General features: G+C 68.4%; 54 protein-coding genes (1 of these 54 running past the window's edge). 9 read left to right on the top strand and 45 right to left on the bottom strand.

From position 1 onward, the window contains the following. The 12 genes from rpsQ to EEJ31_RS10710 form a co-directional block, all read right to left on the bottom strand. A protein-coding gene (gene rpsQ / locus EEJ31_RS10765) for a 30S ribosomal protein S17 (protein WP_123046307.1) crosses the window boundary here: on the bottom strand, nt 1-275 show its 5' portion. Its footprint begins 19 nt before the window's first position; 275 of the gene's 294 nt are visible here — the first part of the coding sequence; the start codon lies at nt 273-275; its stop codon lies off the left edge, out of view. Nucleotides 276-277: 2 nt separating this feature from the next. After that, nucleotides 278-610 carry a 50S ribosomal protein L29 gene (gene rpmC / locus EEJ31_RS14265; RefSeq protein WP_123046306.1) on the bottom strand — a complete coding sequence of 111 codons (333 nt, stop codon included), beginning with the start codon at nt 608-610 and terminating at the stop codon, nt 278-280. Then, on the bottom strand, nt 610-1,029 hold the full coding sequence (rplP, locus tag EEJ31_RS10755) for a 50S ribosomal protein L16 (protein ID WP_123046305.1): 420 nt from the start codon (nt 1,027-1,029) through the stop codon (nt 610-612). Before rplP ends, rpmC begins: the two co-directional genes overlap by 1 nt. A 2-nt stretch (nt 1,030-1,031) precedes the next feature. Continuing rightward, nucleotides 1,032-1,790 carry a 30S ribosomal protein S3 gene (gene rpsC / locus EEJ31_RS10750; RefSeq protein WP_123046304.1) on the bottom strand — a complete coding sequence of 253 codons (759 nt, stop codon included), beginning with the start codon at nt 1,788-1,790 and terminating at the stop codon, nt 1,032-1,034. Further along, entirely contained in the window at nt 1,790-2,155 is a 366-nt protein-coding gene (gene rplV / locus EEJ31_RS10745) for a 50S ribosomal protein L22 (RefSeq protein ID WP_123046303.1), read from the bottom strand. Before rplV ends, rpsC begins: the two co-directional genes overlap by 1 nt. Nucleotides 2,156-2,181: 26 nt before the next feature. Beyond that, complete coding sequence (gene rpsS, locus EEJ31_RS10740) at nt 2,182-2,463, bottom strand: 30S ribosomal protein S19 (RefSeq protein WP_123046302.1); 282 nt, start codon at nt 2,461-2,463, stop codon at nt 2,182-2,184. 9 nt (nt 2,464-2,472) lie between these two features. After that, complete coding sequence (gene rplB, locus EEJ31_RS10735; protein WP_123046301.1) at nt 2,473-3,312, bottom strand: 50S ribosomal protein L2; 840 nt, start codon at nt 3,310-3,312, stop codon at nt 2,473-2,475. A gap of 24 nt (nt 3,313-3,336) precedes the next feature. Then, a complete protein-coding gene (rplW, locus tag EEJ31_RS10730) occupies nt 3,337-3,639 on the bottom strand; it encodes a 50S ribosomal protein L23 (protein WP_123046300.1) in 303 nt (100 codons plus the stop codon). After that, nucleotides 3,639-4,289: a 50S ribosomal protein L4 gene (gene rplD, locus EEJ31_RS10725; RefSeq protein WP_123046299.1), complete on the bottom strand. Its 651-nt coding sequence runs from the start codon at nt 4,287-4,289 to the stop codon at nt 3,639-3,641. Before rplD ends, rplW begins: the two co-directional genes overlap by 1 nt. Before the next feature lie 4 nt (nt 4,290-4,293). Beyond that, nucleotides 4,294-4,953, bottom strand: coding sequence for a 50S ribosomal protein L3 (rplC, locus tag EEJ31_RS10720; RefSeq protein ID WP_123046298.1), 660 nt, complete (start codon nt 4,951-4,953; stop codon nt 4,294-4,296). Between the two features lie 8 nt (nt 4,954-4,961). Further along, nucleotides 4,962-5,270 (bottom strand): 30S ribosomal protein S10, encoded by a 309-nt coding sequence (rpsJ, locus tag EEJ31_RS10715; RefSeq protein WP_022895514.1) that lies wholly within the window; start codon nt 5,268-5,270, stop codon nt 4,962-4,964. A 475-nt stretch (nt 5,271-5,745) separates the two neighbouring features. Next, nucleotides 5,746-5,955 carry an Rv0909 family putative TA system antitoxin gene (locus EEJ31_RS10710; RefSeq protein WP_123046297.1) on the bottom strand — a complete coding sequence of 70 codons (210 nt, stop codon included), beginning with the start codon at nt 5,953-5,955 and terminating at the stop codon, nt 5,746-5,748. A gap of 62 nt (nt 5,956-6,017) precedes the next feature. On the opposite strand from EEJ31_RS10710, the gene EEJ31_RS10705 reads away from it, so the two are divergent. Next, nucleotides 6,018-6,467, top strand: a complete 450-nt coding sequence (locus tag EEJ31_RS10705) for an OsmC family protein (protein WP_123046296.1) — start codon at nt 6,018-6,020, stop codon at nt 6,465-6,467. Nucleotides 6,468-6,541: 74 nt separating this feature from the next. On the opposite strand, the gene tuf is transcribed toward EEJ31_RS10705, so the two are convergent. From tuf to EEJ31_RS10595, 20 genes are all read right to left on the bottom strand, one after another. Beyond that, nucleotides 6,542-7,735 (bottom strand): elongation factor Tu, encoded by a 1,194-nt coding sequence (gene tuf / locus EEJ31_RS10700; protein ID WP_123046295.1) that lies wholly within the window; start codon nt 7,733-7,735, stop codon nt 6,542-6,544. 130 nt (nt 7,736-7,865) lie between these two features. Continuing rightward, entirely contained in the window at nt 7,866-9,980 is a 2,115-nt protein-coding gene (gene fusA / locus EEJ31_RS10695) for an elongation factor G (RefSeq protein WP_123046294.1), read from the bottom strand. 87 nt (nt 9,981-10,067) lie between these two features. After that, entirely contained in the window at nt 10,068-10,538 is a 471-nt protein-coding gene (rpsG, locus tag EEJ31_RS10690; RefSeq protein ID WP_123046293.1) for a 30S ribosomal protein S7, read from the bottom strand. Further along, nucleotides 10,538-10,912: a 30S ribosomal protein S12 gene (rpsL, locus tag EEJ31_RS10685; protein ID WP_055787040.1), complete on the bottom strand. Its 375-nt coding sequence runs from the start codon at nt 10,910-10,912 to the stop codon at nt 10,538-10,540. The genes rpsG and rpsL overlap by 1 nt, the downstream gene beginning before the upstream one ends. A gap of 293 nt (nt 10,913-11,205) precedes the next feature. Next, on the bottom strand, nt 11,206-11,844 hold the full coding sequence (locus EEJ31_RS10680; protein ID WP_123046292.1) for a spermidine/putrescine ABC transporter substrate-binding protein: 639 nt from the start codon (nt 11,842-11,844) through the stop codon (nt 11,206-11,208). Nucleotides 11,845-11,917: 73 nt separating this feature from the next. Further along, entirely contained in the window at nt 11,918-13,015 is a 1,098-nt protein-coding gene (locus EEJ31_RS10675) for an exosortase/archaeosortase family protein (RefSeq protein WP_123046291.1), read from the bottom strand. A 118-nt stretch (nt 13,016-13,133) separates the two neighbouring features. Continuing rightward, entirely contained in the window at nt 13,134-13,898 is a 765-nt protein-coding gene (locus EEJ31_RS13910; RefSeq protein WP_158603946.1) for a type IV pilus inner membrane component PilO, read from the bottom strand. 2 nt (nt 13,899-13,900) lie between these two features. Further along, nucleotides 13,901-14,566 carry a hypothetical protein gene (locus tag EEJ31_RS10655; protein ID WP_148040172.1) on the bottom strand — a complete coding sequence of 222 codons (666 nt, stop codon included), beginning with the start codon at nt 14,564-14,566 and terminating at the stop codon, nt 13,901-13,903. Beyond that, complete coding sequence (gene pilM, locus EEJ31_RS10650; protein ID WP_123046287.1) at nt 14,563-15,660, bottom strand: type IV pilus assembly protein PilM; 1,098 nt, start codon at nt 15,658-15,660, stop codon at nt 14,563-14,565. The genes EEJ31_RS10655 and pilM overlap by 4 nt, the downstream gene beginning before the upstream one ends. A gap of 22 nt (nt 15,661-15,682) precedes the next feature. Further along, complete coding sequence (locus EEJ31_RS10645) at nt 15,683-16,528, bottom strand: prepilin peptidase (protein WP_123046286.1); 846 nt, start codon at nt 16,526-16,528, stop codon at nt 15,683-15,685. After that, a complete protein-coding gene (locus EEJ31_RS10640) occupies nt 16,521-17,951 on the bottom strand; it encodes a hypothetical protein (protein ID WP_148040171.1) in 1,431 nt (476 codons plus the stop codon). The genes EEJ31_RS10645 and EEJ31_RS10640 overlap by 8 nt, the downstream gene beginning before the upstream one ends. Further along, complete coding sequence (locus tag EEJ31_RS10635; RefSeq protein WP_123046284.1) at nt 17,942-18,523, bottom strand: PulJ/GspJ family protein; 582 nt, start codon at nt 18,521-18,523, stop codon at nt 17,942-17,944. The genes EEJ31_RS10640 and EEJ31_RS10635 overlap by 10 nt, the downstream gene beginning before the upstream one ends. Then, nucleotides 18,520-18,945, bottom strand: coding sequence for a type II secretion system protein (locus EEJ31_RS10630; protein WP_158603945.1), 426 nt, complete (start codon nt 18,943-18,945; stop codon nt 18,520-18,522). Before EEJ31_RS10630 ends, EEJ31_RS10635 begins: the two co-directional genes overlap by 4 nt. Before the next feature lie 105 nt (nt 18,946-19,050). Then, complete coding sequence (locus tag EEJ31_RS14260; RefSeq protein WP_123046282.1) at nt 19,051-19,494, bottom strand: type II secretion system protein; 444 nt, start codon at nt 19,492-19,494, stop codon at nt 19,051-19,053. Nucleotides 19,495-19,638: 144 nt separating this feature from the next. Next, nucleotides 19,639-20,868, bottom strand: coding sequence for a type II secretion system F family protein (locus tag EEJ31_RS10620; protein WP_158603944.1), 1,230 nt, complete (start codon nt 20,866-20,868; stop codon nt 19,639-19,641). Beyond that, entirely contained in the window at nt 20,869-22,191 is a 1,323-nt protein-coding gene (locus EEJ31_RS10615; RefSeq protein ID WP_325049343.1) for a type IV pilus twitching motility protein PilT, read from the bottom strand. It abuts the gene before it with no gap. Between the two features lie 26 nt (nt 22,192-22,217). Continuing rightward, nucleotides 22,218-23,888 carry a GspE/PulE family protein gene (locus EEJ31_RS10610; protein WP_123046281.1) on the bottom strand — a complete coding sequence of 557 codons (1,671 nt, stop codon included), beginning with the start codon at nt 23,886-23,888 and terminating at the stop codon, nt 22,218-22,220. Between the two features lie 142 nt (nt 23,889-24,030). Then, nucleotides 24,031-26,256, bottom strand: a complete 2,226-nt coding sequence (locus EEJ31_RS10605) for a sensor histidine kinase (protein ID WP_148040170.1) — start codon at nt 26,254-26,256, stop codon at nt 24,031-24,033. A 17-nt stretch (nt 26,257-26,273) separates the two neighbouring features. Beyond that, entirely contained in the window at nt 26,274-26,924 is a 651-nt protein-coding gene (locus tag EEJ31_RS10600) for a response regulator (RefSeq protein ID WP_233563848.1), read from the bottom strand. Nucleotides 26,925-27,020: 96 nt separating this feature from the next. Further along, nucleotides 27,021-27,659 carry a thymidine kinase gene (locus EEJ31_RS10595; RefSeq protein ID WP_123046278.1) on the bottom strand — a complete coding sequence of 213 codons (639 nt, stop codon included), beginning with the start codon at nt 27,657-27,659 and terminating at the stop codon, nt 27,021-27,023. Between the two features lie 137 nt (nt 27,660-27,796). Here EEJ31_RS10595 and EEJ31_RS10590 point away from each other — a divergent pair, with 137 nt between their 5' ends. Then, on the top strand, nt 27,797-28,003 hold the full coding sequence (locus EEJ31_RS10590) for a DUF2795 domain-containing protein (protein ID WP_123046277.1): 207 nt from the start codon (nt 27,797-27,799) through the stop codon (nt 28,001-28,003). On the opposite strand, the gene EEJ31_RS10585 is transcribed toward EEJ31_RS10590, so the two are convergent. Together EEJ31_RS10585 and EEJ31_RS10580 are read right to left on the bottom strand one after the other, a co-directional pair. Further along, on the bottom strand, nt 28,000-29,592 hold the full coding sequence (locus tag EEJ31_RS10585) for an Rv2578c family radical SAM protein (RefSeq protein WP_123046276.1): 1,593 nt from the start codon (nt 29,590-29,592) through the stop codon (nt 28,000-28,002). The two genes, EEJ31_RS10590 and EEJ31_RS10585, sit on opposite strands and share 4 nt — an antisense overlap. 240 nt (nt 29,593-29,832) lie before the next feature. Then, nucleotides 29,833-31,311, bottom strand: a complete 1,479-nt coding sequence (locus EEJ31_RS10580) for a malate:quinone oxidoreductase (protein ID WP_233563847.1) — start codon at nt 31,309-31,311, stop codon at nt 29,833-29,835. Nucleotides 31,312-31,502: 191 nt separating this feature from the next. Here EEJ31_RS10580 and EEJ31_RS10575 point away from each other — a divergent pair, with 191 nt between their 5' ends. After that, on the top strand, nt 31,503-34,067 hold the full coding sequence (locus tag EEJ31_RS10575; RefSeq protein ID WP_123046274.1) for a sensor domain-containing protein: 2,565 nt from the start codon (nt 31,503-31,505) through the stop codon (nt 34,065-34,067). Between the two features lie 101 nt (nt 34,068-34,168). Beyond that, on the top strand, nt 34,169-36,691 hold the full coding sequence (locus EEJ31_RS10570) for a sensor domain-containing protein (protein ID WP_158603943.1): 2,523 nt from the start codon (nt 34,169-34,171) through the stop codon (nt 36,689-36,691). On the opposite strand, the gene EEJ31_RS10565 is transcribed toward EEJ31_RS10570, so the two are convergent. The 6 genes from EEJ31_RS10565 to EEJ31_RS10540 form a co-directional block, all read right to left on the bottom strand. Beyond that, on the bottom strand, nt 36,688-39,273 hold the full coding sequence (locus EEJ31_RS10565) for a putative bifunctional diguanylate cyclase/phosphodiesterase (RefSeq protein ID WP_123046272.1): 2,586 nt from the start codon (nt 39,271-39,273) through the stop codon (nt 36,688-36,690). The genes EEJ31_RS10570 and EEJ31_RS10565 overlap by 4 nt on opposite strands. Before the next feature lie 149 nt (nt 39,274-39,422). Then, a complete protein-coding gene (locus tag EEJ31_RS10560) occupies nt 39,423-40,496 on the bottom strand; it encodes an aspartate-semialdehyde dehydrogenase (RefSeq protein ID WP_123046271.1) in 1,074 nt (357 codons plus the stop codon). 215 nt (nt 40,497-40,711) lie between these two features. Next, nucleotides 40,712-41,989: an aspartate kinase gene (locus EEJ31_RS10555; RefSeq protein ID WP_123046270.1), complete on the bottom strand. Its 1,278-nt coding sequence runs from the start codon at nt 41,987-41,989 to the stop codon at nt 40,712-40,714. Nucleotides 41,990-42,121: 132 nt separating this feature from the next. Further along, nucleotides 42,122-42,721 (bottom strand): recombination mediator RecR, encoded by a 600-nt coding sequence (recR, locus tag EEJ31_RS10550; protein ID WP_123046269.1) that lies wholly within the window; start codon nt 42,719-42,721, stop codon nt 42,122-42,124. Between the two features lie 3 nt (nt 42,722-42,724). Then, nucleotides 42,725-45,103 carry a DNA polymerase III subunit gamma and tau gene (locus EEJ31_RS10545; RefSeq protein WP_123046268.1) on the bottom strand — a complete coding sequence of 793 codons (2,379 nt, stop codon included), beginning with the start codon at nt 45,101-45,103 and terminating at the stop codon, nt 42,725-42,727. 29 nt (nt 45,104-45,132) lie between these two features. Then, the gene (locus EEJ31_RS10540; RefSeq protein ID WP_123046267.1) at nt 45,133-46,788 is read right to left on the bottom strand and encodes a hypothetical protein; all 1,656 of its coding nucleotides are present in this window, start codon (nt 46,786-46,788) and stop codon (nt 45,133-45,135) included. 282 nt (nt 46,789-47,070) lie between these two features. Between EEJ31_RS10540 and EEJ31_RS10535 the strand changes: the two genes are divergently transcribed. Then, complete coding sequence (locus EEJ31_RS10535; protein ID WP_123046266.1) at nt 47,071-47,697, top strand: hypothetical protein; 627 nt, start codon at nt 47,071-47,073, stop codon at nt 47,695-47,697. Nucleotides 47,698-47,826: 129 nt separating this feature from the next. Here EEJ31_RS10535 and EEJ31_RS10530 read toward each other — a convergent pair whose 3' ends face one another. The 4 genes from EEJ31_RS10530 to EEJ31_RS10515 all read right to left on the bottom strand — a co-directional run bounded on the left by EEJ31_RS10530 (nt 47,827) and on the right by EEJ31_RS10515 (nt 53,274). After that, entirely contained in the window at nt 47,827-49,026 is a 1,200-nt protein-coding gene (locus tag EEJ31_RS10530) for an acetate/propionate family kinase (protein ID WP_123046265.1), read from the bottom strand. Continuing rightward, nucleotides 49,023-51,167, bottom strand: a complete 2,145-nt coding sequence (gene pta / locus EEJ31_RS10525; protein WP_123046264.1) for a phosphate acetyltransferase — start codon at nt 51,165-51,167, stop codon at nt 49,023-49,025. Before pta ends, EEJ31_RS10530 begins: the two co-directional genes overlap by 4 nt. Nucleotides 51,168-51,293: 126 nt before the next feature. Beyond that, a complete protein-coding gene (locus EEJ31_RS10520) occupies nt 51,294-52,685 on the bottom strand; it encodes an MFS transporter (RefSeq protein WP_123046263.1) in 1,392 nt (463 codons plus the stop codon). Nucleotides 52,686-52,695: 10 nt separating this feature from the next. Continuing rightward, nucleotides 52,696-53,274, bottom strand: a complete 579-nt coding sequence (locus EEJ31_RS10515; protein ID WP_123046262.1) for a winged helix-turn-helix domain-containing protein — start codon at nt 53,272-53,274, stop codon at nt 52,696-52,698. Nucleotides 53,275-53,491: 217 nt separating this feature from the next. Here EEJ31_RS10515 and EEJ31_RS10510 point away from each other — a divergent pair, with 217 nt between their 5' ends. Genes EEJ31_RS10510 through EEJ31_RS10495 form a run of 4 tightly spaced genes read left to right on the top strand, consistent with a single transcriptional unit; the run spans nt 53,492 to nt 56,988 of the window. Further along, on the top strand, nt 53,492-54,769 hold the full coding sequence (locus tag EEJ31_RS10510; protein ID WP_123046261.1) for a flavin-containing monooxygenase: 1,278 nt from the start codon (nt 53,492-53,494) through the stop codon (nt 54,767-54,769). Beyond that, the gene (locus EEJ31_RS10505; protein ID WP_123046260.1) at nt 54,769-55,194 is read left to right on the top strand and encodes a RidA family protein; all 426 of its coding nucleotides are present in this window, start codon (nt 54,769-54,771) and stop codon (nt 55,192-55,194) included. The genes EEJ31_RS10510 and EEJ31_RS10505 overlap by 1 nt, the downstream gene beginning before the upstream one ends. Beyond that, nucleotides 55,191-55,862, top strand: coding sequence for a DUF1028 domain-containing protein (locus EEJ31_RS10500; protein WP_123046259.1), 672 nt, complete (start codon nt 55,191-55,193; stop codon nt 55,860-55,862). The genes EEJ31_RS10505 and EEJ31_RS10500 overlap by 4 nt, the downstream gene beginning before the upstream one ends. Then, entirely contained in the window at nt 55,855-56,988 is a 1,134-nt protein-coding gene (locus EEJ31_RS10495) for an amidohydrolase (protein ID WP_123046258.1), read from the top strand. Before EEJ31_RS10500 ends, EEJ31_RS10495 begins: the two co-directional genes overlap by 8 nt. A gap of 145 nt (nt 56,989-57,133) precedes the next feature. Here the strand turns inward: EEJ31_RS10495 and EEJ31_RS10490 are convergent. Beyond that, the coding region (locus EEJ31_RS10490) for an ABC transporter permease subunit (RefSeq protein ID WP_407643236.1) at nt 57,134-57,671 on the bottom strand (538 nt) is incomplete at its 5' end.

Below are 57,671 nucleotides of genomic sequence, written 5' to 3'. Positions count from 1 at the left end.
ATCTCGACCAGGCGCCAGCGCTTGGAGGCGCTGAGCGGACGGGTCTCACTGATCAGGACCAGGTCGCCGATGCCGGCGGTGTTCGCCTCGTCGTGCGCCTTGAGCTTGGACGTACGGCGGATGACCTTGCCGTACAGCGGGTGCTTCACGCGGTCCTCGACCTCGACGACGATGGTCTTGTCCATCTTGTCGCTGGTCACGTACCCACGGAGCGTCTTGCGGTAGCCGCGGACGAGGCCCTCGGCTGCGACGACCTTCTCGTCACTCTTCGCCATGACTAGGCCTCCTTCGTTTCGTCGGCGTCAGCCGCGGCATCCGTTGCAGGAGCCTCGGCCTTGGCCTTCTTGGTCTTCTTCTCGGCCTTGGCCGGCGCCGCCTCAGCGACGGGCGTGGCACGGATGCCGAGCTCCCGCTCACGGATGACGGTGTAGATGCGAGCGATGTCGCGCTTGACGGCGCGCAGGCGGCCGTGGCTTTCGAGCTGTCCGGTGGCGGACTGGAAGCGCAGGTTGAACAGCTCTTCCTTGGCCTTCTTCAACTCGTCGACGAGACGTACCTCGTCAAAAGTGTCGAGCTCGTCTGCGGCGAGCTCCTTGGATCCGATCGCCATTATGCGTCGCCCTCCTCGCGCTTGATGATGCGTGCCTTGAGCGGCAGCTTGTGAATGGCACGGGTGAGCGCCTCGCGAGCGACGGTCTCGTTGACACCGCTCAACTCGAAGAGCACGCGGCCCGGCTTGACGTTGGCGACCCACCACTCGGGCGAACCCTTACCGGAACCCATGCGGGTCTCAGCAGGCTTCTTCGTGAGCGGACGGTCGGGGTAGATGTTGATCCAGACCTTTCCGCCACGCTTGATGTGACGGGTCATGGCGATACGAGCGGACTCGATCTGACGGTTGGTCACATAGGCAGGCGTGAGGGCCTGGATGCCGTACTCGCCGAACGACACCTCGGTGCCACCGGTGGCTTGGCCGCTACGGCCGGGGTGGTGCTGCTTGCGGTGCTTGACTCTGCGTGGAATCAACATGGTTATGCCTCAACTCCTGCTGCGACCGGAGCCTCGGCTGCGCGGGGGGCGCGGCGGGGACGGTCGTCACGGCGCTCGGGGCGCGACGACTTTGCGTTCGCCTGCTCGCGAGCGAGTTCCTTGTTGGTGATGTCGCCCTTGTAGATCCAGACCTTCACGCCGATGCGGCCGAAGGTGGTCTTGGCCTCGTAGAAGCCGTAGTCGATGTTCGCGCGCAGGGTGTGCAGGGGCACACGGCCTTCGCGGTAGAACTCGGAGCGGCTCATCTCGGCGCCGCCGAGGCGGCCGGAGACCTGGATGCGGACACCCTTGGCGCCGGCACGCTGGGCGCCCTGCAGGCCCTTGCGCATCGCGCGGCGGAAGGCCACGCGGGCGGAGAGCTGCTCGGCGATGCCCTGGGCGACCAGCTGGGCGTCGGCCTCGGGGTTCTTGACCTCGAGAATGTTCAGCTGGATCTGCTTCTTCGTGAGCTTCTCGAGGTCGGCGCGGATGCGCTCGGCCTCGGCGCCACGGCGACCGATCACAATGCCCGGGCGGGCGGTGTGGATGTCGACGCGGACGCGGTCACGGGTGCGCTCGATCTCGATGCGGGACACGCCCGCACGGTCGAGGCTCGTCGACAGCAGGCGACGGATCTTGACGTCCTCGGCGACGAAGTCGCTGTAACGCTGGCCCGGCTTCGTGCTGTCGGAGAACCAACGCGACACGTGGTCGGTGGTGATCCCCAACCGGAAGCCATAAGGGTTTACTTTCTGACCCATTACTTCGTACCCTCCTCAGGAGTGGCGAGCACAACAGTGATGTGGCTGGTGCGCTTCAAAATCTGGAATGCGCGACCCTGGGCGCGGGGCTGGAAACGCTTGAGCGTCGTTCCCTCGTCCACGAACGCGCGGCTCACGTACAGGTCCTGCTCGTCCAGGTAGGTGTTCGTGGCATCGGCCTTGACCCGCGCGTTGGCGATGGCCGAGGCGACGAGCTTGTACACCGGCTCGCTCGCACCTTGCGGGGCGAACTTCAGGATGGCGAGGGCCTCCTGAGCCTGCTTGCCGCGGATCAAAGCGACAACGCGACGAGCCTTCTGGGGGGTGACGCGGATGTGACGCACACGTGCGGTCGACTCCACCATTTCTTCTCCTCCTTCACGTCACCGCGTTAGCGGCGACGGCCCTTCTTGTCGTCCTTCACGTGTCCACGGAAGGTGCGGGTGGGGGCAAACTCGCCGAGCTTGTGCCCAACCATGGTCTCGGTGACGAACACCGGGATGTGCTTGCGACCGTCGTGCACGGCGATGGTGTGTCCCAACATGGCGGGGATGATCATCGACCGGCGCGACCAGGTCTTGATTACGTTCTTGCTCTTGGACTCGTTCGCCGAGACGACCTTGCGAAGCAGGTGGTCGTCAACGAAGGGGCCCTTCTTAAGACTGCGTGGCATCGTCTACTCCTACTTACGCTTCTTGCCGACGGTACGGCGACGAACGATGAGCTTGTCGCTTTCCTTGTTCGGGTGGCGGGTGCGGCCTTCCTTCTGGCCCCAGGGGGTCACCGGGTGACGTCCACCGGACGTCTTGCCCTCACCACCACCGTGCGGGTGGTCGACCGGGTTCATGGCGACACCACGCACGGTCGGGCGGACGCCCTTCCAGCGCATGCGGCCGGCCTTGCCCCAGTTGATGTTGGACTGCTCGGCGTTGCCGACCTCACCGATCGTGGCGCGGCAGCGGGCGTCGACGTTGCGGATCTCACCGGACGGCAGGCGCAGCTGCGCGTAGGGGCCGTCCTTGGCGACGAGGCGCACCGAGGCACCGGCGGAGCGGGCCATCTTGGCGCCGCCACCGGGCTTGAGCTCGATCGCGTGGATCACGGTACCGGTCGGGATGTTCTTCAGCGGCAGGTTGTTGCCCGGCTTGATGTCAGCGCCGGCACCCGACTCGACGATGTCGCCCTGGGCGAGCTTCGTCGGGGCAAGGATGTAGCGCTTGGTGCCGTCAACGTAGTGCAGCAGCGCGATGCGCGCGGTGCGGTTGGGGTCGTACTCGATGTGAGCGACCTTGGCGTTGATGCCGTCCTTGTCATTGCGACGGAAGTCGATGACGCGGTACTGGCGCTTGTGGCCACCACCGATGTGACGGGTGGTGATGCGGCCCTGGTTGTTGCGGCCACCGGTCTTGGACAGGGGACGAAGCAGCGACTTCTCGGGCGTCGAGCGGGTGATCTCTGCGAAGTCCGCAACAGAAGATCCGCGACGACCGGGGGTCGTGGGCTTGTACTTACGAATAGCCATTTCTTATTCCTCTAATCCGTGCCGTTAGCCGACGGCCGTGAAGATGTCGATGGAACCGGACTTGAGCGTGACGATGGCACGCTTGGTGTCTTTGCGCTTGCCGATGCCGAACTTGGTGCGACGGGTCTTGCCGACGCGGTTCAGCGTGTTGATCGACGCGACCTCGACCTTGAAGATCTTCTCGATGGCGAGCTTGATCTCGGTCTTGTTGGAGCGCGGGTCCACGATGAAGGTGTACTTGCCCTCGTCGATCAGGCCGTAGCTCTTCTCGGAGACGACGGGCGCGATGATGACGTCGCGGGGGTCCTTGTTGATAGCGGTAGCCATTATGCGGACACCTCTTCCTTCTTGGTCTTCGCCGCGACGAACGCCTCGAAGGCGCCCTTGGTGAAGACGATGTCGTCGCTGACGAGCACGTCGTACGCGTTCAGCTGGTCCCAGGCGAGCACGTGCACGGTCGGGACGTTGCGAACGCTGCGGAGGGTGAGCTCGTCGGTGCGCTCGAGGACGATCAGCACGTGCTTGCTGCTGGCGACCTGGGTGAGCACCTCGAGGGCGGCCTTCGTGCTGGGGGTCTCACCCGAGAAGAGGGCCTCGACCACGTGCACGCGTCCGCCGCGGGCGCGGTCGGAGAGCGAGCCGAGCAGGGCGGCGGCGATCATCTTCTTGGGGGTGCGCTGGTCGTAGCTGCGCGGCGTCGGGCCGTGCACGATGCCACCACCGGTCATCTGGGGGGCGCGGATCGAGCCCTGGCGGGCACGACCGGTTCCCTTCTGCTTGAACGGCTTGCGGCCGGCACCGGAGACCTCGCCACGGCCCTTGGTCTTGTGCGTGCCCTGGCGTGCGGCAGCGAGCTGCGCGACGACGACCTGGTGGATCAGCGGGATGTTGGTCTGAACATCGAAGAGAGCGGCGGGCAGCTCGACCGAGCCGGCCTTCGCGCCCTTGGCGTCGATGACGTCGAGGTTGGTAGGCATAGTGCTACGCCCCCTTCACTGCGTTGCGGACGAATACGAGGCGGCCACGAGCACCGGGAACGGCACCCTTGACCAGCAGGAGGCCCTTCTCGGCGTCGACCGCGTGAACCTTGAGGTTCAGGACGGTGACACGCTCGCCACCCATGCGACCGGCCATGCGCATGCCCTTGAAGACACGGCTGGGGGTCGAGGAGGCGCCGATGGAGCCGGGCTTGCGGTGGTTGCGGTGCGCACCGTGCGAGGCGGAGACACCCTTGAAGTTGTGGCGCTTCATGACACCGGCGAAGCCCTTGCCCTTGCTGGTGCCGACGACGTCGACCTTGGTGCCGGCTTCGAACACACCGTCAACGGTGAGCTCCTGGCCCAGGCTGTACTCGGCGGCATCCGCTGTGCGGAGCTCGGTGAGGTGACGGCGCGGCGTGACGCCGGCCTTGTCGAAGTGGCCCGATGCGGGCTTGTTCACCTTGCGGGGGTCGATGGCGCCGGCGGCGATCTGAACGCCGTTGTATCCGTCGACCTCAGTGGTGCGAATCTGGGTGACTACGTTCGGGCTGATCTCGATGACGGTCACGGGAACGAGCTTGTTGTTCTCGTCCCACACCTGGGTCATGCCGAGCTTCTTGCCGAGCAGACCCTTGGTGGTCTTGGTATCGGAGTAAGACATGGGTTCCCTTAGAGCTTGATCTCGATGTTGACGTCGGCCGGCAGGTCGAGTCGCATGAGCGAGTCGACGGCCTTCGGCGTCGGGTCAATGATGTCGATCAGACGCTTGTGGGTGCGCATTTCGAAGTGCTCCCGGCTGTCCTTGTACTTGTGGGGTGAGCGGATGACCGCCACCACGTTCTTCTCGGTCGGAAGCGGCACCGGGCCGACGACCGTGGCGCCCGCGCGGGTCACCGTGTCGACGATCTTGCGCGCCGAGGTGTCGATGACCTCGTGGTCATACGACTTAAGTCGAATGCGGATCTTCTGTCCCGCCATGTCTGACTCTCTCTCTGTCAAGGCGTCTTACCTCCCCGGTCTCTGTGTGACCGGGCGGCATTGGACGCCGTAGTAGCACTACTGCTGTCGCACCACTGTTCTTCTGTCAATTTCAACCCGCCGGATGGCACAGGTTTCCCCGGACATTCGGTTGGTTGATTTAAGCTTTGTTCTGCTACCCGCGGCCTAACCCTGGCTCCGAAGAGCGGCTATGCACTGCCTGGCAGTGATCCCGGCGCAGCGCGCAGCGCACAGCCGGGAATGTTGAACTAGACGAGTCTGCCACAGGTTCGGGGCGTTTTGCAACCCGGGCGTGTCGCGCCCGGCGTGTCGCCCCGCGCCCCCGCGGCATCCGTTCGGAGCTACGCGCGTTGAACGCCGCTGCGCGGGCTCAATTCACCCCGCGTAACGGCGTTCAGCCCGCGCACCGGCAAATGGGCGCGGCGGCGGGGCGGCGGCGGGGCGGCGGCGGGGGCTACTCGTTGCCGACGCGCTTGTCGGCCTCGCGCTTGGCTGCATCCACCTGCTCGTCGAACCTGCCGCCGGTCGCGCCCTGCACGGCGTCGGTGACGCCGTCGAGCAGCTTGTCGCTGATGTTCTCGGCCTGCTCGCTGCTCAGCGCATCCTTCACCTTGTCGTTCTCGAGGAATGCCTGTGCCTTCTTGGTGATGTCGTCGATTCCCATCTGCCCAACGTAGGTCGGGCAGGCGGCCGCGGCAATGGCCCGGATGCGGGCAGGATGGGACCATGACCGACACCCCACTCCCCCCAGCCCATCGCATCGGCCCCGGCAGCGTCTCGGTGCGGCGCACCGGCACACGCACCTACGAGGGCAGCAACGCGCGCGGCGTGACCGTGCAGATCGGGCCAGCGGATGCCGCCGGCCACTTCACGCCCGGCGAACTGTTCAAGCTCGCCCTGGCCGGCTGCGCGGGCATGAGCACCGACCGCGTCATCTCCCGGCGCCTCGGCGAGGACTACGAGACGGTGATCTGGGCGCACGGGACGTCGGAGCCGGACGACCGCTACGACGCGGTCGATGAGGAGATGCTCCTCGCGCTCGGTGCGCTCGAGCCGGCGGACCGCGAGAAGCTGCTGCGCCTCATCCGACGCTCGATCGATGCCAGCTGCACCATCGCGCGCACGGTGCACGACAGCGTCGACCTCGCCACCACCGTGAACGACGAACCGGTCTGAGGCTGCCCGCAGGCACGAAAAAGGGGCCGGGCCGAATGGCCCGACCCCTTTTCAGGATCGAAGAGTCGAGAAGACTACTTGATGATCTTGGTCACCGTGCCGGCGCCGACGGTGCGGCCACCCTCACGGATCGCGTAGCCGAGGCCCTCTTCCATGGCGATGGGCTGGATCAGCTCAACGGTCATGTCGGTGGTGTCGCCGGGCATGACCATCTCGGTGCCCTCAGGCAGCGTGATGACGCCGGTGACGTCCGTGGTGCGGAAGTAGAACTGCGGGCGGTAGTTCGCGTAGAACGGGTTGTGACGGCCACCCTCATCCTTCGACAGGATGTAGGCGGTGCCCTCGAAGTTCGTGTGCGGCGTAACCGAACCCGGCTTCACGACAACCTGGCCGCGCTCGACGTCTTCGCGCTTGGTGCCACGAAGGAGCAGACCACAGTTCTCGCCGGCCCAGGCCTCGTCGAGCTGCTTGTGGAACATCTCAATACCGGTGACCGTGGTCTTCTGCGTCGGGCGGATGCCGACGATCTCGACCTCGGAGTTGATGGCGAGGGTGCCACGCTCGGCGCGACCGGTGACGACGGTTCCACGACCGGTGATCGTGAAGACGTCCTCGATCGGCATCAGGAACGGCTTGTCCTTGTCGCGGACCGGGTCCGGGATGAAGGAGTCAACGGCGTCCATGAGCTCGACGATGCTGTTGACCCACTTCTCGTCGCCCTCGAGGGCCTTGAGGCCGGAGACGCGAACGACGGGAGCGTTGTCGCCGTCGAAGCTCTGGCTGGAGAGCAGCTCGCGAACCTCGAGCTCGACGAGCTCCAGGATCTCCTCGTCGTCGACCATGTCGGACTTGTTCAGCGCGACGAGCAGCGACGGAACGCCGACCTGCTTGGCGAGCAGAACGTGCTCACGGGTCTGAGCCATCGGGCCGTCGGTGGCGGCGACCACGAGGATCGCGCCGTCCATCTGGGCAGCACCGGTGATCATGTTCTTGATGTAGTCAGCGTGGCCCGGGGCGTCAACGTGAGCGTAGTGGCGCTTCGGGGTCTCGTACTCGACGTGCGAGATGTTGATGGTGATACCGCGCTGGCGCTCCTCAGGAGCGGAGTCGATCGACGCGAAGTCGCGCTGAACGTTGGTAGCGGACGGGAACTTGTCGGCCAGGACCTTCGAGATCGCTGCAGTCAGCGTGGTCTTTCCGTGGTCAACGTGACCGATCGTTCCGATGTTTACGTGCGGCTTGGTCCGCTCGAACTTGGCCTTGGCCACTGTGGGTCCTCCTCAGGACTCTCGTGCAGATCCCCCGGCCGCATGGTTGTGCGGCCGGGGCCCTGCTGGATGTGTGTACTTATGTTACTCGGGCCGGGAGGCCTCCGCGATTTGGCCCGAAGGCCCGGGGCTATTCGCCCTTGTTCTTCTGGACGATCTCGTCGGCAACAGCCTTCGGGACCTCCGCGTAGCTCTCGAAGGTCATCGAGTACACCGCGCGGCCGGAGGTCTTGGACCTCAGGTCACCGATGTAACCGAACATCTCCGACAGCGGAACGTGGGCGCGAATGACCTTCACACCGCTTGCGTCCTCCATTGTCTGGATCTGGCCGCGGCGCGAGTTCAGGTCACCGATGACGTCACCCATGTATTCCTCAGGGGTGCGCACCTCGACGGCCATCAACGGCTCGAGCAGAACCGGGTTCGCCTTACGAGCGGCTTCCTTGAAGCCCATCGATCCGGCGATCTTGAACGCCATCTCCGAGGAGTCGACGTCGTGGGCGGCACCGTCGAGCAGGCTTGCCCGGACGCCGACCATGGGGTAGCCCGCAAGTACGCCGACCTGCAGGGCGTCCTGGATGCCCGCGTCGACCGAGGGGATGTACTCCCGCGGCACGCGACCACCAGTGACCTTGTTCACGAACTCGTAGCTCTGCTCGGCGGTGATCTCCATCGGTTCGATGGCGATCTGGATCTTGGCGAACTGGCCCGATCCACCCGTCTGCTTCTTGTGCGTGAAGTCGTGCTTCTCAACCGCGCGCTTGATCGTCTCGCGGTACGCAACCTGGGGCTTGCCCACGTTGGCCTCGACGTTGAACTCGCGCTTCATGCGGTCGACCAGGATGTCGAGGTGGAGCTCGCCCATGCCCTTGATGACCGTCTGGCCGGTCTCCTGGTTCTGCTCCGTGCGGAAGGTCGGGTCCTCTTCAGCGAGCTTCTGGATGGCGACACCCAGCTTCTCCTGGTCGGCCTTCGTCTTCGGCTCGATGGCGACCTCGATCACCGGCTCGGGGAACGACATGGACTCGAGCACGACCTGCTGGCTCGGGTCGCACAGGGTGTCTCCCGTGGTGGTGTCCTTCAGGCCGATGACCGCGTAGATGTGACCGGCGGTCACGAAGTCCACCGGGTTCTCCTTGTTCGCGTGCATCTGGAAGATCTTGCCGATGCGCTCCTTCTTGCCCTTGGTCGAGTTGATGACCTGGGCACCGCTGTCGAGGCGGCCGGAGTACACGCGGACGTAGGTGAGGCGACCGAAGAACGGGTGCACCGCAACCTTGAACGCCAGGGCCGCGAACGGCTCGTCGGCGTTGGGGTGCAGCATGATCGTCTTCTCTTCGTCGCGCGCATCGAGGGCCTCGATGGCGGGCACGTCGAGCGGGGTCGGGAGGTAGTCCACGACCGCGTCGAGCATCGGCTGCACACCGCGGTTCTTGAACGCCGAACCGCACAGCACCGGGTAGATCTCGCTGGCGACCGTGAGCTTGCGGATCGCGTGCTTGATCTCCGAGACGGTGAGCTCTTCGCCGGAGAAGTACTTCTCCATGAGGGCGTCGTCCGTCTCGGCGACGGTCTCGAGGAGCGCCTGGCGGTACTCAGCGGCCTTGTCGGCGAGGTCGGCGGGGATCTCTTCGATGGCGTACTTGGCGCCCATCTGAACGTCACCCTTGGCGTCTCCACGCCAGGTCAGCGCGCGCATCTCGACGAGGTCGACGACGCCTTCGAAGTTCGACTCGGAGCCGATGGGCAGCTGGAGGACCAGCGGCTTCGCGCCGAGGCGGTTGATGATGGTGTCGACCGTGTAGTAGAAGTCGGCGCCGAGCTTGTCCATCTTGTTGACGAAGCAAATGCGCGGCACGTCGTACTTGTCGGCCTGGCGCCAGACGGTCTCCGACTGGGGCTCGACGCCCTCCTTGCCGTCGAACACGGCGACAGCACCGTCGAGAACGCGGAGCGAACGCTCCACCTCGACCGTGAAGTCAACGTGGCCCGGCGTGTCGATGATGTTGATCTGGTTGCCGTTCCAGAAACACGTGGTCGCAGCGGACGTGATCGTGATGCCACGTTCCTGCTCCTGCGCCATCCAGTCCATGGTCGACGCGCCATCGTGCGTCTCACCGATCTTGTGGTTGACGCCCGTGTAGAACAGGATGCGCTCAGTTGTGGTGGTCTTGCCGGCATCAATATGCGCCATGATGCCAATATTGCGGACCTTGTGCAGGTCAGTGAGCACGTCAAGTGCCACGGGGGTCCTCCGGAGATTTTTGGTGTGACGAAGTCGAACAGGACGGCCGGCGGCCCGGGCGGTTCAGCCCGGGCGGCCGGCTGACGACTACCAGCGGTAGTGCGCGAAGGCCTTGTTCGACTCGGCCATCTTGTGAGTGTCTTCACGACGCTTGACAGCGGCGCCGAGGCCGTTGGACGCGTCGAGGATTTCGTTGGTGAGGCGCTCGGTCATGGTCTTCTCGCGGCGCGCCTTGGCGTAGCTGGTCAACCAGCGAAGCGCCAGGGTGTTGGCGCGGTGTGGCTTGACCTCGACCGGGACCTGGTAGGTGGAGCCACCGACGCGGCGCGAACGCACCTCGAGGGTGGGGCGCACGTTATCGAGCGCCTTCTTGAGCGTGACAACAGCATCCGCACCGTTCTTGGCGGCGACACCGGCCAGCGCGTCGTAGACGATGCGCTCGGCGAGGCCCTTCTTGCCGTCGAGGAGGATCTTGTTGACGAGCTGGCTGACGATCGGCGCCCCGTAGACGGGGTCAGCGACGACGGGACGCTTAGGAGCGGGACCCTTGCGAGGCATTACTTCTTCTCCATCTTCGCGCCGTAGCGGCTGCGAGCCTGCTTGCGGTTCTTGACGGCCTGGGTGTCCAGCGCGCCGCGAACGATCTTGTAGCGAACGCCGGGGAGGTCCTTCACACGACCACCGCGCACGAGCACCATCGAGTGCTCCTGCAGGTTGTGGCCCTCGCCGGGGATGTAGGCGGTGACCTCGGTACCGTTCGACAGCTTGACGCGGGCGACCTTGCGGAGCGCCGAGTTGGGCTTCTTCGGGGTGGTGGTGTACACGCGGGTGCACACGCCGCGCTGCTGCGGGTTGGCCTTCAGGGCGGGAGCCTTGGTCTTGGTGACCTTGGGGCTGCGGCCCTTCCTGACCAACTGCTGAATGGTTGGCACTAATTACTCCTTGATTTTGCTGCACGGTGACAGCGACTTGATGGTTAGCATTCGACACCAGCGTGAAAGCGAGTATCGAGTTCATCTGGACCCATGCGCATCACGGACGTGATCTGCGACCTGCGTGGGTATGCCGTGGGGGCTGCTCGGAGAACAAACCCTGGTTGTATGGTGTGTCGGAGTGCCTGGTACCTGCACGCATCGCGGCGGCATGATTCAAGCGCACGACAAAGCGCACACCGGAAAATACTAACCCGCCGGCAAGCTGCGGTCAACTGAACCGGGGGCCGCGCTCAGCTGAAGCCCGACAGCGAGTTGTCGAGGTCGGCGAGCAGCGCCTGCACCTGTGGTTCGACGAACTCGGCGACCGCACCGACGATGCGCTCCCGGTGCCGGGCCAGCTCCGCGCAGGCGCGCCGGCCGACCTTCAGGGCATAGTCGTCGGCGAGCTTCAGCTCGACCCGGATGGCCGCCTTCTCCTCGGCGGTGAGGGGCGGCGGCGGCGCGGGCGCGGCATCCGTCGCCCCGTCGTCGGCCAACTCGCCGAAGGTGAAGAGGTAGGGGGCGCCGGGAGCGGGCGGCGGGTCGAGGTCGAGCCCCTCGTATTCGGGGTCGAGGCCCTCAGCCGGCTTGTAGCTCGCGGCGGCCTTGCGTTCCTCGGTGAGTTTCATCTCTCGGCTGAGCAGCGGAAGGTTGAGTTCGGTGTACTCCTCGACGGCGGCATCGATGACGAGCTTCACGCGCATCGCCATGGCGTGCTGCACGGCGTGCGGAACGTCGGTGTCGAGTCCGGCGGCCGCCATCACGGGCGAGCCGAAGCATTGCCGGCACAGGCGGGTGCGGCCCCGGTGCGTGCCGGGGCGCCAGCGCGGCAGCCAGCGCAGCCAGTTGTCGACCTCGTGGCTGATCCGAGACTCGATGGACCCGTCCATGAGCCCCACAGTAGTCGCTCGCCTGCGGATGCGGTTGGTCAGGCGCCGGGTGGCGGGGCCGGTGGGGTGTGGGTCAGGCGGGCTGGCGCAGCTGCGGGCCCTCGGCGATCGCGCGGTCGTAGTCCCGGCGAGCATCGGCATTGCGGGCAGTGACGGCGCGGCCGCGGCGTGCGATCCAGGCGCCCGCCCAGATCGGCACCTCGCGGGCGATGACTGCGGCGGCGATGGCGCCCGGGTCGAGCCAGTGCGCGCGAACGAAGTTCGCCGCCTCCTGCGGCGTGAGGTTCCACGCCTGCACCGTGAGGAGGGCGCCGCCGATGTACGCGAAGTACACCACGACTGCCACGAGGAAACCGAAGAGCACGTAGGCCCACCAGCCGCCCCGGTTCACAATGGCGATGAGCAGGCTGAACGCCAGGAAGAAGAAGATCACCGGCACGTAGTACACCGGGCGCACCAGGTAGTCGGTGAAGTTCGCCACGACAGCGGATGTCGATGCACTGCTCGCCGCCGCGATGAGGAAGACGACGCCGGCGTAGATCAGCGCGTAGACGAGAGTGGCGAGCAGGGCGATGAGGATGCCGATCCCGCGGTTGCCCTTCTTCTTCGGCGCGACGGGCGCCTGCACGTAGATCGGCGACTGCGGGGTGGGACCGGGCTGGTATGCCGGGTACTGGGAGGTCGGCGCCGGCGCGTCCTGATCTGTCGCGGCAGGTGCGGCGACGATCGTGGGCTGGGCGGCGCTGACATCCGCTGCGGAAACGTAGCGCCCCGTCGACGCGTGCTGTTCGGGGGCGTCATCGCTGGCGTTGCGCCGGTAGCGGGCGTCGTCCTGGTCGCGTGCGTCGTCGTCGCGCTCCACGTAGACCGGGTTGGTGTGTGCGACGTTGCCGTCGGCCAAGGTGCTGGTGGGCACGTCGTCGTCGGACACCTCGCCGTCGACAGCCGGCGGATCTGCGGTCACCGGCGGGTCGGCCAGCACCTGGTCGGTGGTGACGGCACCGCCGTCGGCGTGCTCGCCCACCGCGGCGTCGGTGTCGGTGGCGTATGCGCTGGAGCCGTCCTCACGTGCGGTGGAGGCGTCGTCAGCGACGGCGGGGTCGTAACGGACCGCGGCCGGCTCGCTCGCGGCATCCGTCGGCCGTTCGGTGTTGGGCGTCGTGTCGCTCATCGTGCGCCTCCTCTGGCGTGAATATCAGTGCCACCCTAGCAACGGCGCCGTCGTTGGGCCGGGAACCGGCGGTCGGACGGATCGTGTGTCACGAGGTATGCGGGCAGGGGAATACGGTCTAGCCGGCCGCCTGGGTCTCGGTTGTGGCCGCCGGGGTTCCGGGAGCGGGCGACGCGGCGGCCGGGTCGAGGAGCACGTACACGTAGGCGGAGATGCTCGCGGTGACCACTCCGCCCGTTGACTCACCGCCGCGTGAACCCGCGGATGGCTCGCCCGTGGTGTTGAATCCCGTGACCAGCACCAGCCGGGTGCCGGTCTGGAGGCCTTCGATGAAGTCGAGGACGTGGCCGTAGTCGCCGTGGACGGTGACGGAGACCGGAATCGCTACGAAGTTGTCACCCGTAACGAGGCTGCCGGCGGGCGTCGTGGTAGCGGGCTTCTGCATAGGCGCCGGTGTGGGAGCGGGCGTGGGGGCGGGCGTCGCGGAAGGCGCCGCTCCGGGCGTCGCGGGGGCGGGTGTCTGCGCCGGTGCCGGAGGCGTGTAAGGCTCACCGTCGCTCACCGAGATATCGGTGAGGCGCACGCCGTGCTTCTTGCTGATCGCGTCGAGCTGCCCGACGAACGCCGGGATGTGGGCGTCGCTTGGCACGGAGTCGCGCAGTCCGGCCAGTTCCGTCTCGAGCGAGCCGATGTTATCGAACTGCGCCTTCAACGCCGCGAGCTTCTGCTCGTACGCCGCATTCTGCGCCTCGACCTGCACGCGCGAGTCATTCGCCGCGGCTGTCGCGTCGAGCTGAGGGGAGATTCCGAGGAACCAACCGAGCACGACGACGGCGACCATGGCCATGATCGAGCCCAGGACCCAGAGTCTGTTGCGGTCCATGGTCACTTCCCCTCTTGCGTGTCGAAACGGTGCGAGTATGCGCCGTCGTTGATGTGCAGCGTCAGATTCACCGTGTACGACCCGTTGTCGTCCTGCGTGATCGCGTTCGGCGTGCCGTCCGCGTATCCGGGCAGCGTCTTCAGGCCTTCGAGCCACTCGGGCACGGTCGGCAGGTTGGGGCTCGTGATGGTGAGGGTGAGCGTGGCGACGCGCTGGGCCTGCAGCGGCGCGGTCGGCTGCGCGTACGCCTCCAGCGGCGAGGCCGCATCGACCGCGACGGTGTCAATCGTGACGTCGGGCGGCAGGACGCGACGGATGCCCTGCAGGTACGCCTTCCAGTCGACTTCCGTCGATGCCCCGACCTGGCGCGCGGCCAGGGTGCGGTTCACCTCCTCCTGCACGGTGCGCACCTCGGCATACTTCAGCTGTTCCTGCAGCAGATCGGTGGTGCGCGCCTGCGCGGCGGCGAGCGCCGCCTGCGCCTGCGCCGCCTGCCACGCCGCGGCGCCCGAGCTCGCACCGACCACCACGATGACCCCGACCACGACGAGGCCGAGCAGGCGCCGCGCAGCGCGCGCCTTGCGAACGGCCGTGACCTCAGGGGGCAACAGGCTGACGCGCGGCTCCCCTCCGACGACGAGGGCCCCAGCAGCTGATGACCGTGTCATGCGGCACTCCCGAGGGCGAGACCGAGCGCCACCAGGAAGGCGCCCTGGCTCCCACGCAGTTCATCCGCCTTGACGGAGCGCCCGTAGCTCACCATCCGCGAGATCTCGGCCGACGCCACCGTCAGGCGCGTGAGCTCGGCGAGGCCCTCGGCGAATCCCGGGAGCCGGGAACCGCCGCCGGTGAGGACGATGCGGGTGACGGAGGTCTGCCGCGTGTTGGTGAAGTAGTTGGCGGTGTTGCGCACGCTGCTGAGCAGTTCGCCGCTGACATCGCGGATGAGCGACACCGCTGCCCGCTCGTCGATGACCGGCGCATCCGTTGAATTCTCGGCGATGTCGTTCTCAACCGACACGTCGGGGTCGGCGGCCGGCAGGCGCATGCCGAGGGTGCGCTTCAGCCGGTCGGCCTCTTCCGGTGTGAGCCCGAGCGTCTCCACGAGCGCATGGGTGACGTCGTTGCCGCCGGCGGGGATCAGGCGAACGAACTGCGGCACACCGTCGGTGGTGATGACGATCGAGGTGGTGGCCGCGCCCACGTCTACCTGGGCCACTGTTCCCGGGATGCTGTCGCCCATGTTGAGCACGCGCGTCAGAGCGAACGGGATCAGGTCCACGTCCAATGGCAGCAACCCGGCGAGTTCGACGGCCTTCACATTGCCCTTCACGGCATCCTTGACCGCTGCGATCAGCAGTCCGGTGACAACCGGCCCGCTCTCGCCATCGCCCTCCGCCACCGGGTAGAAGTCGAGGAGCGCCTCGTCGAGTGGGATCGGCAGCATGTCCTGCACCTGGAACGGCAGCGACTCACGGATGTGCGCGAGCGAGGCCCGGGGAACGGTCAGGTCGCGCGAGAGCACGCGATGATTGCCCATGCCGAGTACGACGTTCTTGCTCTTGAACCCGCCAGTCGACCACAGCTGCTTGAGCGCGCTCGCCACGGTGTTCGGTTCCACGACCTCGCCCCGGTTGACGGCGCCCTCCGGGAGCGGCACCTGGTGAAAGCGCACCACCGACGCCTTGTTCTTGCCGGCGGCGACCTCGACGGCGCGCACGCCGGCGGTGCCGATGTCGATCCCTACGACGTTCGCACTCATTGTTGCTCCTTCTGAAGACGAGTCATGATGCCAGCCCGAAAAGCGACAGGTAGCCACCGGCTATCGCGCTGCCGGCGAAGATTCCCACCCACGCGCCCAGCAGCATCCACGGGCCGAAGGGGATGCTGCTCTTACGATTCGCGCGTCGCATCAGCAGCAACACGAGCGCGAAGAGGCCGCCGAGCAGGAACGCCGCGAAGCCGCCGACCACGAGGCTTCCCCAGCCCAGCCAGCCGAGGTACAGGCCGAGGACGCCCGCGAGTTTTACATCGCCGAAGCCCATCCCGCCGGGGTACGCCAGCGCCATGACGAAGTACAGGGCGAAGAGGATGCCGCCGCCGGCGAGCGCGGTCACGAGGCGCGCCGGCTCACCGGCCAGCAGGGCCGAGGCACCGAGAAGCACGGCCGCGACCGGGTAGGCGGGAAGCACGATGCGGTTAGGGAGCCGGTGCGTGTCGATGTCGATGAGCGCGAGGGCGATGCTGATCGCCGCGAGGTAGAGGAAGGCGACGAGGGAGAGCGTTGTCGCGGCGACCTGCTTGCCGTCGAGCGGGGCCATCGGCAGGGCCGCCCGCACCGAGCTGACGACCCACCAGGCGACGACGACGAAGAGCACGGCCGTGCCGAGTTCCACCAACGGATACCGCGCCGAGATCTTCGCATCGCACGTGCGACAGCGGCCGCGAAGGAGCAGCCAGGAGACGACGGGGATGTTGTCGGAGGCGCGGATGCGGGTGCCGCATCCGTTGCAGGCGCTCGGCGGCGACACGATGGACCGGCCGGCGGGCACGCGGAAGATCACGACGTTGAGGAAGGACCCGATGAGAAGGCCGAACACCCCGGCCGCGCCGGCGAACAGACTAACCAACTCCGGGCTCCTCGAGCCGGGTGAGCCGGTCGCCCAACTCTGCCCCGGTCACCTTCGGCACCGTGACGCCGGCCGACATGTCGAAGCCCGGGATGCCGACCGGCACGAAGGTGAGCTGCGCCTGCTGGTCGAACTCCACCTCGCCGCCGTACAGCTGACCGCGGAACCCGTTGCGGTCGCTGATGATCTTGCACGGCGTGTAGACCATCGCCGCGATGTCGGGGCTGAAGTCGGTCTCGTTGGTCAGGCTGATGTTGCCCGTGAGCCCTGCCGGCGGGGCGCAGGTCCTGGCGGCATTGGCGGTCTGGTCGGGAACGATGAAGGAGAGCGTATGCGCGGTACCGGCCGTCGCCGACTGGAAGGCGAGCTTGTCGAAGCTGAACTGCTTGGCGAAGAACACCACGTCGGTCTTGAGCTTCACCGGAACCGGGCTCTGGTTGTTGTTCGTCGTCACAGCGGTGCTGGGGCATTTGTTCAGGTAGTTGACGACCGTCGGAACCGTATAGGACTCGAGTGCCGCTCGGGACGCAGCGCTCATCGCAACCTGGCAGTCGAGTGTCCAATTCACCACGTTGTAGCCTTGCGCAGCCCAGTGGGCCGGGTCGTAGCCTACGTCGACCCAGTTCGGAACGTTGGGCGACAGCGCGCCCGACTGCACCACACCGCCCACGGTGCTGTTCGTGACAGTCGCGAGTCCACCCGCCCACACGTCCCCGCCAACCTCGGTCTTGTTGACCGTGACGTCCTTGGAGACGTGCACCGAGCCGGCGACGTCGCACATGTCGAGTTTCGCGCTGCCGTTCCCGAGCACCAGGTCCCCGCCGATGCTCGCGCCGTTGGTGCACTCGACGTCGCCGGTCTTGATCATGACGGATGTCGCCACGCTGTTGGCATCAGAGTCCAGCTGGAATTTCTTGAGCGTGCCGTCAACGGTGTATGCGTAGACGGCGACGCCGTCGAGCGGCACCTGGGTGATGATCAGGTCGTAGTCGTACGTCTCGACAATGGTGAAACGATCACCGGAACTGGCCCCGGCGACTCCCTTCGCGGTCGCAGCGCCCGTCGATGCGATCTGAACGGACGTCGAGGTCTCGACCGGGCAGCCGGCGGTGCCGTCGTGCGAAATAGTGATCGACTGGATGTTCACGCCGGAGACAGGCGTGAAGGCGAGATGACCTGACGCGTCTGTGCTGCAGGCATCCGTCGTGCGCAACTGCGCGACAGCGACGTCGATTCCCGCTTCGGCGGCGGCACGCGCCTGCACCGACGCCCGGGTGGAGGTGGTGACCTTGAGCGAGTTCAGGGTCGCGGCGGTCAGGGTGAGAGTGATGACCGCGCCGATGGCCATGAGGCCGATGACGGCGACGAGCGCGCTTCCGCGGTCATCGCGGGCGCGGCGGCTGATCCTGTGCATCAGAAACATGGCGCTCCTGCCGCTGCCGGCTCCTGACGGCTGACCGCCGTCGTGTGGATGAGTGTGGGCTCGGGGGTCCCGGTGCTCACGTTGAGGGCGAGGTCCACCTTTCGACCGCTCCAGGCGAACACCGGCAGGGCGACGCTGCCGGCGGTCGTCGCCTCCACCCCGTCGGCGAGCAGCGTCCAGGACTGGACGGATGCCGCGGTCTGCGTTTTCGCGATCGGGGTGGATGACGTGGCAGTGCGTACCTGACCGTCGGCGAACGACCACGCCCTGCACACCCACACCGGGTTCCCGCCGGCATCGATGGTGCGCTGGGTGCGCGCCATGAGGATCTCCGGCACCGATCCGGCCGGGCTGTGCCAGAAGTCAGTGGCGTTGCGAACGCCCTGGCTCACCGACTTCGCGACGAGCTGGGCGCTGCTGGTGTCTTGTGTGGCAGTGCGCACCGTGCGTTCGGTCTTGAGGGTGTTGACGAGGAGGCTCCCCACGATGAGGAGGACGACGAGGCTCACCATCATGGCGACCAGGAGCTCGATCAGGGTGAGCCCTTCGTCGTTGCGGCTGTTCGCACTCATGACGCCGCCGAAACGAGGATGAGGGTGGACGCCTGTGCGGTCGGCGTCGCCGACCCGTCGACCGAGACGGTCACGGTCACCTTGACCGTGCCAGGGTACGCACTGGCGGGGCAGTCCACCGAGCGAACAGCCGCGTAGGTCACGCCGCGCTCATCGCTGACCGGCGATACCGCAGAGGACTCATAACCGTTGAGAGCGGCGCACGTGTCGCCGGCCGCACGGGCGAGCTCGAGCTGCTCGTCGAGGAGCTGCGTCGCGGTCGCGAGGGTGGTGTTCTTTGTCGAGTTGTGAAGCGAGTTGACCAGAGTGGGCAGCATCATGACCGCGAGGAGCGCGAAAAGCATCAGCGCGACGACGACCTCGATGAGGCCGAAGCCGGCATCGGAGTGCACAGGAGGTGAAGGGGCTGCGGACTCGGACACCGTGCACCTCCTTTGCCTTCTCGGGTTCGAACGGGTGGTGATAAGCAGAACGCGGGATGGGGCGGTGACGCACCGCTCCCACCCCGCGTCCCAGGCCTACTTCGGCTACGGGGTTGCAGCGGCCCCGCAAGCTCCGTCTTCCACGCCACTCGTGTCAGTGACGTGGAACGACTTGGTGCCGCTGGTCCGGGTGCCAGTGATGCAGAACGTCGTTCCGCCTGTTGTCGGAGCCGTGCCATACGTCAGCGTGACACCATCGGAGGGGGTGTAGCCGTTCGTGGTCAAACCGGTCATCAGAACGGGCGCTGTTGTCGCAGTGGGGTTATCCGTGTAGTAGGCGATCACAGCCGTCTTCGCGCTGCTCAGGTCTTGCTTCACGGCCGAGTCCTTGGCATTGTTCTGGATGCCCATGTAGACGGGGATGGCGATCGCGGCGAGGATGCCAATGATGATGACGACGACAAGGAGCTCGATCAGGGTGAAGCCCTTTTCGTTGCCGTCCAGTTCGTTCCGGCGGGACTTGAGTGCGGTGGTGATACGAGAGATCACTGTGGTTCCAATCAATCGATTACAGGGGGACTCCGGCGTTCAGGGTCCGACCGGATACTCAGGATAAGCAGGTCACCGCGCAGTTTTCCTACCTCAAAGGGGGGTGATTACCAGCCGTTCTACCCCCAGTGCGGGGGCGGATTGTCACTTGATCGCCGTGGCGATGCTGAAAATCGGCATGTACAGCGCTACGACCATGCCACCGATCACAACGCCGAGGAACGCGATCATGAGCGGTTCGATCATCGCCGTGAGCTGTTCGGTGGCGGACTGCACCTCGTCGTCGTAGAAGTCTGCGATCTTGTTGAGCATCACCTCGAGCGAGCCGGCATCCTCGCCGACCGCGATCATCTGGGTCACCATGGCGGGGAAGACCGGCTCGCGCAGCAGCGGCTCCGAGATCGAATGGCCTTGGCGCACCGACTCCGATACCTCGTTCAGGGCGCTCTCGATCACCCAGTTTCCCGACGTCTCGCCGACGATCTTGAGTGACTGCAGTATCGGCACGCCGGCACCGATCATGTTCGAGAAGTTGCGGGCGAACCGCGCCACCGCGATCTTCTTCATGAGCAGTCCGAAGACCGGCAGCTTGAGCTTGATCGGGTCGACGACCCTGCGCACCTGTTCGGTGTTCTTGTTCTTCCCCCACCAGATGCTGAACGCGATGCTCGACACGGCCAGAACCGGCACGACCCACACCATCGAATGCGAGAGGTGCACCAGCAGCATGGTGGGCGCGGGCAGCTCGCTGCCGAGTCCTTTGAACATGTCGGCAAAGATCGGCACGATGAAGATCAGCATGATGATGACCGCCACCAGCGACATGATCAGTACGATCACCGGGTAGGTCAGGGCCGACTTGATCGTCCCCCGAAGCTTCACTTCCTTCTCGAAGTTCTGTGCGATCGATTCGAGCGCCCCGTCGAGGAAGCCGCCGGTCTCGCCCGCGTGCACCATGTTGACCATGATCGGCGGGAAGACCTCGCGGTGGTTGAGCAGCGCGGCCGAGATCGATGCCCCCGCCTCGACCGAGTCTCGAACCTGCGCGAGCACCTTGGCGAGCGCTTTGCTCTCCGTCTGCTCGGCGAGGATGTTCAGGGTGCGCAGGAGCGACAGCCCCGACCCCACCATGGTCGCCATCTGACGGCTCATGATCGCCAGGTCCTTGAGGCCCACCCGCTTGGTCAGGCCCGGGATGCTGATCTCCTTGTTCAGGCCGGTCCCCTCCGGCACCTCGGTCACGGAGATCGGGGTGAGGCCCATGCTGCGCAGACGGGCCGTCGCGGCCGACTCGGATGCGGCATCCAGTCGACCCTTCACCACCTTGCCGGCGGCGTCCCGTCCCTTGTAGGCGTACTCCAGCGCGGTGGGCATTTAGACGCCCCGCGAGAAGGAGTCGCCGAAGTCGATGCCGTCAGACGAGAGGGCAGCGGATGCCGCGCCCGGCGCCCGGCGCATCAGCTGGTGCAAGGCGTCGAGGTCCTGAGCCTTCTCCTCCGCTGCTTCGCGCGTGATCACGCCCTCGGTCACCAGGTCGGCGAGGTGCTGGTCCATGGTGTGCATTCCCTGCGCCCGGCCGGCCTGCATGGCCGACGGAATCTGGAAGGTCTTGCCCTCGCGTATGAGGTTTCCGATCGCGGGGGTGGTGAAGAGAATCTCGGTCGCGACCACGCGCCCGCCGCCGGCCTTCTTCACGAGCGTCTGGCAGACCACGCCCTGCAGGGTGGCCGCGAGCTGGGCGCGCACCTGGCCCTGCTGGTGCGGCGGGAAGACGTCGATGACGCGGTCGATGGTCTGCGCGGCCGACTGGGTGTGCAGGGTCGCGAACACGAGGTGACCGGTCTCGGCGGCGGTGAGCGCCACCGAGATGGTCTCGAGGTCGCGGAGCTCACCGATGAGGATGACGTCGGGGTCCTGGCGCAGCACGTGCTTGAGAGCGGCGGCGAAGCTGTGCGTGTCGTGCCCCACCTCGCGCTGGTTCACCAGCGACTTCTGGTGCCGGTGCAGGAACTCGATGGGGTCTTCGACGGTGACGATGTGGTCGGCGCGGGTGCGGTTGATCAGGTCGATGAGCGCGGCCAGCGTCGTGGACTTACCCGAACCGGTGGGGCCAGTGACCAGCACGAGCCCGCGCGGGAGCTTGGCGAACTGGTTGATGGATGCGGGCACGCCCAGCTCTTCCAGCGGCTTGATGCCGGCGGGGATCAGACGGAACGCCCCACCGATGGAGTTGCGCTGCTGGTAGTAGTTGACGCGGAAGCGCGCTCCACCGGCGGTGTAGGCGAAATCGAGCTCCAGCTCGCGTTCGAACTGTTCCCGCTGCTCGTCGAACATGATGCTGTGGAGCGCCGAGTTCACCTTCTCGGTGCTCCAGACGTTCATGCCCTCGAGGGGGCGCAGGCCGCCGTCGAGGCGGATGCTTGGGGCGGCACCGGCGGTGACGTGGAGGTCGGAGGCGCCAAGACGCACCACTTCCTCAAGCGCGGAGACCAGCTCGGGATCCGCCTTCGCCAGGAACGCCCGCTGCTCGTCGGTCATGTGCGCTTCCGCGCGCGCGACGTGCGCCGAGACGGCCTCGCGCTCGGCGCGCCGGCTCGGCTGCGGCTCGAAGGAGTACGCCGGCTCCGAGCTGACGTCGTCGAGCGAGTACACCTTCGTCGGCGACACCACTGGAATCTCGTAAATCGGCTCGTCCATGGAGCCTCCCCCTTCGCTGTACCCCACTATGCGACCACTCGCAGAATCTCCTCGATCGACGTCAGACCCAGCCGCACCTTCGCCCAGCCGTCCTCGCGCAGCGTCTGCATCCCCTGCCTGCGGGCGGCTTCACCGATCTCGGCGCTCGACGCGCGGGCGACGGTGAGGCGTTCGATCTCCTCAGACATGGTCATGACCTCGTGCACGGCGATGCGGCCGCGGTAACCGGTGTTCGAGCAGCTCATGCAGCCGACGGGTCGGTAGATCGTGGGGATGTCGCCCTCGCCGGGGCTCGCGAAACGCAAGCGAAGCAGGTCTTCAGGGGCACGGTCATCCGCTGTCTTGCATCGGTCGCACAGCCGGCGCGCGAGGCGCTGGGCCATGACGCAGTCGAGGGCGGACCCGACCAGGAAGGGTTCGATGCCCATCTCGGTGAGTCGGGTCACGGCGCTGGGGGCGTCGTTGGTGTGCAGGGTCGACAGCACGAGGTGCCCGGTCAGGGCGGCCTCCACGGCGATCTGGGCCGTCTCGTGGTCGCGGATCTCGCCCAGGAGCACCACGTCGGGGTCGGAGCGGAGGATGGAGCGCAGCGCGCTGGCGAACGTGAGGCCCGCCTTGGGGTTCACCTGCACCTGGTTGATGCCGGCCATCCGGTACTCCACCGGGTCTTCGACGGTGATGACGTTGATCTCCGGTCGCGCTACCGAGTTGAGCGTCGTGTACAGGGTGGTGGACTTGCCCGACCCGGTGGGGCCGGTGACGAGGATCATGCCGTACGGCTTCGTGTACGCCTTCTTGTAGGCGGCGAAGTTGCCCTCGAGCAGGTTCAGTTCGCTCAGCTGCATGCTGGAACTCGAGTTGTCGAGGATGCGCATGACGACCTTCTCGCCCCAAACGGTGGGCAGGGTCGCCACGCGGAGGTCGATCTTGCGGCCGCCGTGGCTGACCGACATGCGGCCGTCCTGCGGCCTGCGGCGCTCGGCGATGTCGACGTCGCTCATGATCTTCAGGCGTGAGATGACGCCGGCTTGGATGCTCTTGGGGGCGCTCGGCATCTCATGCAGCACGCCGTCGATGCGGTACCGCACGCGGAGGCTGTGCTCGCCGGGTTCGATGTGGATGTCGGAGGCCTGGTCCTGGATGGCCTGGCTCACCAGCAGGTTCACGAAGCGCACGATCGGGGCGTCGTCGTCGCCCGGCTCCGACACCCCGAAGTCGGTCTGCTCCGACGGTGCGCTCTCCTCTTCGAGGGTGCTGGTGAGGTTGTTGAGCTCGTCGTCGGCGCGGTGGTGGCGGGTGATCGCCGCGAGCAGGTCGGAACGCTCCGCAACGACCGGGGCGACCGGCATCCGCGACGCCTCGCGCACGTCGTCGAGTGCGAACACGTTGCCCGGGTCGACCATGGCGAGAACCAGGTGGCCATCGTTGATCGCGATGGGCAGCACCTCGTGCCTGCGACAGATCGCGGGAGAGACGAGCGAGACGGCGAGCGAGTCGACGGGGTAGTCCAGCAGCTCGACGAACGGCAGGTTCGCCTGCTGGGCGCGGGCCTTCGCGAACTGCAGCTCGCTGATGAGCCCTTTCGCCACCAGGTCGCGCACGGGCGCTTCATCGGCCGGGTCGCCGGCCATGAGGGTGTCGAGCACTTCGATGGGAAGCAGGCCGTGCAGGATCAGGATCTCCGTCAGGGATGCCACACGAACCTCCACGACTGGAACAGATGCGCGAGCTCAGCAGCGGTGCGATGAACCAACGGATGCCCCGTTCAACCGAGTCGTACTGGCCAATGCTAGCGTGGCCCCAGCATTGGGGCAGCCCCGCAATCAGGGGGTGAGTGGGTCAGCCCAGCATTCCGTCTGCCGTCACCGTGACGATGCGGTGCCGGTCGGAGTCGACCACGATCGTGGCGAGCGCGTCGCGCCCCGCCGGAAGCACGCGCGCGGTGACCCGGCCGGATGCGGCGGCATCAAGCTCACCTGCCACGGCGGCGGTGACCGGCGCCATATCGCCGGGCGGCCGATCCGCGCTGTCATCGAGCAGGGTCACGTCCACGCCGCGGGCTCTGGCCGCCTTCGCAGCGGAGATGACCGGCTCGACGAACAGGGAGCGGGCCCGGATGGCGTCCCGCAGGGTGGCTTCCACCTGCAGGCACTCGGCCTGGTCATCAGCGCTCAACGGATGCGCGTCGGCCAGCCGCTCGAGCATCGGCCGGGCGAGCGTGCTCAACCGGGCCAACTGCGCGTGGCGCTCCTGGATGGCCGTGGTCTCGGCGAGCTCCGCGGCGTCTCGCACCGTGCGCTGGCGGTTGAGTTCGGTGAGGGTGGCCATCGACCGGCGTGCGGCGAAGACCCAGAGCGTTCCGGCCAGCAGCGTGCCCGCGTGCCGGATGACGAGACCGACGCCGCCGGCAGCGGGAAGCCCGTTCACCACCGCCCAGGCCACGGTGGCGGCGAAGAGCCCGCCGTAGCACGACCAGGCGATGCGATTGCGACCGCGCATGGCCAGGACGAGGAGCACGAGGGTGATCGCTCCGAGGTGCCAGTGCGCGAACGCGGCGGTGTCTTGGGGCGTCACCTCGAAGAACATCAGGATTTCCGCCGCCGCGAGCAGCGCCACGGTACCCAGGGTCTGCGCAGCCGGTAGCGGGTTGACCGCCGCCCTGGTGCAGAGCACCGCCGCCGCGCTCACCGCGAGGAACGCGAGCAACTCGAGCGGGAACCAGGAGGCCGCGCCGGGCCCGGTGAAGGCGAGGACCCCGTGCACGACGACAAACAGCACGATGATGACGCGCACCACGGGAGCCAGCATGGAGAACATGGCGCTGAACGAGGCCGGCGCATCGCCCCCGGCGGCCGGGCGATCCGGCGTCCAGGCAAGTGTGACCTCGGTGCCGGCTCCCGGGCGCGAGAAGACGCGCGCGCTGCCGCCCACGAAGGCCGACATGCGGGCGACGATGCTTCGGGCGATTCCGAGGCGGTCGGCCGGGACATCCGCTGCGTCGAACCCGATGCCGTCGTCACGCACCCGAACCACCACGGTGCCGTGGTCGTCGTGCACGTCGACGGAGCGGGAGACCGGACGAGCCGGCGCCGAGGACGCCAGCCCGGCGTGACGCAGGGAGTTGCGGAGCGCCTCCCCCGCCGCGAGCACGAGGGCGTCGACGACGAGGGCGGGAACCGGCCGGGCGCCGAGGTTCGAGGCGAAGGCCGTGCCGGGCGCGAGTTCGGCGGTGAGGGTGCGGAGGCGATCGCCCAGCACCGAAGCGGGCACCAGGTTGGCCGGCGGGGGCGCGTTCAGCCCGGTGATCCTCCCCAGCGTCTGGCGGGCGTACGCCGACAGGTGTGCGATGTCGACGCTGCCGCGGCCCGCCATGAGCAGCACCGAGAGCACGCTGTCGTGCACGAGGGCGTCAACCGTCAACCGCTCATGCTTTTGCGAGATGCGGGCCGCGCTCTCGGAATAGGCCGCGCGGTCGGCTTCGGCGGCAGCGGCCACGCGGGTCGCGATGCGTCGCACCGCGATGGTGAGCCCGACGAAGACGCTGATCAGAAGCAGCGTGTAGAGGGAATCCTTGGCGCCGATCAGGCGGACCTCCACGCCGGACGAACTCCACGCCCGCACCCATCCGCTGAGGCCGGAGACGAGGATGACGTACCCCCACGCCACGCGTGCCCGCGCTACCGTGGCGACGCACACGGCGGGGATGGCGGTGAAGGTGATCACCCACGGGATGTCGTTTCCCTCTGGCAGCCGGCCGTCGCGGAACAGCAGCCACTCGGCGATCGCGAGCACGAAGACGACGCCTTCGATGACCGCGAGCAGGCGGAGGACCCGCAGCGGTGCCCACAGCGACAGCGCGCCCATCGCGACCGGCACCCCGAACGCAAGGAGCCAGCACGCGGCGACCAGGGGGAAGTCGGCCCCGGGTGCCTGCTCGAGGAGCGGCCGCAGGGAGAGCGCGCCGAAGAACACTGCGCTGACCCCGAGCACGAGGTAGATGAGTCGGGTGAGCCGGTCCACCTCGTTGTCGCGATCCCGGTCGATGCGGCCGGTGCTGGCCGGCACGGCTCGGGCAGCCGCGCTCACGGCTGGCCGGGCACCGGCAGGATTCCGTCTTCCAACGCCCGCTTGTAGAGGTCGACCTTGGTGTTGGCCTCGCGACCCACCCGCCCGTACTTCGACCGGACCCGGCGGATGTAGTCCACGACCGTCGACTCCGACAGGCCGGTTTCCTCCGCCACGAGTGGTGCCTGCGCGCCCGAGGCGTACAGCGAGAGCACCTGGCGCTCCCGGGGGCTGAGGCCGGCGTCGGCGATTTCGGGGTCGCCGTCGAGTGCCGCGGCCCACTGGGTGGATGCCACCGGCTCGCCGGCCGCGGCGTGCGTCACGGCTTCGATCAGCACGGCAGCCGGTTCGGACTTGCACACGACGCCGAGAACGCCGCAGCGGGCCGCGGCACGCATCGCGTTCGCGTCGTCGCCGGCGGTGAACGCCAGCACCTCGATCTCCGCTGCCCGCAGCCGTTCGACGTTGTCGTACACCGTGGAACCGTCGGAGAGGCGGAGGTCGAGGATCGCGAGGTCGACCGGTTCACGCCCGGCCGACGAGTCGATCAGTTCGGCGACGGTGGCAACGGATGCCGCGACCTCGATGTCGGGACTGCTGGAGAACAATGCGGCGAATCCGCGCGCGACGATCTCATGGTCGTCGATGAGCGCGACGCGGTAACCCACCAATCAGCCCTTCCGTGCAACTCCCGGGGCAGCGGCCCCAGGCTTCCACTCTAAGCCTGTGGTCCGACATCACCGCCGGCGTGTTACGTGCGCGCGTCAGGCGGGAAGGCCAGAGGTCGCCCGGGCGTGCTTGTTCAGCACCCCGCCGCTCTCCTCGAGGTAGCAGGCGCCGCACAGCGACTCGTAGGTGACGTCGGCGCCGTCGATGGCCACCTGGTCACCGTCGAAGACGAAGGCGCCGTCGATGGTGCGGCCGTTGAAGACGGCCTTTCTGCCGCACCGGCAGATCGTCTTGAGCTCCTCGAGGCTGTGCGCGACCTCGAGTAGGCGCCGGCTGCCCGGGAAGGCCACGGTCTGGAAGTCGGTGCGGATGCCGTAGGCCAGCACCGGCACGTTCTCGAGGATGGCGATGCGCAGCAGGTCGTCGACCTGCACCTCGGTGAGGAACTGCGCCTCGTCGACGAGCAGCGCGCTCACGTCGCGGCCGGTCGTGGCCCGCGTTTCCCGGCGGTGCTGCTCGAAGGCGGCGAAGGCATCCGTTTCGGGGGCCAGCAGGTAGTCGACCGCGCGCGTGACACCCAGGCGCGACAGGATGCCCATGTCGCCCCGGGTGTCGATGGACGGCTTGGCGAGGAGGACCTGATGGCCGCGCTCCTCGTAGTTGTACGCGGCCTGCAGCATCGCGGTGCTCTTGCCGCTGTTCATGGCCCCGTACCGGAAATAGAGTTTCGCCACCAGAGGAGTTTACCGAGCGGCGGGGGCGTCATGCACCGTCACGCAGGGAGTCAAGGCCTTGTTGGCAGGTCGGGGCCCGTCTACGTTCTTAACCAACTGCACCCCGCCGCATGGGGTGGACTCGGAAAGGCATACTCATGATCCAGACCGGACTCGCGCCACTGGCGCAGTTGCTGAACGACATCGATTATCCGGCCACGCGCGACGATCTGGTGCGTTTGGCTCGGCGTGGCGGCCTCGACGGCGAGAGCGCGGCACTGTTGCAGACCCTGCCCAACCGGTCGTTCAACGGAACATGGGACGTCTATTACGCATTGGAGAATGACCTGGCGGTCGCGAGCTAGAACAAGGTCGGGGCGAGCTCGGGCGGAAGTTCCTCGGCGATGAGGGACCGACTGCCCGACTGGCCCGCGCCCGGTGCCGCAGCGGCGTCGGCGGTGACAACCCGAGTCCCCCGCCGTCGGCCCAGCGCACTGGATCGCACTCCCCCGGTGGCCGGGTCTTCGCGCCCGCGTTCCAGGCCGTGCCTGCGGATGAGCGGCTTGATGCGTGCCGCGAGCCAGGTGCGGTACTCCTTCGGCGCGTAGGCGCCCTTGGCGTACAGTTGCCGATACCGTGGCAGCAGCTCGGGGTGGTCGCGCGCGAGCCACTGCAGGTACCAGTCCTTGACGCCGGGCTTCAGGTGCAGCGCGGTGTACAGAACGGATGTCGCCCCGGCCGCCTTCGCCTGCCGCAGCGCCTCGTCGAGGTGCGTCGTCGTATCCGTCAAGAACGGCAGGATCGGCATCAGGAAGACCGAGCAGTCGAGCCCGTGCTCGCGCACCGCGGTCACGGTCGCCAGGCGCGCCTTCGTGCTGGGCGTGCCCGGTTCGACCGCCTGCTGCAGCTCGTCGTCGTAGATCGCGATGGACATGGCGAGGTCCACCGGCACGTGCTCGCTCGCCTCGGCGAGCAGGTTGAGGTCGCGGCGCAACAGCGTGCCCTTGGTGAGGATGCTGAACGGCGTGCCGTTGTCGGCGAGCGCGGCGATGATTCCGGGCATCAGCCGGTACCGGCCCTCGGCGCGCTGGTAGGGGTCGGTGTTGGTGCCGAGGGCCACCGGATGCCTGCCCCAGCTCGGTTTGGCCAGCTCCTTTCGCAGAACCTCGGCCACGTTCACCTTCACGATGATCTCGTTGTCGAAGTCCTTGCCCGCGTCAAGGTCGAGGTAGGTGTGCGTGGGCCGAGCAAAGCAGTTGTGGCTCACGACCCCGTTCGCGATGAAGTCGCCCGTGCTCGTCGTGATATCGATCATGTCCATCGCCGTGCCGAGGTCTTCGATCGAGACGATCTGCAGCCTTGCGTCGGACTTCACTGCGGCGCCTTCGATGCTCGTCTCCGGAACGCCGTTCAGGCCGAACCCCATGAGCTCGTTGTTCGTGGTGAGGTACGGACGCTGCTCGGCACCACTCATCGCGCCCGTCACGTACTTCCACCCCCGCTCGGTCAGGAAACGATGGTCGCCGCTCGCGACGATCTCGGTGCCATCGGCGAGCGTGATGCGATACCCGCGCTTTTTGGTTGCCCACGAGGCGAGCACCGGAGTCGGGACGTAGCGCCGGTAGCTACCCTCCGTTTGCGTGCCCATGATCACGTCACCGACTTTGACCGACCAGAGCGGCACCTGCCTTCCGTCCGCACGGAGGATAAGGGTCTCGGGACTGAGGCAATAGGCGCAGGCATGGGAGCAGCCTCGGTAGGGGTTGATGGTCCAGCCGAAGGGCATGGCGCTTTGGCCGGGAACGCGGTTGAGCGCCGACTTCGCGAGGATCTCGTGGAAGGTCACTCCCGCGAATTCCGGCGTCTGCACGCTTCGCACCAGGTTGTTCAACCTCGCGAGGCCGGGCAGCGCACTCGGCTGCTCGGTCTGCAACTCCTGCCCACTCCACCGCATGCATCCATTCGAACACACATTCGATAGGGGAGCAACCCCGCACCCGCCCTGCGCGGCATCCGTTAGCCCTGCCGCCTCGCCGCCGACGGGGCCAGGTCCGGTCGCGAGAGGCTCACGGCCGTCGTGCGGCGTGGGTTCAGGAAGGGGGCAGGTGCCGCAGCGCGCGCCGGCTTCCTGAACCCGCGCCGCAGCGACGGGCGACCGCACGGGGCGACCGCACGGGCGGCCGGGGACGCGGTCCTACGCGGGGAGGTGCAGCGCCTCGGCCGTGTCGGCGAGCGACGCGGCCGCTGCGGCCGGGTCGTCGGAGAGGCGCGTGCCGAGCGAGGGGATCATCTCGCGCAGCTTGGGCTCCCACGCGGGGTACTGCTCGGGGAAGCAGCGCTTGAGCAGGTCGACCATGATCGGGGCGGCAGTGGATGCCCCTGGCGACGCCCCGAGCAGGCCGGCGATGCTGCCGTCCGTCGACGTGACGACCTCGGTGCCGAACTGCAGCACGCCGCCCTTCTCCTTGTCTTTCTTCATGACCTGCACGCGCTGGCCGGCCGTGATCAGCTCCCAGTCCTCGGACTTCGCGGTCGGCATGAACTCACGCAACGCGTCGAGCTTCTTCTTGCGGCCGGCGAGCAGCTCGCCCACGAGGTACTTCATCAGGTCGAAGTTGTGACGGGCCACCGCGAGCATCGGGCCGATGTTGTGCGGGCGGATGGAGAACGGCAGGTCGAACCAGGTGCTCGTCTTGAGGAACTTGGGCGTGAACCCGGCGTACGGCCCGAACAGCAGCGACGGCTCGCCCTCGACCATGCGCGTGTCGAAGTGCGGCACCGACATGGGCGGCGCGCCAACGGATGCCTTGCCGTACACCTTCGCCTGGTGCTGGGCGACCAGTTTCGGGTTCGTGGTCTTCAGGAACTGCCCGCTGATCGGGAAGCCGCCGAAGCCCTCGATCTCGGGGATTCCGCTGTGCTGCAGCAGCGCGAGCGCACCACCGCCGGCACCCACGAAGACGAAGCGGGCGCGAATAGTACTGCGCGCATTGCCGACGTGACGGAGGAGCTTGAGCTTCCAGGTTCCGTCGTCCTGCTTGTCGATGTCGGTGACCTGCGTGTTCAACCGCAGCTGCCCGCCCTGGCGCTGCAGGTCGTCGAAGAGGTACCGGGTGAGCGCTCCGAAGTCGACGTCGGTGCCGGAGATGTTGCGGGTGGCCGCGATCCGTTGGCGCGGGTTGCGCTTCTTCATGATCAGCGGCGTCCATTCGGCGATCGTCGCCGGGTCGTCGCTGTACTCCATCTCGGCGAACAGCGGCTGGTCCTTCAGCACTTCCACGCGCTTCTTGAGGTACTCGACGTTCGCCTTGCCGCGCACGAACGTCATGTGCGGGGTGGGGTTGATGAACGTCTCGGGCTCGGGCAGCGCGCCGGTGCGCACGAGGTGCGCCCACAGCTGCCGGCTGATCTGGAACTGCTCATTGATGCTCACGGCCTTGTCGGCGGTGACGGAGCCGTCAGGCGCCTCGGGCATGTAGTTGAGTTCGCAAAGGGCGGCGTGGCCGGTGCCGGCGTTGTTCCACGGGTTCGAGCTCTCCTGCGCCACCGAGCCGAGCCGCTCGATCACCTGGATGCTCCAGTCGGGCTGTACCTGCTTGATGAGGGTGCCGAGCGTGGCGCTCATGATGCCGCCCCCGATGAGTACGACGTCGACAGGAGCTTCAGAATTCACGCTCTTCAGTCTATCCCGGGCGACGGATGCTCCGGGCCGGGCGCACAGACACCCCCGGGTCGCGCCGGATGCCGGGGCAGATAGGCATCCGCAGCTTCACGACACGAGCCGCGAGCCGCCGGGGCCGCGGCGCTCCCCTGTGCTAATTTTCGGAGCATGTCGATGCCGGCGCGACTGCGAAACGTGTGAGGATGCAGCTCTTCGAGCACGTCGACGACGGTGCCATTTCACAGCGTGCACGCGTGCGTCCCGTGGGCGAGCTCTTCCACTCCGGAACCCCGCTGCTGAAGCTCATCGACTCGGCGCCCGACGGGGTCGTGATCGTCGACAGTGCCGGCAGCATCGTGCTGGTGAACCAGCAGACCGAGCTCATGTTCGGCTACCCGCGCCACGAGCTCCTCGGGCAGACCATCGAGGTGCTGCTGCCCGAGCGCTTCCGGCAGGACCACCGCGCACGCCGGGCCGCATACTCGCGTGCGCCGCTCACCCGGCAGATGGGGTCGGGGCTGGAGCTCTTCGGGCGGCGCCGCGACGGCAGCGAGTTCGCCGTCGAGATCTCGCTGGCCCCGATCATGACGCCGAGCGGGTCATTCGCCTACAGCTCCATCCGCGACATCAGCGACCGGCAGCGCATCGAAACCGAGATGCGCACCCTCTCGTCGCTCGTGGAGTCCTCGAGCGACGCGATCATCGCCTGCAGCATCGACGGCGCCGTGCTCACCTGGAACAGCGCGGCCGAGCGGATGTTCGGCTACCGCGCCGGCGAGATGATCGGCCAGGGCGCCGGCCGCGTCCTCCCGATCATGGCGGAGACGACCGGGCCGGCCATGCACGCCCTGCTCCAACAGCCCAGCGCGTTCGAGACCTGGGGCATCCGCAGGGACGGCACCACCCTCGACATCTCGCTGAACCTCTCCGCCCTCGGCGGTGGTCCCGGCCAGCTCACCGGCATCTCCGGCATCGCGCGGGACATCACCGAGATGAAGCGCCAGCAGGCGGAAGCGGAAGCGAGTCGCGCCGAGGCGGACGCCAACCGCGCCGAAGCGATCGCGAGCCGGGCGCGCCTGGTAGAGGCGCAGGAGATGGCGTTCGCGGGCTTCGAGCGGTCGCCGATCGGCACCGGCATCGCCGACCTCGACGGGCGGCTGCGCCGGATCAATCCCGCCCTGTGCCAGATGCTGGGCCGCCCCGCAGCCGAGATCCTGGGCATGCAGACGCCGGACTTCCTGCATCCGCTCGACCGGGGCGACGACGAATCGATGACCCTGCGCATCCTGAACGGCGTGACCGACGACGTGCAGACCGAACGGCGATACCTCCGCGCCGACGGCACCGTCATCTGGGTGCATGAGTTCGCCTCGCTCGTGCGGGGCGACGACCAGGCTCCCTCTTACTTCTATCTTCAGCTGCAGGACGTGACCGAGCGCAAGGAGACCGAGGCGCTCCTCGCCCACCAAGCGTTCCACGACCCGCTCACCGGCCTCGTCAACCGCACCCGGCTCACCGACCACATCGACGAGTCGCTCGCGCTGGCTCGACCGGCCGGGCGACAGGTGGGCGTGCTGTTCCTCGACGTCGACCAGTTCAAGGTCGTCAACGACGGCCTCGGCCACGCGGCCGGCGACAGCCTGCTGGTGCAGCTGGTCAAGCGGATGCAGGCGGAGCTGCGTGACACCGACACCTTCGCCCGGTTCGGCGGTGACGAGTTCGTCATCGTCTGCGACAGCACCACCGTCGACCGCGCCCAGCGCGTGGCCGACCGCATCATCGCGATGACGAAGGAGCCGTTCTGGGTCGACGGCCACGAGGTGTTCGTCACGGTGAGCATCGGCGTGGTGCTTGCCGGCGACGATGACGACGCGCACATCCTCCTCCGGAAGTCCGATGTGGCGATGTACCAGGCCAAGGAGCTCGGGCGCGACCGCGTGGTGGTCTTCAACGACGCCATGCAGCTGCGGGCCTCTGCGCGCCTCGACATCGAGTCGCAGCTCGGCCGCGCGCTCGACCGTGACGAACTTCGGGTGGTGTACCAGCCGATCGTCGATGTCGCCAACGAGCGCGTGATGGGGTTCGAGGCGCTCGTGCGCTGGGAGCATCCCGACCGCGGCTGGCTCTCCCCCGCCGAATTCATTCCCGTGGCCGAGGAGACGGGCATGATCCTGCTGATCGGGGAATGGGTGCTGGGCGAGGCGCTGGCACAGCTGCAGCGCTGGCGGCGGGAGGTGCCGGGAGCCGCGGAGCTCTCGATGGCGGTCAACCTCTCCACCCGGCAACTGCGGGACACCCAGTTCGTGCAGGTCGTCGCCGAGACGCTCGACCGCACCGGCATCGATCCCGGCGCCGTGCATCTCGAGGTGACCGAGTCGATGGTGATGGGCGACGTCGACCTGGCGGTGCGCAACCTCGTCTCGCTGCGCGCCCTCGGCGTGCGGCTCTCGATCGACGATTTCGGCACCGGCTACTCCTCACTCGGATACCTGCAGAAGCTTCCCGTGCACCTGCTGAAGATCGACCGCAGCTTCATCGACGGGCTCGGCGGCGACGACCCGCACGCGGCCGCCATCGTCGGCGCCATCGTCGCCCTCGCACGCGACCTCAATCTGGGCGTCATCGGCGAAGGGGTGGAGTCCGCCGCGCAGCTCGCCGAACTCCATCGCCTCGGCACGGCGCAGGGCCAGGGCTTCCTCTGGTCGACGCCGTTGCGGCCGACGGATGTTCCGGGCTGGCTCCGAGAGCACAACGAGCAGCTGGTGTGATGGTTTCTCTCGGGAACCGCGGGGACAAAGACCTCCATAGAATGGGGACGTCCCCCGGCCAGGGGGACGCCCCGATCCGCCGTGCGATTCCGAGACTCCTGATGCCAGCAAAGTCCAGGCCCGACGAGGGGCCAGCGCTTCCGAAGAAGCGCCGCCTGCGGCGACGCTATGCCAATGCCGGTGAAATGGCGCGGCTGCAGGCCGACCTGCTCAACGCGGTGAACCAGTCGGTGATCGCCCTCGACACCCACGGTGTCATCGTGTTCTGGAACACGTCCTCCGAGGAACTCTACGGTTGGACGGCCGACGAGGTCGTCGGCGCCCGATTCTCCGACCTCGGGGTGGCCGACCCGGATGACCGCAATCTTCCGCGAATGGAAGCCGCCGTCCGCGCCGGCGAGCCATGGTCGGGCGAGCACCGCGCCCGGCACCGGAACGGCACCAGCCTCAGGGTGCACGTCTCGCTCACCCAGGTGCCACGGGAGAAAGGCCGCCCGGCGGCGATCCTGGTGGCGTCGACCGACATCGCGGGCCGAAAGCGGGACGACGCGACCCGGCTCCGTCTCGCGCAGCTGGTGGAGTCATCCGACTACGCACTCAATGAACTCGACCTCGACGGCAACATCACCAGTTGGAACGCCGGTGCCGAGCGGCTCTACGGTTACAGCGCTGCAGAGATGATCGGGCAGCCGGTCAGCCTCCTCAATTACAGCGAAACGCGCGGCTCCGACCAGTTCCAGGCCCGTTTGGAGGCCGGTGAGCCTGTGGTGGAGTGGGACGCCGAGGGCCGCCACAAGGACGGCAGCCGCCTGCACGTGCTACTCACCCTCACGGCGACCCACGACGAGGATGGCCGGCGCACGGGCACGGCCGCGATCGCCCGCGACATCACCGAGCGGAAGCGCCTGCTCGAGGAGGTGGAGCGCGAACGCGACCGGCTCAACCAGGCGCAACGCGTCGCCCACGTCGGATCGATCGAGGTGGACCTGCTCACGGGCGAGCAGTGGTGCTCCGACGAGGCCTGCCGCATCCACGGGCTCTCCGCGGGTTCGTCGTTCTTCGAAGAGGCCTGGCAGAGCGCGCTGCACCCCGATGACCGCATGCGCGTGGCGCAACGGGTGCTGGAGGCGCGGGAGCGGGGAACCACGGCCGACTTCACCTACCGGGTGGTCCGACCCGCAGGCGGCGTCACCTGGGTGCAGATGCGGCTCACCGCCGAACACGACGATGCCGGTGTGCCGGTGCGGCTGGTGGGAACGACCCTCGACATCACAGCGACGAAGGAGATCGAGGCCGCCCTCGAGCACCAGGCCTACACGGATGCGCTGACCGGGCTCGCGAACCGGGCGTTCCTGACCCTGCGGATCGAGTCGGCGCTTCGGGACGCCGAGACCCACGGCCAGCAGGTGGCCCTGTTCTTTCTCGACATCGACCGTCTCAAGGTCGTGAATGACGGCATGGGGCACAGCGCCGGCGACGACCTGCTCGTGCAATTGGCGAATCGCCTGCGCGGCCACGTGCGCCCCGAGGACACGCTCGCGCGGTTCGCCGGCGACGAGTTCGTCGTGGTGTGTCCCGACATGACCGAGCGCAAGGCGCAGCGGCTGGCGGAGCGCCTTGCCACCACCGCGCACACCCCCTTCGAACTCGGCGACCGAGAGGTGTTCGTCACGATGAGCATCGGCATGGCCATCTCCACCCCGGGTGACACGGCCAGCATGCTGCTCCACCACTCTGACGCCGCCATGTACCGCGCGAAGTCGTCGGGCCGGAACGAGGCCGTGTTCTTCGATGAGGAGATGCATCGCAGCTCGCTGGCCCGCATGGAGATGCAGACGCTTCTGCCGCGCGCCATCGAGCGCGGGGAGCTGCGCGTGCACTACCAGCCGCTGGTCGACATCGACACCGGCGAGGCGAAGGGCTTCGAGGCCCTGGTGCGCTGGGAGCAGCCGGGCGTGGGGCTGGTTTCCCCGGACGACTTCATTCCGCTCGCCGAGGAGTCCGGACAGATCGTCGCCGTCGGCGAGTGGGTGCTGGGCACCGCTCTCGCCGACGCCCAGTACTGGCGCTCGACCGTCCCCGGTGCCGCCGACCTGAGGATCGCGATCAACCTGTCGGCACGCCAGCTGCAGCATCCGGGCCTCGTCGACATGGTGGCGGCGGCGCTCGCATCGTCGGGAATGGACCCAGCGGCCGTCGAGCTCGAGATCACCGAAACCGTGCTCATGGACGACGTCAAGAATTCCCTCGACACCCTCACCCGGCTCCGCCGGCTCGGCGTCGGCGTCGCCATCGACGATTTCGGGACCGGTTACTCGTCGCTCAGCTACCTGCGCCAGTTGCCGGTCACCACCCTCAAGATCGACGGCACGTTCATCGACGGCCTCGGCGGGGCAGCCGACGAGCACGCGCGGCCGATCGTCGAGGCGATCATCTCGCTCGCGCGCGCACTCGGCCTCTCCGTGATCGCCGAGGGCGTCGAGACGACGCAGCAGCTGACGGTGCTGCGGAAACTCGACGCGCGACTCGGGCAGGGCTACCACTGGGCGCGGCCGATGCCGTACGAGGATGTCGCGCCCTGGCTGCGCGCCCAGGGGCGCTCCGGGCTACTGAAGCACGGTTAGCCGGAGGCGGAGTCCTCGAGGGCCGCCTCGGCCACAGCGCGTTGTTCCGCAGCGAACAGGGCGAATTGCTCGGCGGCCTGCATGCCGAGCGGGTGGTTCTGGCCCTGCTGCTCGATCGGGGCCGTGGACACGTCGTCGACGACCGGCGGCTCCGCCTGCGTCTCGTGCGCCACCGACGCAGGCACGACCGCGGCCGACCCGAACGCCTCCAGACGGCTGAGGGTGGCCTCCAGGCCTCGCGGCGAGCCGAAGTAGTACCCCTGCGCGCTCCGGATCCCGAGCGACGCGAGGTTCGCCGCCGTCTCGGCGCTCTCCACCCCTTCGACGATCATGGAGTACTCGAGGTTGTCGCCGAAGCCCTGCAGCGCACGCAGGATCTCCTGCTGGCGCACGTCGGCGAGGTTGTCGGCGAGGCTGCGGTCGATCTTGAGGATGTCCATGGGAACCCGCACCAGCGCATCCACCGACGAGCCCTGGGAGCCGTAGTCGTCGAGCGCCACCAGCACGCCCATGTCGCGTAGGCGCTCTGCCTGGTCACGCACGGTCTCGGACACCCGGCTCACGGAGCGCTCGTTGAGCTCGAGACAGAGTGAGAGCGCCGGGTACTCAACGACGAGCGCCTCGATGAACGAGCCGACGCGGTCGGGCATCAGCTGGTTGGCGTCGATGTTCACGGTGACGCAGACGATGCTCGCCTGCGCCAGCCGGAACTCGGCCGCTGCGCGCATCGCCTTGCCGGCCACCTGCCGGGTCAGGTCGTCGAGCTTGCCGATGTCCTTGGCCTTCTGCACGAGCGATGCCGGCGAGACGACCCCGAGCACCGGATGCGTGTAGCGAACGAGCGCCTCAAAGGCCCAGATCTGTCCGGTGACGAGGCTCACGATCGGCTGGAACACGAGTTCCAACTGCTCGTCGTCGATGGCCCGGGCAACGATGTCATTCATCTCGGAGGAGCGGTGGGCGGAGATGTTGATGGTGCTCTCTTCGGCGATGCCGCCGCCGCGGCGCCACTTCTTGATCGCGAGCATGCTGTGGTCGGCATCCTTGACGAGCTGGCTGACGTCGGTCTCGCGGTGTGCGGAGTAGGCGAGGCCGATGCTGAGCACCGGCGCGAAGGTGACCGGGCCGACGGTCAGCCGACGACTGGTCTCCTCCATCACCCGTTCGGCGAGCAGCTTCGCCTGCGCGAGCGAGACGAGCCGGGTGAGGATGATCACGAACTCGTCGCCGCCGACGCGCGCCACCACGTCTCCGTTGCGCACGACCTTCCGAAGCCGCCGGCCCAGTTCGCTCAACACGCGGTCGCCCACGTCGTGGCCGTAGCGGTCGTTCAGCAGCTTGAAGTCATCGAGGTCGATGAAGAGCACCGCGAGCGCCTCGGAATACTCGCGGTGGTCGTTGATGTTGGCGAGCGCCTCCTTGAACGCGCCGTAATTCGGGAGCCCGGTGAGGGCATCCGTGTTGGCGCGTGCCGTCAGGCCGCCGATGTTGTAGCGGTCTTTGATGACGACGTTCGCGGTGAAGGCGAGGGCGCCGAGGAGGTCGCTGTCTTCCGGCGAGAAGTGCTTGTCCATCGGGTCGCGGCGGGCGACGACGAACCGGGTCACATCCTTGCTGAGACGGATGCGCGCGCCGATCTCGCCGACACCCGGCGGTGTGTCGCGGAGGCCCACCTGCTCGACGCCGACGCTGCGCAGCACCGAACGGTACAGCGTTTCGATCACACTCGGCGTGGCGGCGTTCGGGTCGTTCAGGTCGATCGCGGCCGGCGTGGAGTGCCGACCGGTCTCGGCCAGTCGCATGGCGCCGACGATCAGTCCGCGCAGCCGGCGTCGCATGACGACACCGCGGATGAGGGACTGGGCGAGCACCGAGAGCAGCACGAGCAGCACCAGCACGACGACGGAGTTCTGGGCGGCGCTGCCGAGCGCGAAAAGCGGCACCCCGCTGCTGCTCGCGTAGGAGGCGAGGGCGGATGTCACAACGCCGGCGAACGCGACCGCACCGAGGCGTGCCGGTGAGATCGTGGCCAGGCCGCCGCTCACCTGGCTGCCCGTCATCATCGTCAGTTCATCAACGGCGGCATCGACGCTGGTGCCGCGGAAAGACCCCACCCGCAGCAGTTCCACGGCCAGGACGAACACGAGATACGCGAGCGTTCCCAGCGCGGATGCCGCGGGGTGCAGCATCCCGGCGTCGCCGAGGAGCAGGGAGACGCCCACCGAGACCATCGAGCCGGCGCCGGCGAGCCCGGCCCCGTAGAGCACGACCACGAGCTGGCGGGTGCGCACCAGCGCCAGGAGGACACCGAGGGCGACCAGCCCGGCCGCGGTTCCGAACGGGACGCTCGCCGCGAGGGCCGGGAGAACGAGGACGGGAAGGCTCACCACGGGCGTGCGGTGCGGGGCGCGGGAGAGCGGGAAGCGGTTGTATTCGAGGGTGGCGACGCAGATGAGCGCCATGACGGCGATCGCCCAATCCATGCCGCTCGAGCCTCCGAGCAACAGCAACGCCTGCCCGATCAGGGCCGCGCCGATACCGGCGAATCCCCAAAGACCGAGGCGCCGTGCGCTCACAGCCATCGCGCCCCCCTCCACCTTGTCGCCAGACTAGCGGGGCCGGAGGGGGTGCAGATACCCAAAGGCCGACAGACAAGCTGACTGCCCCCGACTTGGGGGCGACGCCTGGTCTTCCCCCGAACGAGGCGGGCGGGGCCTTTCGGCGAACGCGGTTACGCGCCGGCCGGGGCGGCGACGAGGTCGGCGGCGACCAACTCGGCGATCTGCACGGCGTTCAACGCGGCGCCCTTGCGCAGGTTGTCGTTGCTGATGAAGAGGGCGAGACCACGCCCATCCGGCGCACCCGGGTCCTGGCGGAGGCGACCGACGTAACTCGGGTCCTGGCCGGCCGCTTCCAGCGGGGTGGGGACATCCGTGAGCTTAACACCGGGTGCATCCGAGAGGAGCTCGGTGGCGCGCTCGACCGAGAGCGGGCGCGCGAACTCGGCGTTGACCGAGAGCGAGTGGCCGGTGAAGACGGGGACGCGCACGCAGGTGCCGCTCACGAGCAGATCGGGAAGACCCAGGATCTTGCGCGACTCGTTGCGGAGCTTCTGCTCCTCGTCGGTCTCGTAAGAGCCGTCGTCGACGATCGACCCGGCCAGCGGCACGACGTCGAAGGCGATGGGGCGCACGTACTTCACCGGGGCGGGCATGTCGACGGCGGACCCGTCGTGCACGAGCTTGAGGAGGTCGTCGTCGGCCACGGCCGCGCGGGCCTGGCTGGCGAGCTCTTCGGCGCCGGCGAGGCCGCTGCCGGAGACGGCCTGGTAGGTGCTGACGATGAGCCGCTCGAGGCCGGCCTCGGCGTGCAGCACCTTGAGCACCGGCATCGCGGCCATGGTGGTGCAGTTGGGGTTGGCGATGATGCCCTTAGCGGCCTGCGCGATGGCCTCGGGGTTCACCTCGCTGACGACGAGCGGCACCTCGGGGTCCATGCGCCAGGCGGAGGAGTTGTCGATGACGGTGACGCCGGCGGCCGCGAAGCGCGGGGACTGGGCGCGGGAGAGTGTGGCGCCGGCGGAGAAGATGGCCACGTCGAGGCCGGTGGGGTCGGCGACGGCGGCGTCTTCGACCACGATGTCCTCACCCTTCCACGGCAGCGTGGTGCCGGCCGAGCGGGCCGACGCGAAGTAGCGGATGCTCGCGACCGGGAAGTCCCGCTCCTCGAGGAGCCGGCGCACCACGGCGCCGACCTGTCCGGTGGCACCGACCACGCCGATGTTGATTCCTGCCGTGCTGCCCACTGTTCGGTTCCTTACTGTTCCTGCGGTTCCTGCGGTTCGATGTACTGCGTGTCCCCCGTTGCTAACTCCGGTAATTCTTCCAACTTCGGCTGACTTTTGCCCGAGCCAGGCCGCTGTGGACAGGTATTCCGGAGTTAGCGGTGGGTGCGGGCGGCGAGGGCTGCCCGGGAGTGAAGCGGGGCGGATGCGGCGCCGGCGCGCGGCATCCGCTGGGCTCAGCGGCCGGTGCCGCCGTGGACCTTGGCCACGTCGTCGCCGTCGAGCCCGAACGCCGTGTGCACGACGCGGAGGGCCTCGTTGATCGTGTCGGCGCGGGTGACCACCGAGATGCGGATCTCGCTGGTGGAGATCATCTCGATGTTGATGCCGGCCTCGTAGAGCGCCTCGAACAGCTTGGCGGAGACGCCGGTGTTGGTGCGCATGCCGGCGCCGACCAGGGCGAGCTTGCCGATCTGGTCGTCGTACTGGAGCCCGACGAAGCCGACGTTGTCCTTCTCGTTGGTCAGCGCGGTGAGCACCTGCTGCCCCTCCGACTTGGGGAGGGTGAACGAGATGTCGGTGAGCCCGGTGGCCGCGGCCGACACGTTCTGCACGATCATGTCGACGTTGGCGTTGGTCTTCGCGACGATCTTGAAGATGAGGGCGGCCTTGCCGGGGATGTCGGGGACGCCGACAACGGTGACCTTCGCCTCGCTCAGGTCGGCGGCGACGCCGGCGATGATTGGCTCTTCCACGATCTCTCCGTTCGCTTTCGCCTTCTCGGCGTTGTAGACGATGGTGCCCTCGTTGTTGTTGAACGAGGAGCGCACGTGCAGGGTGACGCCGTGGCGGCGTGCGTACTCCACCGCGCGGATGTACAGGACCTTCGCACCGGCAGCGGCGAGCTCCAGCATCTCTTCGCTGGAGATGCGGTCGAGCTTTCGGGCCCGGGGAACGACGCGCGGGTCGGCGGTGAAGACGCCGTCGACATCCGTGAAGATCTCGCAGATGTCGGCGTCGAGGGCGGCGGCGAGCGCAACGGCCGTGGTGTCGGAGCCGCCGCGGCCGAGGGTGGTGATGTCGCGGGTGTCGCGGCTGAAGCCCTGGAAGCCGGCCACGATCGCGACCGCGCCCTCGTCGAGGGCCTCGCGCAGGCGGCCGGGGGTGACGTCGACGATGCGGGCGGCGCCGTGCCGGGCGTCGGTGATCATGCCCGCCTGGCTGCCCGTGAACGACCGGGCGTCGTAGCCCATGCTCTTGATCGCCATCGCGAGCAGGGCCATGGAGATGCGCTCACCGGCGGTGAGCAGCATGTCGAGCTCACGCGGCGCGGGGATCGGGGTGACCTCGTGGGCGAGGTCGAGGAGCTCGTCGGTGCTGTCGCCCATGGCCGAAACGGCGACGACGACCTCGTTGCCCGCCTTGCGGGTGTCGACGATGCGCTTGGCCACACGCTTGATGCTCTCGGCGTCGGAAACGGATGAACCGCCGAATTTCTGCACGATCAAGCTCACGTAGCACTCCTGGGGTTGGGTACGCGGGACTGGCCCGGGTTCCATCCTAAGCGGCGAGACATGCCGGGTTCGTTATGGGCGGCGTCGCCGCGGCCGGCCGGCCGACGGATGCCGCGGCATCCGTCGCGCTGATCAGCCCGTGACGACGCGGCGGCCTTCGAAGGCGCGGCCGAGGGTGACCTCGTCGGCGTACTCCAGGTCGCCGCCGACGGGGAGCCCGGAGGCCAGCCGGGTGACGCGGATCTCGAGCACGCCGAGCAGCCGGGAGAGGTAGGTGGCCGTCGCCTCACCCTCGAGGTTCGGGTCGGTGGCGATGATGACCTCCTGCACGGTGCCGTCGGCCAGGCGCTGCATGAGCTGGCGGATGCGCAGGTCGTCGGGGCCGACGCCGTCGATCGGGCTGATCGCGCCGCCGAGCACGTGGTACAGGCCGCGGAACTCGCGGGTGCGCTCGATCGCCACCACGTCTTTCGCCTCTTCGACGACGCAGATGGAGGCGGGGTTGCGGCGCGGGTCGCGGCAGATGCTGCAGGTGTCTTGCTCGGACACGTTGCCGCAGATGTCGCAAAAGCGCACCTTCTCACGCACCTCGAGCAGCACGTTCGCAAGCTTCGTCACATCGAAGGCCTGGGTCTGCAAAATGTGGAACGCGATGCGCTGGGCGGACTTCGGGCCGATGCCCGGCAGACGGCCCAGTTCGTCGATGAGTTCCTGGACGATTCCCTCGTACATGGGCTACTCGCCCCTCGATCGTTGCCCGGCGTATGGCTGCTCCTCGAGGAACGTGGCACCGAGGATCTCGCGCACCACGGCCTCGCCGTAACGCTGTTTCTCTTCGAAGGCGGGGGCGCGGGAGCCGGCGCGGGCGGCACCGGCCGGCTGCGGGCGTTCGGCGCGCGTGGCCGGCGCCGCTGCTGCCGGTGCTGGTTGCACGGCGGGGGCGGACGCAGCCGATGGCGCCCACGGCTCGTCGGGCTCCGGGGCGGATGCCGCCCACCCGGTTTCGGGAGCGGCGGCCGGCGAGTAGGCGTCGTCCTCCGGCGGTGCGTCGTCGTCGAAGGGCGGGGGCTCTTCGTCGATCGTTGCGGTGGCCGTCGCCGATCCGGGGATGGCCACGGTCGCCCATCCGCCGGCGGCCGGTGCGGGCACGGAGGATGCGGCGCCGGCCGACGCACTCGGGCCCGCGTTCGGGCGGGCGGGGGCGCCTGTGGTGCTGCCCGCGGCAGGTCGGCCGCCGTCGGCGCTGGAGGCGCCGTCGACGGGCGGCGTTTGGGGAGGAGTCGCGACGGCGTTCCCACCGCCGGCGCCCGGAGCGGCACTCGGCGCGGGAGCGGGCGCATCCGTTGCCCCGGGCCGCGCGTCAGTCGGCCGGTCGACCCGCGCGATGAACCGCACCTGGAGGCCGAGCACGTCGATGATGGCGGCGCGCAGGTATTCGCTGGTGCCCTTGCCCGGGCCCTGCTCCTTGAAGCTGGCCACATCGGCCTCGCTCGGGAACGAGATGACCAGGATGTCTTCGTCGCGCAGCTCAAGCACGCTCGCCGTGAAGACCACGAGCCAGGCGCTCATCTTGGCGGCCTTGACCGACTCGAGGATCTGCGGCCAGGCATCCTTCACCTGCTGCAGCGTGACGGGGCCGACGGGTGCCGGCGCTGCCGTGGCCGACGCAGCGCCTGCGGGCGTCGTCGGGGCAGCGGGCGTCGCAGAGGCAGCGGATGCCGCAGAGGCAGCGGATGCCGGCGGCTCGGCAGGCGCCGCCGCCTGCACGCGGGGCTCGGCAGGCGCCGCCTGGGAAACAGGAGGAATCGCTCGGGTGTCGGCAGAAACAGGAGCGATCGGCCGTGCCGTGGCGTCCGTTCCTGTTCTGGCCGCAGGTCCCGGGCTCGTTGCGGCGGCCGGCGCGGAGGCGCCGACAGGCGCGGCAATGGTTCCGCCGGTGACCGGTCCGTCGACGCCGACGCGGCGCTCGAGACGCTCCACGCGGGCAAGGGCGCCGCGCGCGGTGTCGTCGCTGGCGGGAACGAGGGCCCGGGCGATCATGAGCTCCAGGTGCAGACGCGGCGAGGTCGCCCCGGTCATCTCGGTGAGGGCGGTGTTGACGATGTCAGCGACCCGGGACAGTTCGGCGGGGCCGAACTTCGCGGCCTGCGTTCCCATGTGGTCGATCTCCTCACGCGGCACGCCACGGAGAACGGCTGCGGCGCCCTCGACCGAGGTGGCGGCGACGATGATGAGGTCGCGCATCCGCTCGAGAAGGTCTTCGACGAACCGGCGCGGGTCTTGCCCGGTCTGGATGACACGGTCGACGGCGTCGAACGCGCCGGCCGAGTCGCGGGCGGCGATCGCGTCGACGGCGTCGTCGAGGAGGGCGCCGTGCGTGTACCCGAGCAGCGCCACCGCACGCTCGTACTCCACCGACCCACCGTCGGAGCCCGCCATCAGCTGGTCGAGCAGGGACAGCGTGTCGCGCGGCGATCCGCCTCCCCCGCGCACCACGAGCGGCAGCACGCCCGGAGCGACCTGGATGCCCTCGCTGTCGCACAGCTGCTGCGCGTACTCGAGCATCTGCGCCGGCGGGACCAGGCGGAACGGGTAGTGGTGGGTGCGCGACCGGATGGTGCCGATGACCTTCTCGGGTTCGGTGGTCGCGAAGATGAACTTGATGTGCTCCGGCGGCTCTTCGACGATCTTGAGCAGCGCGTTGAAGCCCTGCGGGGTGACCATGTGCGCTTCGTCGAGGATGAAGATCTTGTAGCGGTCGCGGGCCGGCGCGAAGATGGCGCGCTCCCGGATGTCGCGGGCGTCGTCGACACCGTTGTGGCTGGCGGCGTCGATCTCGACCACGTCGAGCGAGCCGCCGCCGTCGCGGGAGAGCTCAATGCAGCTCGGGCAGACGCCGCACGGGGTGTCGGTGGGCCCCTCCACGCAGTTGAGGCAGCGGGCGAGGATACGGGCCGACGTCGTCTTGCCACAGCCGCGCGGACCGCTGAACAGGTAGGCGTGATTGACCCGGTTGGTGCGCAGGGCCGTCATGAGCGGATCGGTCACCTGCGACTGACCGATCATCTCGGAGAATGTCTCTGGCCGGTAGCGGCGATATAGGGCGGTGACCACGCTCCAATGGTACTTGGCCCCCCTGACAATCAGCGCGGTGCGTGCCGGCGGCGCAACAGCAGGATGCCGCCACCCGCCAGGGCGAAGATCATGCCTACCGTGAGCGCCCCGTGACCGTCGATACCGGTGGCGGCCAGCGCCTCGGTGTCGGTCGCCGGGCGCGACGTTGCCGTCGGCGTCGCGGCGGGCGTCTGCGTGGGCGGGATGATGCCGGAGCCGGGTGCCGGCGTGGCAGCCACCCGGAAGGTGACGGGAGCGGACGGCTCGGAGAGCGCGGCGGTCGCCATGCCGGCCGCGTCGAGGCGCACGTGCACGGCGGTGACCGTGTACTCACCGTCGGGCAGGGAGAGCCGCACGCTCCAGAACCCGTCGGAATCCACGACGATCGGCTGGGCCGCGTTCGCCTGGGTGTTCCGTGTCATCCGCTGGCCGCCCGTCGACTGCTGCACGCCGGCCGGCGCGCTCGACAGGTCGAGCACGGACGTGGGGACGACGGCGACGGCGATGTTCGTGCCCGGCACCCCGAAACCGGCGAACGTCACGGTGCTGCCGTCGGTGATCCGGGCGCCGGCGACCGGACTGGTGATCACCGGCGCCGCGATCAGCTGGGGAATGCCCGGTTCGGGATGCTGCACGGGGGGCGCCGGCGGTTCGGTCGGCATCGGCGGCTCGGTGGGCTTCGGGGTCGGCTTGGGCGTTGGTTGCGGGGCCGGCGTCGGCGTCTCGGTCGGTGTCGGCTCCTCCACGGGCGGCAGTGCGATGTGCACGGTGACCTCGTTGAGGTCCTGCCCGTCGTGCTGCCCGCTGACGACGATCCCCTGCCCCCGGTCGGCCGTGTCGGCGAACCGCACCGGGATGACGAATCGCGTCTCGCCCTCGGCGAGGTCGGCCTGGCCCAGGGGCGCGCCGCCCAGGTCGGCGACGGTCACGTGGGCGCCGGCCGGCGCCTCGCCGGTGACGTCGAACGAGCGCGAGGTCAGGGTCTGGCCGTCGGTCGGGCTCTCCAGCTTGATGAGGCTCGGGGGCGGCAGGGTGATGGTGCGGGTGACGCTCGTCACGTCACCGGCGCCGAGCTCCTGCACGACCCGCACCGCCTGCTGCACGTCGGCGTCGCGGGCGAAGCTCACGGTGGCGCTCCAACGGCCGTCCTCGCCCACGAGCGTCTGTTCGGTCAGGGGCGTGTCGTCGCTCCCGAGCAGATTGATGATCGCGCCGGCCAGGCCGGTCCCAGAGAACGTGACCGTGCGGGAGGGCACGACGTCGCCCTCGGCCGGGCTCTGCACGACAAGCGGCGCGTCCGCCGGGTCCACTGCGGGAAGCGTGATGGTGCGCGTCGCCTGCACGATCTCCTCACCCGGTGCACCCTCCATGATCACGAGGTGCTGCACCTCGGGAGCGTCCCAGGCGAAGGTCACCGGCGTCGCCCAGCGCCCGTCGGGCTGCACAGTGGTGCGGGCGGCCAGGTCGTCGGTGTCGTCCGAGACGATCTTGACCACACCAGCGGGGGTGCCTGTGCCTTCGAACTGCACGGTGCGCGAGTCAACGGATGCGCCATCCGGCGGCGCGTTGACCACCAGCGGCGTCGCCGCGTTGGCCGGCCCCGCCGCCGCGAGCGCTCCGGCGAGCGCGAGCAGCACCGCCACGGGCACTGCCAGCAGCTTCTGCAACGACTGGATTCGGGTCACGTCGTTCTCCTTCGGGCTTCGGGCACCACATCGAGAGGCGCACCCACGCAGGTGCTGCCTCACGAGTCGGAACCCGAAACCGACGGTTTTACACAACGTACCCCCGAACTGAGAAATTGTCACGCCGCGTCGTTCAGGAGAAACGGGGACAGCGGCCGCCCCCGCGCTCCGCTCCTCCTGTTTCTCCTGATTCCGTCCTCCACATGACACGACCGCCCTCTGCTTCTCCCCGGGGTCTGCCCGCGGACGCCATCGGACAGCGTCGGCGATCACACTCGCCGCATGTCCGATGCATCTGAAGTCCTGGTCGCCCACGGTGGCATTGCGCACCTCTCCACCCTGCGTTCGCACGGCGTTCGGCCCGAGCACCTGCGAAAACTACTGGACGCGCGCCTTCTGGTCCGGCCGCGCCAAGGCTGGTACGCCCTGCCGAGCACCGCACCTGAGCTGCTCCAGGCCGTCACCGTCGGCGGTCAGGTCAGTTGCGTCTCGGCGCTGCGGCTCTGGGAGGTCTGGTGCATCGACGATCATCGGACGCACGTGCGGGTTCCGAGCAACGCCGCGCGCCTGAGCAAGCCACGCACAGTCGTCGCGCATTGCGCCGCACACCCGGGGGTCGATCGTTCCAGCGCTATCGTCGGCATCGTCGAGGCCCTGGCCCAGGCCTTCACCTGCCTGAGCCGCGAGAACATCATCGTCGCCCTCGATTCGGCGCTCAACAAAGGACTGATCAGCCCGCACCAGCTCACGGAGATCCGTGGGCTCGTCGCCCGGCGGTATCACCCGTACTTCCGTCCGGTGGATGGCGAGCGCGAGTCGGGCCTCGAGACGAAGTGCGTGCTTCGGCTGCACCGGTTGAACATACGGTGCCGGGTTCAGGTCCGCATTCCGGGAGTCTGGCCAGGTTGACGTGCTCGCCGCGAACACCGCTGGTCGGCACGACACGTACGTTCCGGCCTGGCGGCGCATGTCTGAGCGGTTCAGGAAGAACCCGCACGGTAGCCACCTCCTCGCCTGGCTCCCCCAGGTTCTCCTGAATCAGTCAGCAGACGCCAGCGAGAGGGACTGGCGGGCGATCTCGAGCTCCTCGTCGGTGGGCACGACGAGCACGGTGACCGGCGAGTCGTCCGTCGAGATCACGCGCGCCTGCCGGGACCGGGCGGCATTGCGCTCCGCGTCGATGCGGATGCCCAGCACCTCGAGACCCTCCAGGGCGAGCCGGCGCACCACGTCGCTGTTCTCGCCCACCCCCGCGGTGAAGGAGACCACGTCGAGCCGCCCGAGCTGCGCGGTGTACGCGCCGATGTAGGCCTTCAGCCGGTGCACATACACATCGAGCGCGAGCTGCGCCTGGGCCGAGCCGGCCTGGGCTGCGTCGACCACGTCGCGCATGTCGCCGTGGCCGGTGAGGCCGAGCAGCCCACTCCCCCGGTTCAGCAGGGTGTCGAGGTCATCGATGCCGAGGCCCGCCTTGCGGTGCAGGTGGAACAGCGCGCCCGGGTCGATGTCGCCCGACCGGGTGCCCATCACGAGCCCCTCGAGCGGCGTCATGCCCATGCTGGTCTCGACCGACTCGCCCCCGCGCACGGCGCAGACGGATGCCCCGTTGCCGAGGTGCAAGACGATCTGGTCGAGCTCACCCACCGGCCGTTCCAGGAACCGGGCCGCCGCGTTGGCGACGTACTGGTGCGACGTGCCGTGGAACCCGTACCGGCGCACCCGGTAACGCTCGGCGAGGTCGGCGTTGATCGCGTAGGTGAACGCGGCCGGCGGCAGGGTCTGGTGGAACGCCGTGTCGAAGACGGCGACATGCGGCACGTCGGGAAACGCCTTCTCGGCGGCGATGATGCCCTGCAGCGCGCCGGGGTTGTGCAGGGGCGCGAGCTCGGAGAGGTCGTCGATGTCGCGCTCGACCTGCGGCGTGATCAGGGTCGGCTCGTAGAAGCGTGCTCCGCCGTGCACCACCCGGTGGCCGACGACGACGGGCGGATGCGCGGCCAGCGACGGCCCGTGCTCCTCAAAGGCGGCCAGCATGATGGCGAACCCGGCGGTGTGGTCCGGGATCGGCAGGTCACGGGTGAACGTCTCCGCCGCGTCACGGCACTTGTGCGTCGACGCACCGGTGGTCTCGCCGATGCGCTCGATGAGGCCGCTCGCGAGCGTCTGCTCGCTCGCCATCTCGATCAGCTGATACTTGAACGACGACGACCCTGAGTTGATGACGAGAACGGCGCTCACGCGCGGCGCCTGCCGGTTTTCGGGGCGTCAGCGCCGGCATCCGCTTGCGCCTGGATGGCGGTGATCGCGACGGTGTTCACGATGTCCTGCACGAGTGCGCCGCGGGAGAGGTCGTTGATGGGCTTGCGAAGGCCCTGCAGCACCGGCCCGATGGCCACGGCGCCGGCGGAGCGCTGCACGGCCTTGTAGGTGTTGTTGCCGGTGTTGAGGTCGGGGAAGATGAAGACCGTGGCTCGGCCGGCGACCTGCGACGACGGCATCTTGGTCGCGGCGACGGCGGCATCCGCTGCGGCGTCGTACTGGATCGGCCCCTCGACGAGGAGCTCGGGGCGGCGCGAGCGCACGAGGGCGGTGGCCTCGCGCACCTTCTCCACATCCACGCCCGCGCCCGAGGTGCCCGTGGAGTACGAGAGCATGGCCACGCGCGGGTCGATGCCGAACTGCTCGGCGGTGGCGCTGGAGGAGATGGCGATGTCGGCCAGCTGCGACGCGTCGGGATCGGGCACGACGGCGCAGTCGCCGTAGACCAGCACGCGGTCCTCGAGCGCCATCAGGAACACCGAGGAGACCACGTCGACGCCGGGCTTGGTCTTGATGATCTCGAAGCCGGGGCGGATGGTGTGGGCCGTGGTGTGGGTGGCGCCGGAGACCATGCCGTCGGCGAGGCCGAGGTGCACCATCATGGTGCCGAAGTACGAGACATCCGTCACCTGGTCGCGGGCCTGGTCGATCGTGACGCCCTTGTGGGCGCGGAGCCTCGCGTACTCCTCGGCGAACTTGAACGCCAGCACCGGGTCGTGCGGCGACAGCACCTCGGCGCGGCCGATGTCGAGGCCGAGCTCGATCGCCCGGGAGCGCACCTCGAACGTCTCGCCGAGGATCGTGAGGTCGGCCACCTCGCGCGCCAGCAGCGTGTGGGCGGCGCGCAGGATGCGGTCGTCGTCGCCCTCGGGCAGCACGATGTGCTTGCGGTTCGCCCGCGCCCGTTCGAGCAGGCCGTACTCGAACATGAGCGGCGTGACGACGTCGGTGTGGGCGACGTTCAGCAGGTCGAGCAGAGCGGATGCGTCGACGTGCTGCTCGAACAGCGCCAGCGCCGCGTCGTACTTGCGCTGCGAGTCGGCCGCCAGCCGGCCACGCGTGCGGGTGATCGACACGATCGTGTCGTAGGTGCCGAGCTTCGTGCGGATGATGGGCAGCGTCTGCGGCAGGCCGTCGAGCAGGCGCTCGATGGGCTCGGGCAGGTCGAAGCCGCCGTTGAGCACGATGCCGGCGATGGAGGGGAACGTGCCGGCGCTCTGCGCCATCATGGCGGCCAGGAGCACCTCGGTGCGGTCGCCGGCCACGACGAGCACGGCGCCCTGCTCGAGGCGCGGCAGCACGTTGACCATGCTCATGCCGGCCACGACCACGCCCAGCGCCTCGCGGGAGAGCAGGGCGCGGTCGCCCTTGAGCAGCACGCCGTCGGTCGCCTGCATGATCGATTCCATGCTCGGGGCGATGAGGTACGGGTCTTCGGGGATCGCCCAGACCGGAACACCGGGCTCGGCGGCCTCGACGGCCCGCCGCACCTCCTCGAGGTGCTCGGAATCCGCCCGGTTGGCGACGATGGCCAGAAGCGTGGCGTGGGCGTTGCGCAGTTCGAGCAGGGCGAGCTCGGCGATGTCGCTCATGTGGGCGGGGCTGCGCGGGTCGTCCTGGCCGAGGCGCTCGCCGGAGCCCTGGTTGGCGCGGCCGCCGAGCACGAGCAGCACGGGGGCGCCGAGGTTCGTGGCGATGCGGGCGTTGTAGCCGAGTTCCGTGGGGCTGCCCACGTCGGTGTAGTCGGATCCGACGATCACGACGACGTCGCACTGCGCCTCGACCGCCTTGTAACGCTGCACGATCCTCGACAACGCGGCTTCGGCATCCGTGTGCACCTCGTCGTAGGTGGCGCCGATGCAGTCGTCGTAGTCGAGGCTCACGCTGTCGTGGCTGAGCAGCAGGTCGAGAACATAGTCGCGCTCGTTGGCGGAGCGGGCGATCGGACGGAACACGCCGACGCGGCCGGTGCGGTGGGAGAGCGTGTCGAGCACCCCGAGCGCGATCGTCGACTTGCCGGTGTTCCCCTCGGCGGAGGTGATGTAGATGCTGCGAGCCACCCCTCTACGTTATCCCTCGTGCTCGGCGGCGCCTGTGAGAGTGCCCGCGCGGGTGCTGCGCCCGAGCGCGGGTGGCGCGCCACGGGCGGTGGGGCGCAGCGCCCGCGCTCGAGAAACGGGTCGCGGTCATCCGGCCGGGCGGTCGAGGGCGCGCCAGGAGCGGCCGACGAGCGGGGCGAGCGTGACGAGGGCGTAGAGCCCGGCGACGGCCAGGAGCGTGGGCAGGAGCCCGGCCTGGCTGAGCGCGAGGCCGCCGACGAAGCTGCCCACCGGCATCCCGGCGGAGACGCCCGCCGTCAGCGCACCGAGCACACGCGCACGCAGGGTGCGCGGTATCCGCTCGTAGAGCACCGTCGACAGCAGCGGGTTGATCGACCCGGCTGAGAGCCCGGCGAGCCCGATGACGAGGAACGTGGCCCAGACGGGACCGCCTGCGGCCATCGCGATGTACGGCGGCGCGCCCGCCAGCAGAAAGCAGACGACGAGTGTGCCCCGGCGAGGCAGCCGCTGCCCCACCCAGCCGAACAGCGCAGCCCCGGCGAGCGCGCCGAACGAGAACAGGGCGACCATGATGCCGAACGCGGCGCCGTCCGGGCTGATCGTGCGCGCGAAGACCGGGAAGATCACGCTCATGCCCGCCGCGTCGAAGCAGTTGGTGATCACGATCATGAGCACGAGATTGCGAATCACCGGGGTGCGGGCCAGAAAACGGATGCCGTCGCCGAGTTCACGCCAATAGCCCGCCACGGCAGGCTGGCCGGGCTGGGCCGCCGGGTCGGCATGGGCCGCCGGGTCTGCGTGCGTCGTGGTCCCGGCGTCCAGCCGGTGCGGCACGAACACGGCCAGCAGCGCGGCCGACACCGCGAACGTGATGCTGTCGAGCACGAGGGAGTTGAGCGGGCCGAGCCACACCACCGACAGGGCGGCGAGCGCGGCGCCCGTCATTGCGGCGGTGCGGGAGATCGCGGACTGCGCGCTGCTCGCTCGGCCGAGCGCGAGCCGGCCGCGCTCGGCGAGGTCGGGCAGCAGCGACGTCTTCGCCGTGTTGCCCGGGGTGTCGAGCACGCCGCTCAGGAACACCAGCGCGAGGAGCGCCCAGAACGGCAGGCCGACCGTCGCCGCGAGCACCGGGATGGCGAGCACGGTCACGCCGCTGGCCACATCCGCGGTGATCGCCGCCCGCCGGAACCCGACCCGATCGACCAGCACGCCCCCGAGCGCTCCGCCCACGATCACAGGGACGGTCGCGAACGCGCCGGCCACCCCCGTCGCGAGCACCGACCCGGTGTCGGCGAGCACGTAGAGCGGCACGACGATCATGGTGATCGCGTTGCCGGCGAGCGAGAGCCCCTGCCCGGCGAGCAGGCCGAGGAGCGGCAGGCGCAGCCGGGCCGTCTCGGACGCGGAAGTCGTCGCAGTGCGGGCATGAACCGCGTCGCGCGCGCTGAACGCCGTTGCGCGCGTTGAATTCGGCCGGCGTAGCGGCGTTCGACCCGCGCGTCGGGCACCCGTTGTCATCTCGGCCGCCTCACGGCCGCCGGAACGCGTGCACGATCACCTGCACCGGAGCGGCGCCCTCGGCGTCGCGATCGCCCCGGCCCTGCCACTTGGCTGCCACGGCCTGCAGCTCGGCGCTGGCCTCCGCAAGCTGCGCGGCCGTGAGGTAGGCGATGGTGTCGCCGGAGGTCGCGGCCTGCTCCCATTCGCGCGGCTGGGCGACGTCGATCGTGTGGTGCAGCAGGGCCGCGTAGACGTCGATCACCTGGTGACGCAGCGCAGCGGATGCGTTGCGCTCGGCGGGGGCCGCGTCGGCCGCGGGCGGCGAGATGTCGGTGACCTCATGGGCCGAACGCCACCAGCGCTCGCGGCGGTCCGCGGCCAGCTCCGGCGCCTCCTCGACGAACCCGAACTCGGCGAGCTTGCCGAGGTGGTAGCTGAGCGTGCCCGGCGCCTCGCCGAAGAGCTCCGACAGGGCACCGACCGTGCGCGGGCCGTTCACGCGTAGCTCGCCGAGCACCTGCATGCGCAGCGGATGCGCCAGCGCCCGCATCTGCTTGGCGCTGGTGAGAGCGGCGACGCGAGGAGTGGCAATCGTTGGCTCGGTCATGGCCCCAGCCTAAGTGCACAAGGACTGTTGTGCAATGCTTCTTGTGCTTTAAGCGGGAGGAGACGACGTCGGCGTTCTTCCCTGCATCACTTTCTTGAATACGATTCGCCGAAACTAGATGTTTTACAGATGCAGCGGGCTCTGCCCACAATAGCGAGACCGCTGATCCGGGCGCGCCTCCCTGTTGCCCGGCTGCACATCTACAAAGGAGCGTGGCATGTCGAGCCAGGAGATAGAAGTTCTCGTCGTCGGCGCGGGTCAGGCCGGAGTGGCGATGAGCGCTCACCTGACCGAGCGCGGCATCCGGCACGTGGTGTTGGAACGGGGACGCATCGCGGAGCGCTGGCGTTCGGAGCGATGGGACTCGCTCGTGGCGAACGGGCCCGCCTGGCACGACCGGTTCCCTGGACTCGAGTTCGACGACGTCGATCCCGATGGCTTCGCGCCGAAGGAACGGGTGGCCGACTACTTCGTCGAGTATGCCGAGATGATCGAGTCCCCGATTCGCGCGGGCATCGAGGTGCTGTCTGTGAAACACAATGAGGGATCACCCGGTTTCCTCGTGGAGACCACTGATGGGGCGCTGGTCGCCCGTCACGTGGTGGCGGCGACCGGCCCATTCCAGAAGCCGGTCATCCCGGCCGTGATTCCCGCCGATTCCGGCGTCCTGCAGCTGCACTCGAGCACATACCGCAATCCCGAGCAGCTGCCCGATGGTGGCGTGCTTGTCGTGGGCGCCGGGTCGTCGGGCGTCCAGATCGCGGACGAGATCCGTCGTTCCGGCCGGGAGGTGTACCTGTCGGTGGGTCGGCACGACCGTCCGCCGCGCCGCTACCGGGGCCGGGACTTCGTGTGGTGGCTTGGGGTCCTCGGTAAGTGGAACATGTCCACGCCGCCGCAGGGTGCAGAGCATGTGACGATCGCCGTCAGCGGTGCCGGAGGAGGCAAGACCGTCGACTTCCGTTCCCTCGGGCGCAGCGGGATCACGCTGGTTGGTCGCACGAACGACTACCGGGACGGCACGGTTCGGTTCGCGCCGGACCTCGGACAGAACATAGCGGCAGGTGATGCGAGCCTGCTCGCGCTTCTGGACGAGGCCGACGCCTACGTCGAGCGCAACGGGCTGGACCTGCCGGACGAACCCGAGGCGCGCGCTTTCGGAGCCGATCCCGTATGTGTCACCGATCCCCTCCTCGAGCTCGACCTGAAGGCCGCTGGCGTGGAGACCGTCCTCTGGGCCACCGGATTCCGCGCGGACTACAGCTGGCTTCCGGGCGGCGCACTCGACGCTGAGGGAAGGCCGGCGCATCAGCGGGGCGTTTCTGCCGAGCCGGGCGTCTACTTCGTCGGGCTTCCATGGCAGTCTCGCCGTGGTTCAAGTTTCATCTGGGGTGTCTGGCACGACGCCTCCTACGTCGCCGACCAGATTCAGATTCAGATCACGTACGCGTCATACGAGAACGCCGCCCTCGCGGCGGAAGGAGCAGCCCGCTGATGCCGACACATACCCGCATCCGTCCCTTCAACACGAAGGACACGTATCCCGAGCAGGACCTCGACAACGATCTCTGCCAGGCCGTCGTCGCCGGCAACGTCGTCTATCTGCGCGGTCAGATCGGTCAGGACCTCGAGACCCGCGAGTCTGTGGGCATCGGCGACGTGGAAGCGCAGGCGGAGAAAGCCATGGCGAACATCGCCATGCTGCTGGAAGAGGCGGGTTCCAGCGTCGATGACATCGTCAAGGTCGTGATCTACATCATCGACCCGCGTTACCGGGAGCCGGTTTACCGTGTCGTCGGCCGTTGGCTGAAGGGCGTCTTCCCGGTCTCGACCGGCATCGTGGTCTCGGCCCTGGCCCGGCCGGAGTGGCTGGTCGAAATCGACGCCACCGCCGTCATCAGTGGCGGCGTTCCCCGATGACGTTCTCCCTCCTGGCCGTCGACGACACGGGCGCCATCGGCTCGGCCATCTGCTCGTCATCGCCGGCTGTGGCCGCGCGCTGCGTGAGCCTCGCCGACGGCATTGGGGGCGCCCACTCCCAGAACATCACCGACCCACGACTCGGACCGCAATTGATCGACGGACTGCGGGACGGACGGACGGTCGATGACGTCCTCGCCGCGATCGTCGAGTCGACTCCCGACATCGACTACCGCCAGCTGCTCGTCATCGACAGGACGGGACGCTCGGCCATTCACTCGGGCGCGCATGTCCTCGGCACCCATGGCCAGGCGTATTCTGCCCACGCGGTCGCCGCCGGCAACATGCTCGCCAGCGCCGAGATCCCGCAGCTCATGGTCGAAGCCTTCGACGCCACAATGGGCGATCTGGAGCTTCGACTGCTGGCCGCCCTGCAGGCCGCCGTCAGTGCCGGCGGCGAGGAGGGACCGGTCCGCTCGGCCGGCATCGCCGTCGTGCGCGATGCCGGCTGGCGTGTCACCGACGTGCGGGTCGACTGGGCAGACGACCCGGTCGAGACGCTCGGCCAGATCCTCGTCGCCACGTGGCTACCGCAGCGCGACGCCTATGTGACGCGCGGCCTCACGCCCGCGGGAGCTCCGACGTACGGCGTCCCGGGCGATGAGTGACCCCGACGATCTGAAGAACCGTCTCCGCGCGCTTGTCGACGCGGACCAGCCGGCGCTGATCGCGATCTCGGAGGCGATCCATGCGGACCCGGAGACGGCGTGGCAGGAGCACCGAGCCAGCGCTCGGCTTCAGAACGAACTCGCCATCCGGGGTTTCGATGTCGTGCCGGCATACCTCGGGCTGGAAACCGCCTTCCTCGCGACGGCGGGCTCCGGCCCTGTCCGAATCGGCGTCTGCGCCGAATACGACGCGCTCCCCGATCTCGGCCACGCCTGCGGGCACAACCTGATCTCGGCGATCGCCGTCGGCGTCGGAACGGCGCTCGCCGGTGTGGCGGACGAGCTCGGCATCACCGTGGAGGTGTACGGCACCCCCGCCGAGGAGGGTGGCGGGGGCAAGATCGAGCTGCTCGAACGCGGCGCGTTCGCCGGCCTCGACCTCGCCGTCATGGCGCATCCGGGCCCGGTGGACGTTGCCGAGGCTCGCCCATTCGCCGTCGCCCACTCACATGTCCGGTACGACGGCAAGGGCGCCCACGCGGGCGCCTACCCCGAGCAGGGCGTGAACGCGAACGACGCATTCGTCATTGCCCAGGTCGCGATGGGGCTGCTGCGTCAGCAACTGCCGCACACGGTCCGCGTACACGGCATCCAGACCGTCGGCGGCCAGGCACCCAACGCCATCCCCCAGAGCACCGAGGGCCGCTGGTACATCCGCGCCGCGACGCTCACAGAACTCGCCGGCGTCGAGGAGAAGGTGAACCGCTGCTTCGAGGCGGGCGCGCTCGCCTCGGGGGCGGCCCTGACCATCACGCCGGAGAGCAAGCCCTACTCCGAGTTCCGCAATGACGAGCGGGCGCTCGGGTTCTACCGAGCCAACGCCGAAGCGCTCGGCCGGGTCTTCGACACGTCGGGCGCCGGCCGGATGAACCAGGCGTCCACCGACATGGGAAACGTGTCCCAAGTCGTGCCGGCCATCCACCCGTATGTCGGCGTGAACAGCCTCCCCGCAACGAACCACCAGCCGGAGTTCGCGGGGGCCTGCGTCGGCCCTGATGCCGAGCGCGCGCTTCGCGACGCGTCCGTGGCGCTCGCGCAGACGGTCGTCGACGTCGTTATGGCCTGATCCCACCGACGTTCGCCTGTGCTCGGCGGCCGACAGGAAGTAGTCAGTGTGCCGGGGAACGAGTGCTCCTCGTTCCCCGGCACACTGCTGCACGCAGAGATCGAGCCGACGGTCAGGCGACCGGGCCTACGACGCGCGCTGGGCGTTACACGGTCGTCGCTACTTTGTCCCGGGAGACTGCCGCTGCATCTGACGGAACAAGCGCAGACCGTTTCAGTGCGGACCGAGTTCTCCGGCGCAGAAGCAGACTGATGCGGATCGCAGCAACAGTAAGTGCAGCGATCGTGATGATGTAGGGGGTCATCAGCGCCAGCCCAGAATTGACACCGGCGATACTCATCTGGTCGGCGACCGCATCCGCCGCGGCGAAGATGACACACGCGATCATGGTCCGTACCGGCTTCGCCAGCCCGAAGGTCAGTGCTGCGACGGCGATGAACCCGCGCCCCGAAGTCATGCCGGCGGTAAACGAGCCGAGGAACGCCATAGCGAGCTGCGACCCGGCGAGGCCGCACATGACGCCCGAGACGAGGATTGAGATCGTCTTGACCCGCCGGGCATCGATGCCGGCCGCGCTCGCAGAGACGGCGTCTTCGCCAACAGCTCGAAGGTGAACGCCGAAGCGGGTGCGGTAGAGCACGAACCAGTACACGGGAACAGCGAGGAAGGCGACCCAGACTAGG

The organism is Cryobacterium tepidiphilum (assembly GCF_003716325.1).
Lineage (GTDB): Bacteria > Actinomycetota > Actinomycetes > Actinomycetales > Microbacteriaceae > Cryobacterium > Cryobacterium tepidiphilum.
This window is presented reverse-complemented; position numbering and strand designations above follow the sequence as displayed.

Excerpts from the sequence above, each read along its gene's own strand:
- rplC (WP_123046298.1), bottom strand. The coding sequence starts at position 4,953 with ATGTCTTACTCCGATACCAAGACCACCAAGGGTCTGCTCGGCAAGAAG.
- EEJ31_RS10570 (WP_158603943.1), top strand. The coding sequence starts at position 34,169 with ATGCCAGCAAAGTCCAGGCCCGACGAGGGGCCAGCGCTTCCGAAGAAG.
- rplD (WP_123046299.1), bottom strand. The coding sequence starts at position 4,289 with ATGCCTACCAACCTCGACGTCATCGACGCCAAGGGCGCGAAGGCCGGC.
- EEJ31_RS10680 (WP_123046292.1), bottom strand. The coding sequence starts at position 11,844 with ATGGACGGGTCCATCGAGTCTCGGATCAGCCACGAGGTCGACAACTGG.
- EEJ31_RS10635 (WP_123046284.1), bottom strand. The coding sequence starts at position 18,523 with ATGAGTGCGAACAGCCGCAACGACGAAGGGCTCACCCTGATCGAGCTC.
- EEJ31_RS10535 (WP_123046266.1), top strand. The coding sequence starts at position 47,071 with ATGTCCGATGCATCTGAAGTCCTGGTCGCCCACGGTGGCATTGCGCAC.
- EEJ31_RS10590 (WP_123046277.1), top strand. The coding sequence starts at position 27,797 with ATGATCCAGACCGGACTCGCGCCACTGGCGCAGTTGCTGAACGACATC.
- EEJ31_RS10520 (WP_123046263.1), bottom strand. The coding sequence starts at position 52,685 with ATGACAACGGGTGCCCGACGCGCGGGTCGAACGCCGCTACGCCGGCCG.
- rplV (WP_123046303.1), bottom strand. The coding sequence starts at position 2,155 with ATGGTGGAGTCGACCGCACGTGTGCGTCACATCCGCGTCACCCCCCAG.
- rplB (WP_123046301.1), bottom strand. The coding sequence starts at position 3,312 with ATGGCTATTCGTAAGTACAAGCCCACGACCCCCGGTCGTCGCGGATCT.
- EEJ31_RS10640 (WP_148040171.1), bottom strand. The coding sequence starts at position 17,951 with ATGTTTCTGATGCACAGGATCAGCCGCCGCGCCCGCGATGACCGCGGA.
- EEJ31_RS10675 (WP_123046291.1), bottom strand. The coding sequence starts at position 13,015 with ATGAGCGACACGACGCCCAACACCGAACGGCCGACGGATGCCGCGAGC.
- EEJ31_RS10505 (WP_123046260.1), top strand. The coding sequence starts at position 54,769 with ATGCCGACACATACCCGCATCCGTCCCTTCAACACGAAGGACACGTAT.
- rpsC (WP_123046304.1), bottom strand. The coding sequence starts at position 1,790 with ATGGGTCAGAAAGTAAACCCTTATGGCTTCCGGTTGGGGATCACCACC.
- EEJ31_RS10615 (WP_325049343.1), bottom strand. The coding sequence starts at position 22,191 with ATGGACGAGCCGATTTACGAGATTCCAGTGGTGTCGCCGACGAAGGTG.
- EEJ31_RS10500 (WP_123046259.1), top strand. The coding sequence starts at position 55,191 with ATGACGTTCTCCCTCCTGGCCGTCGACGACACGGGCGCCATCGGCTCG.
- rplW (WP_123046300.1), bottom strand. The coding sequence starts at position 3,639 with ATGGCTACCGCTATCAACAAGGACCCCCGCGACGTCATCATCGCGCCC.
- EEJ31_RS10705 (WP_123046296.1), top strand. The coding sequence starts at position 6,018 with ATGACCGACACCCCACTCCCCCCAGCCCATCGCATCGGCCCCGGCAGC.
- EEJ31_RS10655 (WP_148040172.1), bottom strand. The coding sequence starts at position 14,566 with ATGACACGGTCATCAGCTGCTGGGGCCCTCGTCGTCGGAGGGGAGCCG.
- rplP (WP_123046305.1), bottom strand. The coding sequence starts at position 1,029 with ATGTTGATTCCACGCAGAGTCAAGCACCGCAAGCAGCACCACCCCGGC.
- rpmC (WP_123046306.1), bottom strand. The coding sequence starts at position 610 with ATGGCGATCGGATCCAAGGAGCTCGCCGCAGACGAGCTCGACACTTTT.
- EEJ31_RS10565 (WP_123046272.1), bottom strand. The coding sequence starts at position 39,273 with ATGGCTGTGAGCGCACGGCGCCTCGGTCTTTGGGGATTCGCCGGTATC.
- EEJ31_RS13910 (WP_158603946.1), bottom strand. The coding sequence starts at position 13,898 with ATGGACCGCAACAGACTCTGGGTCCTGGGCTCGATCATGGCCATGGTC.
- EEJ31_RS10515 (WP_123046262.1), bottom strand. The coding sequence starts at position 53,274 with ATGACCGAGCCAACGATTGCCACTCCTCGCGTCGCCGCTCTCACCAGC.
- EEJ31_RS10585 (WP_123046276.1), bottom strand. The coding sequence starts at position 29,592 with ATGCGGTGGAGTGGGCAGGAGTTGCAGACCGAGCAGCCGAGTGCGCTG.
- EEJ31_RS10620 (WP_158603944.1), bottom strand. The coding sequence starts at position 20,868 with ATGCCCACCGCGCTGGAGTACGCCTACAAGGGACGGGACGCCGCCGGC.
- rpsS (WP_123046302.1), bottom strand. The coding sequence starts at position 2,463 with ATGCCACGCAGTCTTAAGAAGGGCCCCTTCGTTGACGACCACCTGCTT.
- EEJ31_RS10575 (WP_123046274.1), top strand. The coding sequence starts at position 31,503 with ATGCAGCTCTTCGAGCACGTCGACGACGGTGCCATTTCACAGCGTGCA.
- rpsG (WP_123046293.1), bottom strand. The coding sequence starts at position 10,538 with ATGCCTCGCAAGGGTCCCGCTCCTAAGCGTCCCGTCGTCGCTGACCCC.
- pilM (WP_123046287.1), bottom strand. The coding sequence starts at position 15,660 with ATGAGTGCGAACGTCGTAGGGATCGACATCGGCACCGCCGGCGTGCGC.
- recR (WP_123046269.1), bottom strand. The coding sequence starts at position 42,721 with ATGTACGAGGGAATCGTCCAGGAACTCATCGACGAACTGGGCCGTCTG.
- EEJ31_RS10510 (WP_123046261.1), top strand. The coding sequence starts at position 53,492 with ATGTCGAGCCAGGAGATAGAAGTTCTCGTCGTCGGCGCGGGTCAGGCC.
- EEJ31_RS10710 (WP_123046297.1), bottom strand. The coding sequence starts at position 5,955 with ATGGGAATCGACGACATCACCAAGAAGGCACAGGCATTCCTCGAGAAC.
- EEJ31_RS10495 (WP_123046258.1), top strand. The coding sequence starts at position 55,855 with ATGAGTGACCCCGACGATCTGAAGAACCGTCTCCGCGCGCTTGTCGAC.
- rpsJ (WP_022895514.1), bottom strand. The coding sequence starts at position 5,270 with ATGGCGGGACAGAAGATCCGCATTCGACTTAAGTCGTATGACCACGAG.